Raw genomic sequence first — 57,671 nt, 5'->3', positions numbered from 1 at the left:
ACAAGTTTGTAATGCTTGCAATATTTAAATCTACTAATTTATTCATTTACTGAAACTATGAACGGAAACAGCAACTCTTTTTCTATAACCCTATTCCCATATTACCTATTCTATAGAATTCGGGGGCGCTTTTGTATATTAAGTCACATACCTATCTAGCAATGAAGGGTTTCCCTTATATTATTTAGACAAACGCTGCATCAAATCAGCTTTTCTTTCTTCAAAACCTGATTTACCAAGTAAAGCAAACATATTTTGTTTGTAAGCCTCAACGCCTGGTTGGTTAAAAGGATTTACCCCCAACAATAGTCCACTGACTGCACAAGCTTTCTCAAAGAAGTATACTAGTTCACCAAATGAGAATTCATTTAATTCATCTATTTCTACAACCATATTTGGCACCCCACCATCTACATGGGCCAACACCGTGCCCTGGAAGGCTTTTTTATTAACCTCATCCATTGTTTTTCCTGTTAGAAAGTTTAAACCATCGGTATCAGCCGGGTCTTCTTGAATAGTTATATTAACTTTGGGCTTCGAAACTTGTAATACCGTCTCAATCAAATTACGTTGACCCTCTTGTACATATTGCCCCATGGAGTGCAAATCCGTCGTAAAATCAACAGAGGCAGGAAAAAGGCCTTTTTGATCTTTTCCTTCACTCTCTCCAAATAGTTGCTTCCACCATTCGGACACGTAATGAAGGGAAGGTTCATAGTTTACGAAAAGCTCAATGAATTTCCCTTTACTATAAAGAGCATTTCTCACAGCTGCATACTGATAACTTTCGTTTGTAAAAAGGTCAGAATTATTATACTTACGAGCGGCTGCAGCTGCTCCATCCATCATTTGATCAATATCAAGTCCAGCTACGGCAATCGGAAGGAGTCCTACAGCAGTCAAAATAGAATATCGCCCACCTACATCATCAGGTATAACAAAGGTTTCATAGCCCTCTTCATCTGCAAGTTTTTTTAATGCCCCTTTTTCTTTGTCAGTGGTGGCATAAATACGTTTTCTTGCTTCTTCCTTCCCATATTTTTTCTCCAAATAGTCTCGGAAGATACGGAAAGCAATAGCAGGTTCTGTAGTTGTACCAGATTTAGAAATAACATTAATTGAGATATCTTTTCCTTCTAAAAGTTCTAGCAAATGAGTTACATAAGTAGAACTAATATTTTGACCCGCAAAATACACCTGAGTCGTGTTGTTCATTTGATTATGGAACGTATGAGACAATGCTTCAATAGCAGCCCGTGCACCTAAATAAGATCCCCCGATTCCAATGACAATCAATGCGTCAGAATTATCCCTAATTCTTTCAGCAGCCTGTTTAATTCTTGAAAATTCACCCTTATCATAGTTATTCGGCAAATCTACCCAACCAAGAAGGTCTGATCCTGTTCCATTTTTCTCATGAAGCTTGTTATGAGCTACCTTAACAAATTCATGAAGATTCTCTAACTCCTCTTGTTGCATAAATGTTAATGTATTTGAGTAATCAAAAGAAATAGTCATTTTGCTTTTCTCCTTTTATATCCGGTTATATTTTTTTCTACTTATCTGCTAAAACGTTTTCTCTTATATCTTTAATTGGAGCTCATTTGCGCTCTGTCTTTGTTCACTTTTAATAGTAGCTTGAGCAGCTGCAAGGCGAGCAAGTGGGACACGGTACGGTGAGCAGCTTACATAATCCAATCCAACATCAAAACAGAATTGGATAGAGCCTTTTTCTCCGCCATGCTCTCCACAAATTCCCGTTTTTAACCCTGGCTTTGTTTGTCTACCGAGTTTTACGCCTGTTTCCACAAGTTTGCCTACTCCTTCTTGATCAAGGATGGCAAATGGATTCTCCGGAAGAACTTTATTTTCAATATAACTTTGAAGGAATTTACCCTCTGCGTCATCACGACTATATCCAAAAGTAGTTTGTGTTAAATCATTTGTTCCGAATGAGAAAAAATCCGCATCTTGAGCAATTTGGTCAGCTGTTAATGCCGCTCGAGGAATTTCAATCATTGTGCCTATGAGATAATTTTGTTCCTGGCCTGTTTCTGCCCTAACTTGTGTTTCGGCATCCATAACTAATTGTCTCATTTGTTTCAGCTCATTTACATGACCAACCAAAGGAATCATAATCTCTGGCTTTACTTCAATTCCTTGTTGCGTTACTTTAGCAATTGCATAAAAGATTGCTTTCGCCTGCATAACATAAATTTCTGGATGAATCATTCCCAAACGACAGCCTCGGTGACCAAGCATTGGATTAAATTCTTCAAGTTGACGTACTTTTCTTAGAAGATATTCCTTCTCTTTTAATTCTTTAGAGTTTGGATCTGTTATTTGTAGCTTTGTCACTTCAATTAATAATTCTTCTTTATCCGGCAAAAATTCGTGAAGAGGTGGGTCCAATAGACGAATGGTTACAGGAAGTCCCTGCATGGCATAAAAAATTCCTTCAAAGTCTTCTTGTTGCATTGGTAATAACTTATCAAGAGCTACTTTACGCTCCTCATATGTTTCTGCGAGTATCATATCCTGAACAATTGGTATACGATCCGCATCCATAAACATATGTTCTGTACGGCATAATCCGATTCCACCAGCACCAAATTCCAAAGCCTTTTTGGCATCTTCTGGATTGTCCGCATTTGCTCTAACACCTAGCTTTCTCTCCTCATCCGCCCAAGTAAGCAACAATTTAAATTCATCCGATAGCTGTGGCTCAATCATAGGGGTTTCACCTAACATAATTTCACCAGTTGAACCGTCAATGGTAATCATATCGCCTTGTTTGATAACAATCATTTCTCCTACTTTAAACTGCTTTGCTTTTAAATCAATCTTTAATGATTCACAGCCACAAATACAAGGTTTTCCCATGCCCCTAGCAACAACTGCAGCATGGCTTGTCATCCCACCCCGGCTTGTGACCGTTGCTTGAGCTGCAACAATTCCGTGAATATCATCAGGTGTAGTTTCTGGGCGAACAAGTATTACCTTATTACCTTCTTTTGCTAAAAGTTCTGCCTTATTCGCATCAAATACTACCTGACCTGTTGCCGCTCCAGGGGATGCTGGTAGACCTTTAGCTAACGGTTTCCGTTCATATGAATCATCAATTCGACGATGAAGCAACTGATTTAGCTGATCAGGATCAACACGTAAAATGGCCTCTTTCTTATTAATAATTTGTTCTTCTACCAATTCAACTGCAATTCTTATTGCAGCTTGAGCTGTTCTTTTACCATTTCGAGTTTGCAGAATAAATAATTTACCACGCTCCACAGTAAACTCAATATCCTGCATGTCACGATAATGTTTTTCAAGAAGTTGACACGTCTCAACAAACTGCTCATAAACCTCTGGCATTTCATCCTTTAGAGCAGAGATAGGCTGAGGGGTACGAATGCCTGCTACAACATCCTCTCCTTGAGCATTTATTAAATATTCACCATAAAGTTTACGTTCTCCTGAAGACGGGTTACGTGTAAAGGCAACTCCCGTTCCCGAGTCGTTTCCCATATTTCCGAAAACCATACTTTGAATATTTACTGCTGTACCAAGATGACCCGGGATTTTTTGAAGACGGCGATATACAATAGCACGTGGATTATTCCAGGAATCAAAAACAGCATTGATAGAAAGAAATAATTGTTCTTTTGAATCCTGTGGAAAAGCCTTTCTCGTATGCTTTTTCACAATATCCTTGTATCCTTTAATCACTGCTTGCCAATCAGCTGCAGTCATTTCCGGATCTGTTGAATATCCCTTTTCTTCTCTTATTTCTTCTAGAAATTGCTCAAAATAAAAACCATCTATACCAAGGACAACATCACTAAACATCTGAATAAACCTGCGATAAGAGTCATATGCAAAACGCGGATTATTTGTAAGTCTGGCCATCCCTTCTACAGTTTCATCGTTCATTCCTAGGTTTAAAACCGTGTCCATCATTCCCGGCATTGAAAATACTGCACCGGAACGGACTGAAACAAGCAGCGGATTAACTGGGTTCCCGAATCTTTTACCTGTTTTTTCTTCAAGATTATGAAGAGCATCTAAAACTTGAAATTGGAGTTCTGTAGGAATGGATTTTGTCGCATCATAATATGAATTGCAGGCTTCTGTTGAAATAGTAAAACCATAAGGAACAGGCAAACCAATTCGGGTCATCTCTGCCAAATTTGCTCCCTTTCCTCCTAAAAGTTCCCTCATTTCACTGTTTCCCTCATCAAACATAAATACAAATTTACTCATGATACCCCACCAATCTCTTTTTTAGCATTTCTAATATTAAATCAGCTGTCTCTTCCACCGCCTTATTGGAAACATCAATGATCGGACAACCTAAGCGTTTCATAATCTTCTCAGCATAGAGTAATTCCTCAAGAATCCTTTCTAAATTCGCATAATTCACCTGAGCTGTTAACCCTAAACTTTTTAAACGCTCTTTCCGTATTTCATTCAGTTTATCTGGTGTAATCACTAAGCCAACACATATATTTCTTCCAATTTCAAAAAGTTCATCAGGAGGTGCTACTTCTGGTACCAAAGGTATATTTGCCACATTCAATCCTTTATGGGCCAAATAGATAGAAAGTGGTGTTTTTGATGTTCTAGAAATTCCGATTAATACAATGTCTGCACGTTTTAACCCATGAGGATCCCGTCCATCATCGTATTTTACTGCGAATTCAATGGCTTTGACCCTTCGGAAATAGTTAGCATCTAATTTCCTCATTAATCCAGGCTCACACTTGGGGGCCTTATTAAATGTTTGACTAAATGCATCCAAAAGTGGGCTCATTAAATCTATCGCAATAATCCCTTCAGCAAGTGCTCTTTTGTCAAGATACTCTTTTAAAAACGGAATTACGATCGTAAATGCAATGATGGAGCTACTTTGCTTCGATAGATAAATAACATCTTCAATATCCTCGATTTGTTGTACATAGGACCTATGTTTTATTTCAATATGGCCTCCATTAAATTGGGCTGAAACTGCCTTAACGAGTAGCTCTGCTGTTTCTCCCACCGAGTCCGAAATTACATATACAATTTCCTTCTGTTTCAAATTTGTTCTACCTTTCTATATCAGGTACTTTCGTTAATAAATCATGCTTGTGTGTTGAGACAAACATCCTATCTACACAAACTTAACCTCAAAATCAACCGGACTATTAAGAATAATCTAAATCATTCTGTTAAAAAAGAAGAGCCAACTTATTTGTAAGAATGGCTCTATCTAAGATTTTAAGAATTTATCACACACAAACACACGTTTATATATTTTAAAAAGATTACTTTAATTGAGTAAATCCTCGATATATGAACAAATTGTAGTGAAACTTAATTTTTAGGGGCTTTTTCCCAATCAGCAATGAATTTTGCAATCCCTTGGTCTGTTAGCGGATGCTTAGAAATTTGCTCAATGACTGAAAATGGAATCGTTGCAATATGGGCACCAGCCAAAGCTACACGAGTGACATGATCCGGATGACGAACGGATGCTGCAATAATTTGGGTATTAAAACCATGTACGCGGAATAGTTCGGCTACGTTAGATACTAATTGCACCCCGTCCTCAGAAATGTCATCCAAGCGTCCTAAGAAAGGAGATACATAAGTTGCACCTGCACGAGCTGCTAATAACGCTTGATTCACAGTAAAGATAAGAGTAACATTCGTTTTTACTCCTTTATCCGCAAGATATCGGCACGCCTCTAAACCAGCTAAAGTCATAGGGAGTTTAATTGTAACCTTCTCATCCCCGCCGTTAATTTTGATAAGCTCTTCAGCTTGCGCAATCATTTCCTCAGCGGTCACTGCATCTGGAGTCACTTCAGCCGAAACAGATTCTAAACTTGGGACAGCTTGGCAGATTTCAGCTATGCTATCTTCAAATTTAACTCCTTCTTTAGCCACTAAAGAAGGGTTAGTTGTAACACCGGCTAAAACGCCGATTCTATATGCCTTTTTGATATCCTCAAGATTTGCTGTATCAATAAAAAGTTTCATGAAAAATCTCCTTATTATTTAATGTATACTTATTTTGTTTTTCTTTTTATTTGTAAACTATCTATTGATGTTACACAAAGTTCACACACGCTATATTCGGCTTCCTAGCATAGCAAAAGTTATTTTTTCAGCTTCATAAATTGATATTTTTTTGACACGATTTGCGTGCCTGCCGCCTTCAAAAGGGGTTGTTAACCATATTCTAGCAATATCGCGTGCTAAACCCGGACCAATGACACGCTCTCCCATGGATAAAATGTTTGTATCGTTATGTTCTCTTGTTGCTTTAGCACTGAATGTATCATGCACAAGCGCACATCGAATTCCATTAACCTTGTTAGCTGCGATACTCATTCCAATACCAGTTCCGCAGATTAAGATTCCACGGTCTACTTCACCGTTTGCTACCTTCTCAGCTACGGGAATAGCGTAATCTGGATAGTCAACAGAGGAGTTGCCCTCACATCCTAGATCTACGTACTCAATATTCATCTCCTTCATTAATGAGATGATTTCTTTGCGAATATTCATGCCGCCATGATCAGATGCAATGGCTACTTTCATGTTCTTCCTCCTATCCCTCTTTTAAAAGGGCCAAACAGTGAATTATCGTATTCTTATGGAATACTCTATTATTCAGCTACATCTATTCTTTTGATTAGATATAGCATAATATTCTAGTTACCATTTTGGCCTAGTTAGCAAGTCCTTCACTTTTCATTACCTCATCAATACTTGCTATTACTTGCGATTCATCATCACCTGTTGCAATGACCTTCACACTTGCGCCTTTTGGAATGCCCAAAGACATAACTCCCATAATCGATTTTAAGTTAACTTGTTTCCCTTTATATTCAATCTTCACGTCCGAAGTAAATGGAGAAGCAGCTCTAACTAACGCCGTGGAAGGTCGAGCATGAATACCTGTTTCATCAATTATCGTGTAACTTTTTTCAATCACCTATAATTCCTCCACTCTATTTCATGTAAACTATTAAAATAGCGCTTTTACTTTTTTGACTATATTATCTACAGTAAATCCATAATTCTCGATTATTTGTTGACCAGGAGCTGAAGCACCGTACTTATCAATCCCTAATACCTCTCCTTCTGTTCCTACGTAACGGTACCATCCAGAAGAAGCACCCATTTCAATCGCAAGACGTTTTGTCACAACTTTTGGCAAAACCGATTCTTTATACTCGGCAGATTGGGCTTCAAAGCGATCCAAGGCAGGCATACTAATAACAGATACATCAATCCCCTCTTGTGCCAATGCTTGTTGTGCTTTCACTGCAAGTTCAACCTCAGAACCCGTTGCTAAAAGAAGCGCATCAGCCGTTTCTTTCTTACTTGGGGAAATCACATAGGCACCTTTGGATACCTTCTCATACGTATCGTCTTCTGCCCCTTCCAAAATTGTTAAATCCTGACGAGACAACACTAGTGCTGTTGGCTTGTCCGTAGATTCTAGAGCAATTCTCCAAGCTGCACTTGATTCATTTCCATCAGCAGGGCGAATAACAGATAAACCTGGCATAACACGTAGTGCTGCTAACTGCTCAATCGGTTCGTGTGTAGGTCCATCTTCACCGACTGCAATACTGTCATGTGTAAATACGTATGTCACAGGAAGCTTCATTAAGGCTGCAAGGCGAATGGCAGGACGTAAGTAATCTGAGAATACGAAGAATGTCCCTCCATAAGTTTTCAAACCACCATGTAAAGCAATTCCATTCATTGCAGCACCCATTGCAAATTCACGGACACCGTACCAGATGTTTTTACCGCTATAATCTAATGTCGAAAAATCATTTTCTTTTTTCATATAGGTTTTGTTGGAGCCTGCAAGATCGGCAGATCCGCCAAAGAAAGATAGAACTGTTGCCGCAATCGCATTAATTGCGTCTCCTGAAGAGGAACGGGTAGCAATCCTTTTACCTACTGCATATTTAGGAAGGGCATCCTCCCAATTCTTAGGCAAGCATCCTTCAATAGCCAATTTTAATTCGTATGCTAACTCAGGGTAAGAATTCTGGTATTGAGTAAACAACGTGTTCCATTCCGCTTCTGTTTGCTTGCCAGCTTCTTTAACAGCTGTACGGAAATGATTGTATACTTCTTCTGGCACATGGAAATCATCAAAATTCCATCCATATGCTTGTTTTGCTAACGCTGCTTCCTCCTTGCCAAGTGGTGAACCGTGTGAATCAGCTTTCCCCGCTTTATTTGGAGAACCGAAACCGATGGTTGTCTTTACTTCAATTAAGGTCGGACGGGTTTGGTCCCCTTTTGCTTCTGCAATCGCTTTTGTAATTTCTTCTATATTATTACCGTCTTCTACTCTCAGCACTTGCCATCCGTAAGCCTTGTAACGGTCTGCCACGTTTTCAGAGAAGGAGCGGTTTAAGTCTCCATCAAGTGAAATATCGTTTGAATCGTATAGGACAATTAAACGTCCCAAGCATAAGTGGGCAGCCAGCGATGACGCCTCTGCAGAAACACCTTCCATTAAGTCCCCATCCCCACAAATTACATATGTATGATGATTAACAATATCATACCCATCACGATTAAATTTTGCCGCCAAGTGCCGTTCTGCCATAGCCATACCGACTGCCATTGCAATTCCTTGCCCCAATGGTCCCGTCGTAGCATCTACCCCGGGAGTATGACCAAACTCTGGATGACCTGGTGTCTTGCTTTCCCATTGTCGGAAAGATTTAATGTCTCCAAGGGAGACATCATATCCTGATAAGTGCAGTAAGCTATATAAAAGCATTGAACCGTGGCCAGCTGAAAGAACAAATCGATCCCGGTTAAACCATTGTGGATTTACAGGATTTTGATTCATGAATTTTGTCCATAAAGTAAAAGCCATTGGAGCGGCACCCATTGGCATACCAGGATGTCCTGAATTTGATTTTTCGATTGCATCGATAGAGAGTGCGCGTATAGCGTCAATAGATAATTGCTCAATCGATTTTTCTATAGTTAGATTCATTTCTCATTCATCCCCTGCTAAATGATTTAAAAATAATGGGACGATATTTGACTTCGTCCCAGTTTTTTTGCAATTCCTAATCCAATAAAGCTTTTCCAGTAAGCTCGTCTGTGATCAATACATGTATTAATTTTCCTTCCAAGGCGGCTTTGATAGCCTGGACTTTTTCTAACCCACAGGCCACTCCTACAACAAGGGGAATTTCTTTTAATTGCTCTAGTTTCAAAGAAATCACCTGTTCATTCCAAGAATTAGAAGAGGTATCTCCATTCTTATTAATGAAGTTGTAACAAATATCTCCGACCACGTCCGTATGGTTAAAATACTCTTGAGTCTCCTGACCTAGATAGGTTTTCACCATAGTTGAGTGTTCGGGAGTTCCGCCTATCCCAACAATGGCTATATTCGCTTTGGCCGCCAAATCAAAAATTTCTTGAATAGAGGTTTGGCGCATAAAGATCTCTTTTGCTTCTTTGGAATCTACCATTACCGGTGCATGAAGGAGTTTGTATTGTCCTTGCAGGTTTCCTGCAAGCTTTGCAACAAGAGCGTTAGCATGGATATCCACCCTCTCATTTCCCATTCCTCCCACTAAAGGAACAAAAGTAACGGATGGAAATTGCTGATTGGTGGATAATGCCTCAGCAACCTCTTGTAAAGTTGTCCCTGACGAAACTCCAACCGTTTGGCCATCCCGAATGACTCTTAACAAATATTTACTTGCCGCTGCCCCCAAACGATTCTTGGAGGTCTCATTTCCAAGGTTCGGAATACACATAACCTCTCGTAATCCATATAGGCGTTCTATTTTTCCTTCTAACTGCCGGTATGGGTGAATAGTTTCATCATGGATAATGACTTCAACAATCCCCAGCTCTTTTGCTTTGGCAAGATATTTTGAAATAAGAGAGCGGCTTACACCGATTTCATTGGCAATATGCGATTGAGTAGCTCCCTCTTCGTAATACATTTGAGCTATTTTAACAAGTATTCTTCTATCTTCAAAAGACACGTTTATCAACCCCCTTTACTTTTTCTATTTCTCGGAGGTCCACTTCTGCTACTCCTTAAATTCAATCACACTGCCATTTTTATATTTAGGTAAGACAGATGGTGAAACAAATACGGCTCCTGGAAGAACCTCATTTTCTGGTTCCGAGAAGTAAATGGAAATATGGCCAAGTTCCTTTAAATTATTATTAGCTGCAGATCCAACTGCCAAAATCTTATATTCTTGATCATCCACTTGAAAAACTCCGCCTTCTTTAATAGAAACCTCAGAATTGTCTATTACACTTTCATGAATGATTGATACTTCCTTTAATTCTTGAGGAGCTTGAGGTCCAAACAGGATATTAACTTTTTCTTCCTCAAATGCTAAAGCTAAAGCCCCAACTTCTGTTACAACACTTTTATACATAATTGATTTCCTCCAATAAAACGTTTTTAAATTTAGATTTTTAATACATTCCAAAACTTGCAACATAGGCAATTACGACGGCTAAAACCCCGGTAATTAAACGGCTGTATAATACTGCTGGCACACCGTATTGTACGGTTTCCGGCTTAGCTTCTCCAAGTGATAAACCGACTGGTATGAAATCGGCGCCAACCTGCCCATTTATTGCAAATAATGCAGGTAAGGCAAACTGAGGAGGAATATTCCCCGCAGCGATTTGCGTACCAATCAGCACCCCAATTACCTGTGAAATAACGGCACCCGGACCTAGGACTGGTGATAAGAATGGCAGAGTACAAACAATAACAATAACGATAAGTCCCCATAAAGAACTGGCCAGCGGTGAAAGAGAATGAGCGATTAAATCTCCTATTCCTGTATAATTAATGATTCCAATTAGCATACTAACAAAAGCCATAAAAGGAATAATATTTTTAATCAACATGTCAATTGAATCGCGACCTGCCTGATAAAAGATTCCCGTTACTTTTCCGATTCCTCTCGAAAATCGCATTAAAAAGTTTCCATTTTCATTGAGTTTTTCTTTTTTTAATTGTTCATAATTCTTTTTGAAGCTTTCCTTGTCGTTGGTATCAAATTTTGCCTCATTGTCATCTTCCTGACTGGCTACTGCTGCTGCAGATTCAACCACTCCTTGCCCTTCTGGCAAGGCGATTGATTTTTCCGTAACTCCTGAAACAAAAATATCTTCAGTAATATGTTTTGCAAGCGGACCTGATGGAGAAGACGGAAGAATATCTACGGTTGGAATTCGCTTCATTGGGTAAAGACCAATTCTAGCTGTTCCTCCACAGTCAATAACTACACACATTATTTCATCTTCAGGAACAGAGTTTTTAAAACCGTCCACTGCTTCGGTTCCTGACAATTCAGCTATTTTTCTGGCAACAGGGTGAATTCCACCGCCTGTAATGGATACTACCTTTACTTTTTTTCCTTTTGGCTCAATTAGCAGACCTTTTCCCCAGCCGCCTGAACCTTTATTTACAAATATTGCTCTCTTTTCCATAATGATCCTCCTCTCATGAATTCGCTTCCATCTTTCTTGCTAAAAACTTAGTAATTTGTTCGGTGATAATTCCACGTATAAGCATAATGACAATTCCCACTAAAAAGTAACGAACGGCTAGTTCGGATGTTGAATAACCTGCTTGTTTTAAACCATTGGCAATTCCTAAATAAACAAACAGCTCACCAGCATTAGCATAAGGAAATAATGCTGTTACTGGATGTAAAAAAGAAACTAAAGAATCATAAAATGCCGGCTTTTGTTTGTCTGGTACAAAACGTCCGAATGTATAAGCCATTGGATTGGTCAATAACATAATCGATAAAATCGGCATTAAAGTGTATCTTAGTAGCATGTATTTTGCAGCAAATTGAATCGCATTATTGATTCTTTCTTCCCCTACAAACTTAATGACTGCATACGTAAAGGTAAGTAAAACCACCAAGGTGGGTACAATACCAGTTAATAAACCCATAAATTGTTTTCCGCCTGCTTCGAACATTCCGATAAAGTGTGTTCCAAACCATTGAATCCATTCCATCGATGTGAACGCTCCTCTCCATTAATTCGTCGTAATATTTTTTTTAGCTATTGATAGTAAAGCATTTTCGGCAGCCTTTGAAAGTGCCGCACTAACAGCAGGTACTTTATGACGCTTTCCTGTTTTTAATTGATTTTCTTGTACCTCGCTTAACAAGGTCCCAACATGTTTACCTTTATATTTAACTACTTCTTTAAACTTCGATAATACTGAAAAACCATTAACCACATAACACTCTTGAATCATGTAGCTATTGTTGACAATTATCATCGCGATTGCCCCTGGCCTAAATTTCCTTTTCTCCATACTAGAAAATAAGTAATATCCTTCTGTTTCCTTGTAACGACTTACTATCTTTTCCATGCTTTTACGGTAAGAACGGACTTGGATAAAGGTTAAGGCATATTGGACAATTAACAAACTGCAAAGAATAATGGTAATTTTCATATAATTGAATTCACTCCTCATGTAAGTAGCCCTAAGGTTTTAAAAAAGGCTGCAAAACTTGCTCTTCAAGAATCAGGTTTTGCAGCCCCCCTGCATACTTACCCTTTATTTGAGCGATTCGAATCTCAAACAGTTACTGATTCTTGAAGTATTTTTGAATCTACTACTGAAGTTGTAGGAAATAAACTATCTTGTAGTGTTCTTAATTTCCAAACAGTGGTGTTAACATCTAACTCGACATCATCCGTAGTTAGGAATTGACCTTGTTTGATATCTTTCTTGGCAATAACTTTGCCACTAATTAAACCAATTGGAATATGTGCGTTTCTTTTCATTTTTTGATGAGTTTCAATAACCCCACGTACAGAATATCCACCGATACCATCAATTGATTCTCCGGCTTTAATATCACGTTTTGCTACTGCTACGGTATCAGAAACCGGTCCACCTAGAGGTTGAATTGAACCTTCGTTTTGTAATATAGCTTTTGCAATCGTTATTGGTGTTTCCAGACTTGCTAAGTGGAACGGACGATACAAGATGTGGTGATCTCTCTCACCTTTTTTCATCAAGTAACTTAATTCATGAGCTACGCCTTCATTTTGACCTTTAACAATGACGAACACCCCAGGAGCAAGACCATCAACATATTCTACTACACCAAATTTATTCAATACTCCGCCATTTTCTTTTAAATCTAAATCTTTTAAAACTGAATCAAGGTCACCGGCAATTCCGTGCATTCCAACAACATCCGGCACAAATCCCATTGCATTTGATAATAAGTTCATTTCTGCCATTGTTTTTGTTCCATCTTGGAAAGCGGCTAACATATGCGCGGCCATTTTATTACGTTTCGCTTCTTCTGCTGCTGTATCAGGATTTGCTGTTATACGCAATTTATTATTTTTCCCTTTACCTGCAACAAGTACTTCCATACCCATTGTTTTAGCAAATTCGAATAATTCTAGTGTTGCTGCTGGCTCATCACCTGCAGAACCTGTGTAAACCAATCCAGCATTTTTAAATAACTGGTGCATGATTGAACCAATAGTAATGTCTACTTCAACATTTAGTAGAACAAGATGTTTTTTCGATCTTAGTGTTTCTAATGAAATGTTAGCTCCTACTTCTGGAACACCTGTTGCATCTACAATTACCTCTACGTTTGAAGACTGAATGACTTTACGGAAGTCATTAGATACAAGGATTTGTTCTTTTTTTACAGAATTTTGGTTATAGTAATCTGCAGCTCTTTGCGCAGCGTCAATATTAATATCACTAATACCCGTAACACTCATTCCTGGAATAGTCGAAATTTGAGCAATCATTCCAAATCCCATTTGGCCGGCACCGATAACCCCTACTCTAATTGGTTGATTAGCCTTTTCTCTTTCTAAAAGCTGTGTGTAAATTGACATTTGCTTCATCTCCCTATTTTTTGAATGTTAAATCTTTTAATCGTTTTCATACTAAACTATAACAATACTAACATTTGTTATTAAATTTAACATTTTATAAAAATATATAACAAATTTATTATAGTGTAGAAAAAGATTTAAATTTGTGTCATTTGATAACTCTATTACCATTTGCTACAAACTTATTATAGAATGCATTGAAAAGGCTGTCAATAAAAATTTGGGGAGAAAATTTATTTAAAGGAGGTCGTTACATGAACCGAATTGATTATTATTACGATGCAAGCACCCAAGGCGAAAACCATTGTGCTTGCTGTCTCTGCTGTAATCCTTTGTAATCAAAGGGATATTCTTCTTCAGGAACGGGTTGATAATGGAATGTGGCCTTTACCTGGAGGTGGGATGGAACCAGGTGAAACAGTGGAAGATGCAATAAAAAGAGAGGTGATGGAGGAAACAGGATTGGTAGTTGTAGTAAAGAAATTGGTTGGAATCTATAGTGATCCCAATCATGTAATTAAATATGCAGATGGAGAAGTCAGACAGCAATTTTCTATTTGTTTTTTATGTGAGGTAATAGATGGTTCAATCAGAACAAGTCATGAATCAAAAAGGGTAGCATTTGTTCCATTACGTGATTTGCATACTATTCATATTCATGAATCCCAAATTATCCGAATTCAGGATGCACTTAGTGACAAAAATCAGCCCTTTTTAAGATAGATGGTTTTACCCATCTATCTTAAAAAGGGCTGAGGAAGTATTATTTTTACAACACAAAAGCCACTTCCTTAATTTTACAGAAGCGGCTTTTTCTATATTGATTAGTTACAATTCATTACCAGACCCCAAATTTCTTCAAAACAGTTTATTCTACTTGGAATTTTGTTCATGAAAGGTGCTACCACCATATCGTAAAGATACTGGGGTGTTAAAAGACATTAATTAGAAGATTTTTTTTTTAATTTCATTTTTTCTATAAATCCTTAAATTTTTTAAATGCCTTTTTCGTTTCATTTACGTACCTTATCAGCCTAAGGGGTTTACTAATGACTCTTTTAGGAATTTCATCAATGAACTTGCTATGATCCTCTTTATATTCTTTAGTCAAATCTGTCGGTTTTGATATAACTCTCTTATATATTTCTTTAGATAACTCCCTCGTTGGACTCATGTTAGTGACCATTTTACGATGGCAATTGGTACACTCAATAGATAAAACTTTACCGTTTAAATACTGAACGCAATGTAAAGTTTCATCATGGCAATTCGAGCAATAAAGAGCGGAATCTATCTCTGTAATTTTCATATAGTTTTACTCCTTTACAAATATTCTATAAACTTTGTTGGGAAAAAGGATTATCACTTTATTATTACATGCCTATTTATCTAAATACTTCTTCTCAGTTAATTGTATAAGAGAGAGAAAAACCTAATGAATTGACTTAAGTATTTATAATAAAATTTTCATTTATTTTTAATATAGCACCCGTAGTTTGTTCATCAATAATAAGTACTTCAATAAATTGACCTCATAGAGCACCGGCACACTTTCCGCTTTATGTATTCCCTCACCTACATTAATCACCTTTTGTATTTTTTTATTCCACTAGGGAATTTCGACACCAAATCCGCCGTAGCCCATCCATTTTTAGTTCCATCACTCCACATGCTCTTGTGGTAATTGCAGAGAACAAAGATGTAGTTAGCACCTACATAAGTATAATTTTTTATATAACTATTTACAAAAACAGTGGACAATTCTTTAAAAATCAATTAGGAGAAGTTCCGAGGCTGATGCTTCATCAATAATCAAAATATCCAGATAATTGCCTCTAAGAGCACCCCTTATACTTTCCAGCTTTTTTCTTCCCTCAACAACTCCGATAACAATTTGAATTTTCTTTAATTCATCTAACGTTATCCCAATTACTTTTTCGTTTATTGGATGATTGATTGGTTGACCATTATAATCTAGGAAACGAGATATTATGTCCCCAATTGCGCCACATTTTCTTAAATCCTCGATGTCCTCTTGTTTTACATAGCCTATTTTCTCCAGTGTAGATTCTTTATAGGGATTCCCAATTCCAACTAGGGCTAAATCTACCTTCCTTGCATCTTCCAAGACTGATTTAACATCCTGCATGTCTACAAGTCTATTTTTAAGCTCCTCAGAATCGATAATGGCAGGTGCATAAAGATAGGAGCAGGATCCATTCATTTTTTTAGCAAGCTCATAAGCAAGCTGATTGGCATGAATATCCACCTGCTGGGTTCCCATTCCCCCAACCAAAGGAATAATTTTTACATCTTCTCTATTTTCATATGGATACTCTCTTACTAGTTCTGCTAACGTGCTTCCCCAGCCAATTCCAATACTTTTTACATCTTTCAAGTTTTTAATAATATAATTAGCAGCCACCTGTCCAATGACCTTTTTCCTCATTTCAGAATATTGATCCACAATCGGAACAACAACTACATCCTTCAATCCATAGCGTTCTTCTATTAATCCTTCTAATTCAACGGTATGAACCGTCTCATCTTTGATAAATACCTCTACGATTCCGTAATCCTTTGCCTTTTGAAGCTGCTTAGAAATAAACGGGCGTGATACCCCTATTTTCTTGGCAATCTGTTCCTGTGTAAATCCCTCTCTATAATAAAAACTAGCTACTTTAACTAACTGCCTTCTCTCTTCCCAGCTAAGCATGAATTCACCTCGAAAATTCTCCTTTTATATCCTTAATTATATCATTAATTTTATTTTTACCAGACCAGTTAAAAATAATAAAAGGAGGGCCAAATCCGGTCCACTCCTTTTAGCAATTAAAGTTATACTTTTAATTATTCAGCAAGGTTTAGTACCGTTACTTTTTCACGCGTCATTGATTCAAGGCTCTTCCGGATTCCCTGAGCTCCCATACCAGATCCTTTTACACCGATAAACGGGAAGTGATCAGGACCACGTTCAGTACGTCCATTAATTTGAACAGAGCCTGTTTCGATTTTATTGGCTATCGTAAATGCTTTATTAATGTCTTTAGTAAAGACACTTGCCTGTAAGCCAAATTCAGATTGATTAGCAATAGCGATAGCTTCTTCATCAGATGAAACACGGATTACAGGCAGTACAGGCCCGAACGGTTCTTCCCAGGCTACAACCATATCCTCTGTCACATGATCAAGAAGAGTAGGATAAATCAAATTGTGATCCCGCTTATTTCCTATTACTAGGGTTGCCCCTTTTTCAATGGCATCATCAATTAGACCTTGAACGAAGTCAGCAGATCGATTATCGATCAAAGGAACAACTGTGTTGCCTTCTTCCGGAGATCCTACAGGCAATTTTTCAATTTTTTTCTTTAAAATGGCGACAAGCTCGTCCGCTACACGTTCATGGACTAATACCCGTTTGATGGCTGTACAACGCTGCCCGGAATAAGAAAATGCACCGCTGATAATATGTTTTGACGCTTCATGTAAGTCAGCGTCTTCCCGCACAATACCAGGGTCTTTCCCGCCAAGCTCAAGTACAAGTGGAATCATTGCTGCTTTTTTCGCTAAGCGAATTCCAGTATTGGTCCCTCCGGTAAAGGAAATCATATTAATTCCTGCATGCTCAACTAAGTAATCACCAATGTCAGAGCCACGACCTGTTACAATATTAACAATACCTGCTGGAAAGTCTGCTTTGTGTAGTGCCTCAATCATTTTAATTCCACTGATAGCTCCTTGAGTAGCAGGTTTAAAGATAACTGCATTACCAGAAATCAGAGCTGGTGCTAATTTAGCAGCAGCTAAATTGACAGGATAGTTAAACGGAGGGATGGCAAGTACAACTCCTAGCGGAACTCGTTCAATAATTGCAACCTTAGATTTAGATCCGCCCGGGAAGCTGTCTCCCCTCATACTTTCACCATGCATATGCAATGCTTCATCAACCGTGTAACGAATCAAATCCGCAGTACGGACGACTTCATTCTTTGCATCTTTAATACTTTTCCCTACTTCTTTCATTATAATTTCAGCAATTTCATCCTGCATGTTCACTAATTGATCTGCCCATTTATATAAAAACTTTGCTCGTTCTTGAAGGGAAGTTTCTGCCCAAATTTTTTGTGCCTCGTGAGCATAATAAATTGCCTCATCTACCTCTTCAGTTGTAATTCCCTGTACTTTTCCAATTACTTCATTAAGATAAGGCGAAGTAATATTTATCGTTTTCCCTGACTTACTTTTTCTCCATTCCCCGTTAAGATAAAAATTATAAGCAGTTAAAGGTAGTACATTTGTAGACATAATCATCCTCCTCAGGTACAAAGTTATATATTATTTTAATGTTAATAATTTTCAATCTTTTTATTATATAAAAAACATAAAAGTACTTTTAAAAAGGAAATTTCACCAATACTTTTACCACCCCCTAATATTCAATAGGTATATCTTTTATCCACTTTTATTAACTGAATATTCAGTTTTCATAACATTTGTTACTTATATAAAATTTTGTTAATTACTTATGTGGCTATTATAAAATTGGTTGAAAGAGTTGTCAATGAAAAATAAGTGTTAGCTGAAAGTATTCCTGAGATAGATTTAATAGGGTATGCAGAAAAATAAGGTAATTATATCTGAGATAGTTTCCTAACACTTTAAATTTATTTAACAAATTAGCGCAAAATTAAAAAGTGAGGTTATATGGCAACGGTCACTAATTTTCAACTACTTACGATAAAGGAACTGCCATCAAATTTGGCTTCGGGGCAAGTTCTAGTCGCGATGCGTGGATCACTACCCTGTGTTCATGCCTTTTTAGAACAGTAGTGGTGATGTGTTTTTGCGTTTATGTGTATGAATCCCGGATTAACACTTATCGGATGGTTCCGAGCAAAACTAGGACGTTGGGCAGGCATTCCCATTTCTTGGTTATACCCGCTTTTATTTGTATTTGACACAGGACGAATCTAGGTGATCTAAAGTTTTTAGTACGAACCACTCTTTTTCCCAGACCGCCCCTTGAATGGATAGAAAATTTAAGAATGTGTGGAAGCTAAAAAGGCAACTTCATAAGGAATGAAGTTGCCAATCAAGGGTTTAATTTATTTTTTAAATGGTGCTTGTATTAAAAATAGTTAAAACAAGCTATATATTTTTTACTTTACTTTTAAACATAGTATTATCAGTAAATCCATGTTAAATTTGTGCTCTTTCTTACTCAAGGTTATATGAAGCTACTGTTCTTAGGAAACCCCTTCTTGCCTTGAATGAGACACAACCGCATTTGAAAGATTTTCATAACTGTTAGATGGATTCTCTTCCTGTTTAGGAAGTGTGATGAATTTCATCAAGAATGCACTAACCAAGTATAAACCAGTATAAATCCAGATAATACCCACTACTCCTAAACTCCCGATAAAAATACCAACCAATGCAGGCCCCAAAAATGTGCTTAAACCAGCACCAAGATTCAGAATGGACATCGCTGCTCCTTTATTTTCTGGGGCTAGTGAAGGGATTAATGCAGATAAAGGAACATAAGCAGCCAAACATGCTCCAAAGCAAGCTGCTACAATTGTTGTCACTATATAATTAGGTCCCAACAAAGCAGGAGCATAATAAAATGCCGCTGTAAAAACTGCACAGCCAACTCCACCAAACCAGATAACCGTATTACGCCATCCTATTCTGTCACCAACAATTCCAAAAATTAAATTAAAGAAAATGTTACTTGTCCACAGTGCTCCATAAATTTGTAGCCACTCAGATCTTGTAAATCCTACCTCCATCATATATGCCGGCATAAATACAACAAGTCCATATGCACCCGCTGTATTGATTGTTCTCACGATACATCCAAGTCCAATTTTCGGCTTTTCAAAAGCAATCGTAATACCTTTTGTAAGATATTTTATTATATCTGTTTTGGTTTCAAACTTCTTATTATCATTATTACTTGAATCATTCTTATTTAAGAAAATAGCTACAGTAGCACCTAAACTAACAAAAATTAATGCACTCCAAAGTGTATTGATTTCTCCTAAAATCGGAAGGGCAAAACTTGAATAAAACGCACCCAAAACATTTAAACCTGCAGCAAACGCAAACCAAAACCACCCTATAGCTGTTGCAAGTTTATCACCAGGAGCATAGTAAGTAATCCAAACTAAGAATGAATAGGCAAAAAGCGGATAACCTAAACCTCTAAGAGCGTATGTCGGAAGCATAACGGCAAGATTCATACCCCTAATTCCAAATGTTATGAAAAAAACTGTTCCTACTATAAATAAAGATAATCCTAAAGTCATCGCTTTTCGAGGCCCCATGATTTCAGCCAGAACTCCTGAAAGCCAAGCGGCAATTGCAGCTGCGAAACCGTATACAGAAAATAATAAAGCAGATTGCTGTACCGTTAAACCATGACTCATTAAATAGGATGAAAGCCACCCTTGTTCAAGTCCGTCTCCCATCATAAAAATCATAACACCAATAAATCCTAAAGCCATCTTAGAATCTAAACCCACCTTGTTGAATATCCCGTTCATCTTTTTTCCTCCTTATCATACATAAAATTCATTTCTTTTTAAGTAATAGATCAAAGCTAGAAGCAATTCTCTAATGTTGTTTTTTTGTTAACGTCCTTTTATCCTTAACTAACTGACTCCCCAAATCGCTCATCGCAAAGTCATCCCTTCATTTACAAGCGCTTACATTTATAGAACTAAGTCCTCTCTAATTCAATCACTACAATCAAATCAGTTCCTAATTCAAATTTCCTTTTCCCCACTTCTAAGTAATAACCAAACCTATAAATTTAGAAATGAACATATTTAACATTTCGACTTCTCCTTTAACATATGTTACTAGTTGTAACCTTTGTTAAAATTATATTTTTTTTTAAAAGCGCTGTCAATAAGATTTTTCAGAAAATACAGTTGATTCACCTATTTCTATCTTCCCAGAGAATTACTTTCTGTATCTGAATATTTTAGTGATCACTTTAAGAATAGTAAAAGGATAAGTAAGGTAGGTAGTGCATTCTTGTTTAGGAACTTGGTATAATAAAATTATTTGAATAGATAAAGAGGAGATTATATGTTAGGTTCTGAAGATAAGCGCCAATTAGTGCGAATAGCTAATTTATATTATGTGGAGGGTTGGACACAAGGACAAATAGCTAAAAAGACCGGTGTATCACGACCGTTTATTTCCCGGTTATTGAAAAAAGCAAAAGATAGCGGAATCGTAGAAGTATACATTAATGATGAAAGTATCCATACGATCGAATTAGAAAAAAAGATAAAGAATATGTTTAAGTTAGATGAGGTCATAGTAGTATCCACTGAGGGGCTTGCTCCTGAAATGATTAAAAAGACTGTAGGGCAAGCCGGTAGTTATTACCTCTCCAAAAACCTCGGGGATGCAAAACAGGTCGGAATTTCATGGGGAACTACCTTATTAGAACTCGTAAAGGAGTATCCATTTGAACAAAGAGAAATAAATATTGTTCCACTTGTAGGTGGTATAGGAACACACCATGTTGAAATTCATGCTAATCAATTGGCTTATGAATTGGCGAGAAAAATGAACGGAACTTCCTCAAATTTATATGCCCCAGCAATTGTTGAAACACAAGAACTAAAAGATTATCTTTTAGAAATACCTGATATTGCAATGGTTCTTGAGAAGGGTAAAAATGTAGATGTTGCCCTTATTAGTATAGGAAATCCCTATACTAATTCTACATTAAGGGCACTTGGATATTTACAAGACGAAGATCTGAAGCAATTCTGCAAAATGGGGGTAGTAGGTGATATTGCTTCTCGTTTCTTTGATCAAGAAGGAGATTTGGTTAACCATCCTTTAAATGATAAAGTCATTGGTTTGTCACTCGAGCAACTGAAGCAAATTCAAAAAGTCGTTGCTATCGTTGAAGGAACTCATAAGGTAGATAGCTTATCTGCAGCTTTAAAAGGTGGGTACATAAACGTATTAATCATTGATGAGGAAAGTGCATCTGCACTAATAAGAGAGAAATAAAGGATGGTTTTAGCCGAATAAACAACCAATAGATTACAAAGCACTAATTAAAATAGTGTTTTGTAATCTTTTTTTGTTTCTAAATTTTTGATGTAAAATAAATATTGACAATTTTCATAACAACAACCTATAATTTTAACAAACGTTACACGTTATTACATTTGTTATATCAGTTATAACCGTTAGCTATTAATTACTTGAGGAGGTTTATACATTATTGGGAGCAAACTAAAAACTTAGCATTTATCATAGAATAATACAATTCACCTTTACAAAGAGGTATGACCCAAGAAACACTGACTTTCAGGGAAAAGCTTTATTAAAAAACTTATTATTACCTTTATTTAGAACAAATATTATAAGAGAATAGATATCATTATACGAATGCATTAAAAAACAAGCAAGATACCTTAATTTAAAATGTTTATAAAGCGCTTTATTTTTTTAGCAAAGGAGAATATATAAATGAAAAAGGAGCTCGTAATCGGAATTGACGGTGGCACGGAGGGCGTAAGAGTAGGGATATATGATTTGCAGGGAAAACAAGTTGGCTTAGGTGTTACCGGATATAAAACCTACCACCCTAATCCTGGTTGGGCCGAACAGGATCCCAACGAATGGTGGACTGCTCTTGTCAATAGTATAAAACAAGCAATGAAGCAAGCCGGGGCTACTAAAGAACAGATTATTGGTTTAAGTTTAGATACTACATGTCCGACGATTGTATTATGTAAAAATGACGGTAGACCATTACATCGTGCCCTAATGTGGATGGATCTTCGCGCTCATAAGGAAGCTGATCTTATATCTTCCTCCGGAGACGATGCTTTAAAATACAATGGCTATGGAAAGGTTTCACCAGAGTGGATGCCTTGTAAGGTTCTTTGGTTAAAAAGGAATGAACCTTCCCTTTATGAAAGTGCTGAAAAAATCTTAGACTTCTCTGATTGGTATACGTTCATGTTAACAGGTAAGCATACTGGAAGTATCAGTACCACAACCTACAGATGGTATTACAATCAGGAAGAGGGCGGAGTGCCAAAACGCTTTTATGAATCAATTGGATTAAGTGATGTCTTTGAAAAGCTTCCAAGTGATATATACGATTTAGGTGAGAATGTAGGTGGTCTTACACATTCAGCCGCGGAGGAATTAGGACTATGTGAAGGAACACCTGTTGCCCGGGGAGGGGTAGATGCCCTTAATGGCATGATTGGTTTAGGTGTCATTCAAAAAGGAAAACTAGCCTTAATTACAGGTTCTTCACATAATATTTATGGATTAACAGATAAACAAGTTCATTCAAAGGAAATAATGGGCTCATTCCCGAATGCCGTCATCCCAGGTTTACGATTGGTAGAAGCAGGACAATCCTCTTCGGGTTCTACTATTAAATGGTTTAGAACAAACTTTTGCAGGGATTTAGAATATATAGCAAATGATAAAAATGTAAGCGTTTATGACCTATTAAATCATGAAGCTGCTCAAATCCAACCAGGTTCTGAAGGCCTCATCGTTCTGGATTATTGGCAAGGAAATCGTTCCCCACATGTTGATCCTAATGTTAGAGGAATGATATCTGGATTGTCATTAAAGCATGGGAGAGAACATATTTATCGGGCGATTATAGAAGGAATTGCCTACGGAACCGATTATAATATTCGTAATTTTAGAAATAATGGAATTGCAACCACTGAGGTGTATGCCGCAGGTGGAGCAACAAACAGTAAATTGTTTCTTCAAATTCATGCTGATGTTAGCAATATTGCCATTAATGTACCTGAGGATAATCAAGTGGCTTGTTTAGGTTCTGCTATTTTAGCTAGCGTGGCTGCAGGAGCTTATCAAACCATAGAGGAAGCAGTTTCAAATATGGTGCGATTTAAAAAAGAGCGAATCGAGCCTAATCTAGAAAATCATGCAAAGTATCAATTATATGCTGAACAGTATCGAAAGGCCTATCCACAATTCCATAGTTGGATGTGGGAAAATACAAAAATCAGCCAAGGGACGTTAGCTCCTAAATTCAAAGAGGATACAGACTGTCCCAAATCCCTTGTTATCTCTACAACTATTTGATAAATGCATAAATCATACCCGATCCCGCTACATGATCTTTAAAATGTCATTCTAAAAATTCGCGTATGATCTTAGCAAATATTTTAGGCAGACTTCACCTCTTGGTGAATTTGCCTTTTTTTTTTTATCTTTAAATTTATGTATAACCATTCCGTATTGATAGATTAATATGGACGCATTAAATATAGAAAAGAGATTTCAAAAAGGTCTTGAAATAGTTATTAATAACTCGAAATAGATGCAAAAAATGAGAAACAGTCTTTCCTAGGAACTTATACGTGTTACAGAAGTAGAGGCTTTAGCTGCAGCAAGGTGGATGGGCAGAGGTAAGAAAGAAGAAGCTGATGAGGCTCCCTTTTTATTTATAACAGAAATATTAGGACCAAATAATGGTCCTCGGGTTGATATCGCTGTCGATCATTTAGAGGGCACTAATATTGTTGAAGCAGGTAGGTCTAATGCTTCTTCCTATGCTAGCGATAGCTGAACATGGGAGCCTTATACATGCACCAGATTTGTATATGAAATAGTCGCCGTCGGTCCGAAAGCAGCTGTGCATGATAGTTGCGCCTATACTAGACGATTTAAGAGCAATTGCTAAAGCAAAAAGTAGAGAATTTTAAGAGCTCATTGTCACTATTTTATACTTTGAAAAGCATGAAAAGATTCTCCAAGAGATTAGAGATTCTGGTGCCCGAATGAAGTTAAATCAAGATGGCAATTACTACAGCCTTTGGCCATACCGGTGTTTATGTTAGGTAGCTTCAGGAGGTACCCCTGAAGGAGTATTAGCAGCCGTTGCCTTAAAATGTTTAGGTGGTGATTTTCAAGGAATGCTTTTGCCACAAGCAGAAAAAATACTAGATGCAACACGATGGAAATACAAGATATTAATAGTGTTTTATTAATGGAAGACATGTAAAATGGGAAGATGCATTTTTTCAGAAACGAATGAAACCGATGGAGAACTTTTAAAAGGGGTTCAATACAGAGGAGACATTGCTACAACACATTTATTTGTTATTCGTGCAAAAACAGGTACATTACGCATTATGAGGGTGAACATAGTTTACAAAAAAGGCTCGAATTAACTACTAGCTTATACTCCCCCATTTCAAATGGTAAAGATACACAGGACACCCCCCTTAAAGGAGTGGGTTGTCCCATTTCCTTCCGTATCTTTTTCCCTGAATCCAGCAAATAGCTAAATACTTACCCCTTGTATCTTTTTTGTTGCCTGATCCACCTGTTCATCCGCGTGATAGGACGAACGTACTAGCGGACCTGCCTCACAATGATCAAACCCTTTGCTTAATGCAATCTCTTTTAACTCTGCAAATTCAGCAGGCGTCCAATACTTGATTACAGGCAAATGGTTTTTAGTTGGCTGCAAGTATTGCCCAATCGTAAGAATGTTTACGCGGTTTTTCCGTAAATCATCCATTGACTCTATTATTTCTTCTTTCGTTTCTCCAAGACCAACCATAATGCTTGACTTTGTAGGAATGTCTGACAGCATTTCTTTTGCACGACGCAAAAACTCAAGAGAACGGTCATACTTTGCTCTTGCACGTACTCGGTTAGATAAACGCCGAACTGTTTCAATATTATGATTCAAAATATCTGGACGTGCTTCTAAGAGAGTTTTTAAATTCTCATACACACCTCCCATATCTGATGGTAAAACTTCAATAGAAGTAAGTGGACTTTTGCGCCGTATTGCACGGACTGTTTCCGCAAACACACCTGCTCCGCCATCCTTTAAGTCATCACGAGCAACTGCTGTAATTACCACATGCTTTAAGTTCATTTGGACAACGGAATCAGCTACACGTTCAGGCTCCAGCCAATCCAGCTCCGTCGGTAAACCTGTTTTAACGGCACAGAAGCGACAAGCTCTAGTACAAACATCTCCTAAAATCATAAAAGTGGCCGTCCTCCTGACAGCCCAACACTCATGAATGTTAGGACACTTCGCTTCTTCACACACTGTATGCAATTGTTTTTCCCTCATCATTTTTTTAAGACCGCTATAATTTTCATTTGTATTTAGTTTAATTTTTAACCAATCTGGTTTACGAACACGTTCTTTTTTAGTTTCCATTCTAATCATCTCCTGTAGGTCTTTCCTATATAAATAATTATGAAAAATGAAATTTTAAATGGTATATGCCAGAAATTATCTAATTATAATTGTTGAGTCATTAGCTAAGTTCACTTTAAAATAAATCTAATATTAAAGACCTGACAGATGATAAAAAATTTTGCTGAACAAAAGATGAGTATTAGATTAAGCTTTTATAAGTTTCAAGGCAGCTTTCTCATCTAAAATTAGAACGTCTATGTACTCTCCCTTTAAAGCTGAAGCCAGGCCTTCAACCTTTTCAGTTCCTACAACTACTGCTATGACCATATTAATTTGCTTCAGTTGCTCAAGCGATAAACCAATGACTCTTTCATTTAAGGGATGGTTAACCGCCTCTCCGTCTTGATCAAAGAAGCGTGAAGCAATATCACCAACAGCACCCATTTCATGGAGTTGCTGCAAGTCATCCTCTTGTATATAACCGAGTGTTCGCATTGTAGAATTTGTGTAAGGGTTGCCTACGCTGATAAGAGCTACATCTACATTCTTTCCTTCCTCAAGCACTGTGGCAATATCTTTCATTAAGACGAGACGGTCTCTTAGTTCTTTTGTTTTAACAATCGCTGGGGTATATAAGTATGAGCATGTACCATTCAGTTTTTTTGATAATTCGTACGCCAATTGATTAGAATGAAATTCAACATGTTTCGTTCCCAGACCTCCTACAAGAGGAATTACTTGGACCTCTTCTTTCTGTTCAAAAGAGTACTCTTTCACTAGTTCAGACAAGGTAGAACCCCATGAAATGCCAATTCGTTTGACATCTTTTAAGTTTTTAGAGAGATAATATCCACCTGCATTTCCTACTGCCTTTTTTAGCATCTCAGAAGTAAGTCCCGAGGTAGATACTACAACTACATCCTTCAAATTATATTTCTTCTCAAGTTGGTATTCTAATTGTACTGTACGAAACTCTTCATCCTTTATATTTACTTCTACCAATCCAAAATCCCTTGCTTTTTGGAGAAGCTTTGAAATTAGGCTTCTAGATAAACCAACTTTTTTTGAAATTTGTTCTTGTGTACAATCTTCGATATAGTACAAATGAACGATTTGAATTAATCTTCTCTTTTCTTCCCAATCTAACATCGAATCGCCTCTTTATCTGTTGAAGTAACTTTTGTTATGATATCCATTTTTCAGTGCAACTTTATTTAATCTTTACATAGGTTATTGAACCTTACAACAATTTAACATACTGTCAATAAAAATGGCTTATTAATTTCTTGAAATTTAAACAAATCCATCAAATTAATTGCATGCTGATTTATATTTCCTGGATTCATAATGAGCGGTATTCAATGTATCCTCTATTTAACATTTGTAATAGATTGTTACCTTTGTGAAAATCATAAAATTATTTTTTTATTTAGTCAAGGGGGTAAAATCTTTTAAAGTTTATTCTTCTAAACAAATTAGAAAAAAATATTTAAATTGACATTTTGGAATATACATATTAGTTTTAAATTAACAAATGTTCAATAGGTGAAAAAATGTTAATAACAATATTAGAAATTGAAGGTGAACGTATAAAATGGATAGAGCAATAGTTTTTTTTGATATAGACGGCACACTTCTTGATCACAATAAACAATTACCATCTTCGACCAAGCATGCCATTCAAGCTTTAAAAAGGGAGGGGCATGATGTAGCAATTGCAACAGGACGTGCCCCTTTCTTATTTGAAAATCTGAGAGAAGAATTGGAAATCGATTCATTTGTTAGCTTTAATGGACAATACGTAGTATTAGGTGGAGAAGTAATTTATAAAAACCCTCTAAATACAAAAGCTTTAGATTCATTAACGAAATTTGCCAACAAATACAATCATCCTCTCGTCTATATGGGACACGAGATTATGAAGGCCAATAGCCAGTATCACCCGCACATCGACGTAAGTATAGGGACACTGGGCGTTTCCCATCCAGGATATGATCCGCACTACTTTGTAGACAGAGAAATTTTTCAAGCTCTTCTATTTTGTCCAGATGAAGAAGAAGCCCAATATCGAGACGGTTTAAAAGACTTAAATTTTATTCGTTGGCATCAATTTTCAATGGATGTACTTCCACTAGGCGGATCTAAAGCTCAGGGGATTGAAAAAGCAATTGAAAAGTTAGGCTACACAAAAGAACAAGTATATGCATTTGGGGATTATTTAAACGATATTGAGATGCTTCAATTTGTAGGAAATGGTGTGGCGATGGGAAATGCACCTGATTTAGTAAAGAATGTAGCCAAGTATGTGACAAAGGATGTAAGTGATAACGGAATTGCACATGGATTAAAGCTAGTAGGACTATTAAGGTAGGAGTATAAACCTTTCTGGTTCTTTGAAGATCATTTTTACTTTGACTAAAATAATAAGAATCCACCTGAAATTGGAATTCAGATGGATTCTTTTTAATTACCCCTCACTTAATTTGAAAGCTCGGTAATATGTTTGTTTCCTCTTTCAATCAAATTTTCACGCGAATCTGATTTACCAAATATCGCCATACAAATTGCCCCTGCGATTACGATGATTCCACAAACTGCAAATCCTGAGACCCAAGAATTCGTAAGAGTTACTAACCACCCTGTGACGAAAGGTCCCAATATTCCCGCTGTTACAGCAATAAAATGAACCATCCCCATTACACCACCCAAACGAGAGGAAGGAACCGTATCCGATATTATCGCAAAGTACTGAGCACAAGTTAAATAATTCAAAAACATGGAAATAGCCATAAGTGAGACAGCTCCTGTAATTGAGGTTACAAGTGCAGCAGGAACAAAGGAAACACCCACTCCAATTAGACAAATGACCATTAACCACTTTCTAGCTTTAGCAGGATTGCCTGTTTTTTTCGCAATTCGGTCAGTTATGACCCCGCCAAGAATCACTCCAACCGTGCCTGCAATCCAAGGAATGGTTGCACCAATAGCAAGACTCTTTATGTTAATATTATGAGCTTGTACTAAATAGGTTGGGAACCAACCAGTAAAAACAAAAAGTACCCAGTTATATCCAAAAAATGCAAGTGCTGTACTCCAAACAATAGGTTTTTTTAAATAGAAGCTAATAGGTCTAGTTGTACCATCACTTTCAAACTCAGGACGCCTTGCTAATTCTCCACTTTGAATTTCAGCTAACTCTTTTGCTGTAATCCATGGATGATTTTCAGGTTTATCACGAACAACAAGAAACCAGCCTAACGCAAAGAGTATACCAATAATCCCTAAAACAATAAAAGGAAATCTCCAACTTCCATTTGTTATAGCCATTAACCAAACAACTAGCGGCGTCGCAAGAGCTCCCCCTAATGGAGTTGCTGCTTGAGCAATACCCACTGAGGTTGCTGTCTCCCTTTGGGGAAACCAATTACTAACCAATTTAGCCATCGTCGAAGCTTGAGGACCCTCCCCAAAACCAAACAAAAATCTTAAAATAACAAAGCTCACAAAGTTGAAACCAACAGCTGTCAATCCTGTAAAAATAGACCACCAAATAGCTGCCCACCCCATAACCTTTCGTGGGCCCAACTTATCCGAAGTCCATCCTCCAATAAAACAGAACGGAGCGTAACCAAAAGCAAATGCGCTTATAATAATACCCCAAACTGCACTAGAGAAATGAAATTCTTCTATTATATGGGGCGCTGCTACACCAATCATTGCACGATCTCCGTAGTTTAGTGCCAGCAATAGACAATCCATTCCAAGAATACCCCACCGAAGTTTTGCCCATCCCGAAGTTCTAGGCTTAACAACCTGATTTGCCATAAAGTCACTCCTTTTACCTAAGTAATATCTCATTTTCCAGCAATTTGTGTCACTTAATGCATCGAAACTTACTAGCTAAAGTTAACTTTTTTTCATTTTTTAGAACAGTACATTTTCGTTAGTGAATCTATGCTGGAATTTTCGATTTGAAGGTGCTTATATAGATAATAGCTCTCCGTTCGGTTCTATTTATCGTTTTTGATTACGCTTACATGTTTCTGAATTCCCGTGGTATATTCATACATAACTTCTAATTCATGTTCTTTTGATTTTTTCTTTGGGTACTTTAATCCCTAGGACAGACACTTTACACGATACTGAAGAAATGAAACTTAATTATTAAACCCAATTATAACGAAACACCCAGTAATCCGCGTGTCAGTTGGAAATCAACATTACCCTGTTGATAAAGACGTGGCGTATAATCATGCTCCATGGTTTGCTTGCAAATCTCTAGAATCTGCTCAATCCAAATGGAAGGATCGCCATTAAGTACAAGATCTAAATCATTTCCATAGGTTTGTTGAATAGTCGGCTCCGATGTCATTTGCAGCATAGGCACGAATGGATGCGTCTGCATTGGTTGGTGATTAACCAGCGCTAATATTAACTCAACACCCGTAGCTGCTAAGCCCGTGACAGTCTCCACCCAATGCTCGGTTGGTGTCTCCATTATGTGGAAACCAGTGTAGCGGATATGTTCACCATAGGCCAATGATGGCGGAACATTAGATTTGGTCAATACATTCTCCCTGTAAGCCGACGTTGAAAGCAGCCCACTGTTCTCTGGCACAACCACCAAGCCACCTGCGCCTACAATCATTTTTGTTAACCTAGCAAGTTGTTCACCAACTGCGTTTGTCACGTAACCATCCGTTAAAATTCCAATGCGCAACGCTTCTAGCCCAACCGTTTCCTTCGCGGTTAACCCATCTGCGGATAATTGATCAGCAAACCATGCTTCCACCTTCTGAGTTACCTTCTCAATCCCGCCATCTAGTTGAATACTGGCAAATCCAACAGACCTATGGTCAATACCCATCGCTTCCATCTGATGACGCATAAAGTCATTGTGGGTTTTCTCACAACCATGTTCCAGTAACAGACAATGCTTGACCAGCGGATGGGTGATATAGCCAACCATGGTACGAGCATACATCTGCTCAGGTTGGCCAGCATTATTACCGCATCCTTCCGTATGTGGCAAAGACACAAAACGAGGAATATGCCCCGGTTGACCACCCCCCTGTTTATTTAGCCGCTGCGCAATCAAATTCGCCACCTGCCCAGAACAGAGACTGGTTGGCAAGATTAAGCTTATACCATCAAAGGCTTGGCGGTCTTGCCCACGACTGAAGGTGAAGCAATTTGGGTTGGTAGCTACTGTGTGGTCCGCCTGAATCGCAATAGGTTCCCCCGTCAACTGAGGTGCATTGAGCAAACTATCCAGTTGGTTCGCATCCGTTTGCCGCCAGTTGCGCCAGAATTGTACCTGTGAATGACCAGCCTTCTCACCTGCACTGAGCTTACCCGAGGCAGTTTGTATCATCAAGTCAAAAGCTTGCCTACCTAACTCATCCATGGACATCCCCTCTAGATATTCACCAGCGTTGAAATCCATTTCATTGGTTAGCAGTTGGAACCGACGTGATGTCGTCACCACTTTAAGAGTCGGCACAAAAGGAAAGTTGGTGACCGATCCGTTCCCTGTTGTAAAGAAAATCAGGTTACAGCCTGAAGCCACCTGTCCGGCAATACCCTCGAGGTCATTACCAGGGCTGTCCATAAAATGGAAACCAGATTCTTTCATGGGCTCAGCATAGTCAATTGCATGATCAAGACGAGTATCTGGGTCTTTCTTACGGGCCGCTCCAATGGACTTGAGGGCAATATTATATAGGCCACGAAATTTATTGCCACCGGAAGGGTTTCCTTCAGCGCTCGCACCATGCCAAGCAGCTCTCTCCTTAAATTGTTCTATAAAAGTTAAAAATTTACGGGCGGTTTCCACCGTGCGTACCTTTTGTAAGACATAAGGCTCTGCGCCCATCAATTCATCCGTTTCTGCCAAATTAGCAGCCCCTCCATATCGTACCACTTCCTTTGAAATCCACCCCAGCAGTGGATTAGCAGAAATACCCGAAAAGGCGTCTGAGCCGCCACATTGTAAGGCAATCTTCAGATGGCTAATGGATTCAGGGGTGCGTTCCATGGCATCTACCCTTGGTAACCATTCACGCACAATCTTTTCCCCAATATTCAGATTCTCTTGAAAACTACCTTTGATGGACAGAAATTGGTGCAACACGTCATTTACTGGATAATTATGTTCCCGTAAATAGGCCTCTAGCATCTGGTTAGTTACTGGTTCAGTGCCATAGTCTACAATCAAGACTGCACCCACGTTAGGATTTACGATAAATCCGGCCAACGTACGCAGCAATAGAGCTAGGTTATTAGGCTGTTCTGTCCCCCCCTCCGTATGAGCAATAGGAACAATCCCATCCACTTGGGAATAGCGCTGCAGTTCACCTTCCAGTCGAGTAGCAAGCTGTTTGACATAGCTGCCCGTGCGTGAGGTTGTCCCCAACAAGACCACCTTGTTGCGAGTACCGACACCGCGCGCTTGGCTTCTCCGATAACCCATAAAGGTGCTTGATTCCGGGTAAGCGGGCAATGCTTGTGCAGGTTGAAAATTCATCTCATCAAGAACATAAGGCGGAATTTGATCAGAAAAATTGGGCGTAGCCGGCAGGTCAAATGCAAGTGATCGAACACTAAGCTCTTCCAAAACAGCTTTGTTGATCACATAATTGCCAGGTTGAATCCATTGCTCAGCCACACCAAAGGGTAAATCCCAGGAGAGTAAGGCTTGACCTGGTGCAATCGCTTTTACTGCAAATCGATGACCTTCCATAACGGTGTAATCCAGGGTCAAAGCTTGACCTCGATAGTTGATATGGGTGCCAGCGTCTAACTTGCGAGTCGCAACTGCAACATTATCTCCAGGTAAAGGAAGTCTAGCAACTTCATCAAATTGGTAAGATGCATTCATTAGATTCAACTCCTTATAGAAGATTATATTTAAGCTTCACAACTAGGATTAAATATCTAGGCTGTCAAAACCAAAGGCTGACAGCCCACCTTTTAAGTTAAAACATTATTCAGCGTACCAATTTTCTCGATTGACACTGTCATTTCATCCCCTGATTTCAACCATACCTGCTTATCTTCCGGGTAACCCAAAATAACACCATCCGGAGTGCCGGAGAAGATCAAATCCCCTGGTTGCAGTGTGATATATTTTGAGATATAACTTACGATAGTAGCACAGCTAAAGATCATGTCTCTCGTGTTTGCAGATTGACGAAGTTCACCGTTGACCTTGCATTTGATATCAAGATTCGTTGGATCATCCACCTCATCAGCTGTGACGAGGTAGGGACCTATTGGGGCAAATTGATCCAAGGCCTTTCCCAGCAGCCATTGTGGTGTGCGGAATTGTAGGTCTCTCGCAGAAACATCATTTCCGACCGTGTAGCCAAATACATGGGTTAATGCATCTTGTTCACTTATGTTGTTTGTTTCTTTTCCAATTACAATCACCAATTCTGCTTCATAGTCAAACTTTTCCGCACCCTTTGGAAGCGTAATTTGATCTTGATGTGCCGCAAGAGAATTATTAAATTTATTAAATAGCACTGGAGAAGTGGGGATGGCCATTTTCGATTCTTCAGCATGATTAATGTAGTTAAGACCAACACAAATGATTTTCTCAGGCTTTGTCACAACAGGAGCATATTGAATTCCTTCTTCTGAAATAAAATCTTCCGTTTTTTCAATGATTGTTTGCAGTTGAGATAGGGTAGCTGAACCTCCGGCAATGACATCTTCCATGATGCATGGAATGTTCACTTCAAGAGCATCCGCCACTTTTTGCACATCGATAATTCCTTGTTCTGTTTTTACACCTAGACGAATTTGATTATCTCGCTGAAAATTTAGAAGCTTCATTTCTACTCTCCTTTTATTTTTGTGGAATGGCTTTACCTTCTTAAATTAAAACCCCTACGTCTTGCTGCTGGCGAAGCTTATAGAGCATGGTATCCGTCTTAAGTTCGACCATGTCATAGGTGATTACCTGATCTTTTTTGACATCGCAGCGAAGGCGTGCTCCTGTTAGAAGACCAAGCGGAACCAATTTCTCTTCTCGTGCAGTTTGGAAATGATCATTCAGGGCATATACTGTTGATCCTCCTTGCCCGTCAATCGTCTCGCCTGCTTTGAGGTCACGCTTTGCCGCAGCAATTACTTCGGTCACCAATCCTTTACTTGGGACTACTGTTGGGTGTTGGAATATAGCTGCTGATGCAATAGACAACGGAATCTCGTTCGTCACCAGATGGTAAGGGGTGTACATGTTGTAGTACCCGTTGTCTCCAACAACGTCCAGGTACTTTAGGTCTTCTTGAATCTGTGGGTGTTCCGTCCGAACTACCAGAAAAACTCCTGGTGTAACGCTACGGAGGAAGTCAATTTTCCCATCCTCTGTTTTAAGCGGTCTTGCATAGTCGATAACACCTCGTTGATTCAGAATTCCTCCTTCGCTTTTTGGCCGGAAAATCTTAGGGATTTCATATATACCTGCTACAGGACCATGCATTCCCCGTACATCTGGAACAAGACCAGTGTAATTTGAGACGCAAGCCATCTCGATCATGGTCTTTGTCGCATCTCTAAAGGTAACAAGGAAGTGGGGATTTACGCCTAACTCACGGGCATCCTCGGCCACACTATCCGGTGTCGCATATCGATCAAATGTTCCGAGACTCGAAGGCGTTTTGCCCACAGCCACAATCTCAAATCCTAACGCTGTGTACCTGTCATAAAGTTCAGCAATCAGCCCCGGCTCATCTCCGGACGATACAGTATAGACCACTCCTGCATCCTTAGCCATTTTATACAGTAACGGCCCTACTACCACGTCACTCTCAACATTCAACATGACTATATGTTTTCGTGCCTGGATTGACTTATAAGCGATTCGGGCACCAAGCTCTGGACTTCCTGTTGCATCCACCACTACATCTATGTCAAGAGATGGTACAAGATCTGCATCCTCTGTAACTACAGGCCTACCCTGTAACATGGCATCTGCAGCCTGGGAAAGACGATTTGTCACAACCACATCAGAGGCCTTGTATCCACAAAGTTCGAAAGCCCTTACAGAACGTTCCACACTTAAGTCTGCAATGATACTTGTTTGCATTCCCTTCATTAATCCAATCTGGCATAAAGCACCCGTTCCCATCCGGCCTGCACCAACGAACCCTACTTTAACTGGTTTTCCTGCTTCTGCCCTTGCTAAAAGTTCCTGTTTAATCATTAAATAATCGCCTCCGATTTGTTAAATTTTTCTGAAAATATCTTTCTATCAATCAATCATATAATTACACTATTGTGTGATTATATGATTGTGTGATTGTCAGACAAAGTTTATCTCTGCCTTAAATATATCACTCGTACATTTTTTTGTAAACGCTTAATTTTTAAATATTTAAAAAATTTTATTTATTTGTATTATTCCTTGATATAGAAACAAAATAAAAAAGCCCACCTGGTTTAAAGTGAGCAGTAATAAAAAAATATAAATAAAACCCACATAATTGTGTTACGGTATCAATAAATGCAATTAATCGGAGGATATCTCACGATTTACAAGTACTTGATTAAGGCGTTCAGCAGCGCTCATGATGTGATGACGCATGAACAGACGTGCCTCGTTGATATTCCCAGATCTGATGGCTTCCACTATCAACCGATGTTCTTCCAGTGTGCTAGCTTTTGTTTCCGATATGCTGAAGGTAGAAGGATACCAAAGTCTTACAATCGACTGAATCGTTGATACGAGGTTAACATAGATTAGGTTTTTCGAAGACTCTGCCATCTGCCGGTGAAATAAATTGTCGTATTCCATAAAACGAGCTTCATCTTCCTGATAAGTCTTCATATGTTCAAAGGTAATCATAAGGTTTTCTAAATCTTTCTCATCCCTCCGCTCGGCAGCCAGACCCGTGCATTCTACCTCCACATTCAGTCTTACCTCGGTCAGATCACTTAGGTTTCGGTGGCTGAGAAGGAGCCCCCACCGGAAGGCGCCTGATAAAAGTTGTGAAGTTGGTTCTTGAACGAAGGTGCCCCCACCATAACGTGTTTCCAAAACCCCGATCACCACCAGGCTCTGCAGCGCTTCCCTAATCGTTGAGCGGCCAACTCCAAATCGGGCAGCCAACTCCTTTTCCGATGGAATTTGGTCTCCAGGTTTCCATGCCCCTTTCATGATCAGATCTGCCAACTGGTTAACCACTTCTTGGGTGAGTGAAGTCCGCCCCACCCGCTTTATTAGATCCTCAGAACCTGCCATAACTTTTCACATCCCCCTCAAATAACGGTTTATTTCTTTATATGGTAATAGTTCTTACATTAAAAAACTAGTTATAGAATTTCAATATATATAACTATATACCACCGCTGTAAGAGTTTGCAAAAGTTCAATTGTTATTTCATCTTTTTTAAAGATATGTAGTGTTTTTGTTATTGTACGTTTTATTTAACACAACACTTTTAAAGAAGTTGACTTAGAATAAATTATTTTATTCCTTAACACGGAGTTATGGCAAAAACAGGAAGAATGATACTCAAGTCATTATATAAACATTTTAAAAAAGGAGAATTCTAAGCTCCCTTTTTCATTTCAATCTGGGAGAAGTGCTGAAGCCGATACTTCATCAATAATCAAAACATCCAGATAGTTCCCCCTCAGAGCCCCCCGAATACTTTCCAATTTATTAGTTCCCTCAACAACTCCGACAACGACTGGAACTTCCTTTATTTCATCCAGCGTTGTTCCAATGACTTTATCATTAATCGGATGATTGATTGGCCGGCCGTTAGAATCCAGGAAACGGGAGGAAATATCGCCAACTGCTCCGCTTTTTCGTAAATCTTCAATATCTTCTTCCTTTATATAGCCTATTTTCTCCAAGGTTGATTCTTTATAGGGATTACCTATTCCAACCAGGGCCAAATCTACCTTCCTTGCTTCTTCCAAAACGGATTTCACATCTATCATGTTGACCAGTCTATTTCTCAGCCCCTCGGAATCAAGGATAGCAGGTGCATAGAGATAAGAACAGGAACCATTCATTTTTTTCGCGAGTTCATAGGCGAGCTGGTTGGCATGAATATCCACTTGTTGGCTGCCCATGCCCCCAACTAAAGGAATGATTTTTACATCTTCCCTTCTTTCGTATGGGTACTCTCTTACTAGCTCCGCCAATGTACTTCCCCAGCCAATCCCGATTCTTCTTACATTTCTGAAGTTTTTTATAATGTAATTAGCAGCTACCTGCCCGATAACTTTTTTCCTCATTTCCAAATACTGATCCGAAACCGGAACGACCACTACATCCTTCAAACCATAGCATTCTTCGACTTTCTCTTCCAATTCAACGGTATGAACGGTTTCATCTTTGATAAATACCTCAACAATTCCATAGTCCTTAGCCTTTTGAAGCTGCTTAGAAATAACTGGGCGTGATACCCCTATTTTCTTGGCAATCTGCTCCTGTGTAAAACCTTTTATATAGTAGAAACTAGCAACTTTCACCAATTGTCTTCTTTCTTCCCAGCTAAGCATAGATTCACCTCGAAATATCTCCTTTAAAGTCTTATTTAATACCACTCATTTACCAAAGCACAGGCTATGAAAAAATGGTGTTAAAACAAAATGTTTTAACACCATTAATCGATCCTGTCTTTATACTTTAAGAGGTGCCCTTAATTTCATTTCAATTCGCTGGGCAGCCTCATAAAATGTTTCTGATACTGTGGGATGAGGATGAATCATTTTAGCTGCTTCTTCAATCGTCCCTTCTAAGAACATGAAGGCTGCGGCCTCAGAAATCATTTCGGTTACATGCGGGCCGACCATGGTGACACCGATGATTTCCCCGTACTTTTTCTCATAAATGATTTTTGTAAAACCACTCGTTTCCCCTGCAGCAAGTGCTTTGCCGTTTCCGACGTGATCAAATTTCTCTGATGCAACCGCTAACCCTTTTGCAAGCGCCTCTGCTTCAGTCATCCCAACACTTGCAATTTCCGGCAATGTATAAATACATCTCGGTACGACCTTGTAGTTAATTGTATCTTGTTCGCCCGCCGCATTATTGGCGGCAACAATTCCTTCCGCGCTGGCCACATGGGCAAGCTGATAACCGCCGACCACATCACCAACGGCATAAATACTTTTCACACTTGTTTCCATTTTTTCATTTACTTTAATAAATGGACCGTCCATTACTAAATTCAGATTGGAAACCGCTGCTGTGTTTGGCTTTCTGCCGACACTGACAATCAGTTCCTGTGTTTCAATGAAAATCTCATTCCCCTTTTGATCCGTGCATAAGATCCGTTTACCAAGGTCGCCTTTTTCGACGCTGTTTACTTTTGTACTGGTGAAAATTTGTACACCCTTTTTCTTCAACTCTTTTTCCAACAGCTTCGATGCCTCAGGATCTTCACTTGGAACAAGACGGTCAGCCATCTCGACAATCACAACTTTTGTGTCTAGACTCGCAAAGATACAGGCAAATTCGACACCAATCACACCACCGCCGATAATCGCGATGTACGAAGGAATTTCATTGATATCAAAAATGGTGTCACTTGTGAAAAAGGAAACCTCTTTTAAACCAGGGATTGGCGGAACAGCAGGTGATGAGCCTGTGGCCACAATAATTTTTGCCGCCTCGATGACTTCCTGCTTGTCTTCCTTTAAAACTTTAATCTTGTTCGGTGTTTCGATACTTCCAAATCCATCTAATACGTCAATTTTTCCTTTTTTCATTAAAAAGGCAATTCCGCTTCGCAGCTTGCTGATGACATCGTCTTTGCGCTTTTTCATCTTCTCTAAAGAAAATGACAGCTCCCCTGTTTCAATGCCCCATTCCTTTGCTGCATGGATTGATTCTATGATTTCGGCATGCTTTAATAATGTTTTTGAAGGAATACAGCCACGGTTTAAGCAGGTCCCACCCAAGAAATCATGTTCAATCAGTGCTGTTTTCTTTCCTAATTCTGCAGCCCTTAAGGCGGCTACATAGCCGCCGGGACCGCCGCCGATTATAGCAATATCATACGATTTTGACATTTTCTACACCCCTTATACCAACAATTCAAATGGGTTTTCAAGTACATGCTTTAATTCTGTTAAAAATTCGGCTGCTGGTGCCCCATCAATCGCTCTGTGGTCAAAGGAGAGGCTGACAACCATCATTGGCCTTACAACAATTGTTCCATTTTCAACAACCGCTTTGTCTTGGATCCTACCGATTCCGAGAATCGCTGTTTCTGGGAGATTAATAATAGGTGTAAAGGCATCGATGGCATACATTCCTAGATTACTAACCGTAAAGGTGGAACCTTTCATTTGATCCGGAAGCAGTTTCTGCTCACGGGCACGTTTTGCTAAATCTTTTGCTTCAACTGTTAATTGACTTAACCCTTTTTCGTCCACGTTTTTCAATACTGGTACCATCAATCCGTCATCAACAGCTACGGCTAAACCGACATTCACGTCTTCGCTGTAGATAATTTCATCTTTAACCAGGGTAGCGTTGACCTGCGGGTGACGAGCTAAAACAGTTCCAACTGCTTTCAGGATGACTTCTGTAAAGGAAAGGCGCAAGCCGGTTTGTTTTTCAATTCTAGGCTTAAGCTGAGCACGCAATTCTTTTACTTTCGTCATATCAATGTCACTCGTTAATGTTACATGTGGTGCTGTCGTTACACTTTTTATCATTCTCTCGGCAATTACTTTACGCATACCGGAAAGCTTTTTGCGTGCAGGTGCAGCCGATGATGCAGCTTGTTGTTCGACTTTTTGCCCCTTCTGAAGAACATTTACTACATCGTTCTTAACAATTTTGCCATGGGCGCCTGAACCGGTCAGATCACCTACATTTACTTTCTCTTCGTCGGCTATTTTCTTGGCGAGAGGTGAAATGCGGACACCTTCTGGAGTGTTCAGAATAAACGATTGAACATCCTTCTGGTGAATTCTTCCTTTTGGTCCGCTTCCCTGAACCAACTCCAGGTCCACTTGTTCGTTTCTGGCGATACTTCGTGCAGCAGGCGTTGCTCGTACCTTTTCACCTGCAACAGCCACTGTTTGGATTGTTTCTACAGTATTCTCTGCTTTTGCTTCTACCTTTACCTCAGCCTTTTCTTCTGAGTTTTCGTCACTTCCAGCTAATCCTGGTGATACTGCCGGAACAGTTTCATTTTTTTCACCAATATAACCAATTACATAATTACAAGGAACTTCCTCATCGATACCAAAGTATTTTTTTAATAAAATACCTTCTTCGTATGCCTCTACTTCAATATTGATTTTGTCAGTCATGATTTCAAATAAAGGCTCGCCGATCTCTACTTGGTCCCCTTCTTCTTTGAACCATTGGAGGAGGGTTCCGATCTCCATCGTGCTGCTTAACTTTGGCATGAATATTTCTTTAGCCATGACTTTTCTCTCCCCCTATTTAAAACGAACAGTTTCTTTAACGGCTTCAATAATGTCTTCTACTTGCGGCACAGTTGCTTTTTCCAAATGCGGGTTATATGGAATTGGCACCGCTAGAGCGCCTAAGCGTTTAATTGGTGCATCCAAATAGTCAAATGCTTCACTTTCGGCGATGACACTGGCAATTTCGCCGCCGAATCCGCCGCGTTTTACTGCCTCATGGACAACGATTAAGCGGCCTGTTTTCTTAACTGACTCAATTATGGTTTCTTCATCTAATGGAACAAGCGTCCTTGGATCGACAACTTCCACATCGATTCCCTCTTTTTCAAGCTCAGCCGCAGCTTCGAGTGCTTTATGAACCATGATCGCTGTTGCCACGATGGTGACATCTTTTCCTTGACGTTTAATATCTGCTTTTCCAATCGGAATCGAGTATTGTTCCTCTGGAACATCTCCTTTTGTTCTATAAAGAAGCTTATGTTCGTAGAAAATGACTGGATTATCATCATCCATCGCTGCTTTTAATAAGCCTTTCGCATCATAGGCAGTTGATGGTTGAATGACCTTTAAACCAGGTATATGTGCCATCCAGGCTTCCAAGCTTTGGCTATGCTGCGCGGCAGCTCCTGTACCAGAACCTGCAGGTGTCCGTAAAACCATTGGAACCTTTCCCTTACCGCCAAACATATAACGGGTCTTTGCTGCTTGGTTCACTAACTGATCCATTGCAATCGTAATAAAATCAGAAAACTGTAATTCTAAAATCGGACGCATCCCGGTAAGAGCTGCACCTACTGCTCCTCCGGCAATAGCTGCTTCAGAAATCGGTGTGTTGCGAATCCGCTCAGGTCCAAATTCCTCAATCATTCCGCGCGTAACACCGAAAGCGCCTCCATATACGCCAATATCTTCACCTAAAATGAAGACATCCTCATTTTGTCTCATTTCTTGGCTCATTGCTTCTCTAACAGCTTCTAAGTATGTGATTTCTCTCATCTGATTCATCCCCCTTATGCATATACGTCTTCCAATAATGATTCAAACGACGGCTGCGGACTATTTTCAGCGAATTTAACTGCTGCCTCAATTTCCTGTTTTGCTTCCTCTTGAAGCTTTTTCGCTGTCTCTTCCGTTAGAAGACCTTCTGCAATCAACAATTCTTTGAATCTTTTAATACCGTCCTTGCTTTTCCAATCTTCCTCTTCCTCGCGTGTACGGTACTTCTTGGCATCACTCTTTGAGTGACCCTTCCAGCGGTAGGTTTTTGCTTCGATTAATGTTGGGCCTTTCCCTTCTCTTGCCCGCTCAACCGCATAGTAAACCTCATTCATCACTTCGATTACGTCTAAGCCATCGACCACTTTTCCAGGGATTCCGTAGCCCGTTGCCCGATCAGCGATGTTTTCAACTCTGGTCATATCCTTGACCGGTCCGCTCATGCCGTATTTGTTATTTTCACAGATAAACACTACCGGTAAATCCCAAATAGCTGCTAGATTCAAAGATTCATGGAAACTGCCTTCATTGGTTGCACCATCACCGAAGAAACAAAGAACCACGTAGCCTTGCTTTTTCATTTTCGAAGTCAATGCAGCACCGACCGCAATCGGGATTCCTCCACCAACGATTCCGTTTGCTCCAAGGTTTCCTTTTTCTAAATCCGCAATATGCATTGATCCTCCTTTGCCTTTACAGTAGCCATCTACACGGCCGAAAAGCTCAGCCATCATGCCCTTTGCTTCGGCTCCCTTAGAGATACAGTGACCATGGCCGCGATGTGTACTCGTAATTTTGTCAATGTCTTTAAGTGCTGCAATGGCGCCCGCGGCAGAAGGCTCCTGTCCTACACATAAATGCGTAGTACCGTGAATCATTCCTTTCGCAAAAAATTGGTCTACCTTTTCATCAAAATAGCGAATGAGCCACATTTCTTTATACATATCAGTTAGTTTTTCATTTGTAATATGAGGTGGTAATTTAATTGTACTTAATTTCATTTTACTTCCTCCCTTTACATTTGTTCTTATTGTTTACATTTGTAATCATACCACCTAATGAACATTTTTTCAACATGATTACAAATGTTATTTTTTATTTTTTTAAAAAATCTTACTATTTGATACACCGATGTGTTTTTATATTCCTGCCGAGGAAATTAATAAATGTCCTCTTAAGCTCTTATTGAACAAATCCAGAAGGAAAAAGTACAAAATGTCTATAACATGGTTGTAAAGGTCAACATCAACCAAATTTACTATCGAAGCTATTTGATAGACAAAAATCCTTTTTTAATGAAGAATATTAAGTATAAAACCCTCTTAGGTGCAAGCAGGTGAACTTTTAAAATTGGGATTGCGTCAGGAAAATGAGGAATTTCAACGCTAAGGAAATTTCAAGCAATAAAAAAAGGCGATTCCTGTAGTTAAGGACTCACCTTTTTCAATTAGCTTTTACGCACCAGTTTTATATATTTTTCTACTTGGCATCAAAAAATTTCATTTTTGAAAAACACTCAGATAAGCAATATTTCATATAAAATCAGCAATACTAATTTCTTAATGCAGCCAGATCATCAAATTCCGATTTTGTATGCTCATATAAGTTTTTATATATCTTAAAATAATTCATATACAAATCATGATTTTCTTTTATCGGTTCAATACGATCGATATATTGAGCTTTTTCTTTTGCTATGGAGAAGTCTTTGAATATCCCGGTTGCTACTCCAGCAAGTATGGCATCTCCCATAGGAGCACCAATTCTGCTCTTTACAACTACGGTTGGCACATTGAATAAATCCGTGATAATTCTTCTCCACAGTTTGCTTTTGGCTCCACCTTCATTAAAAACAATAGGTAAGTTTATTTTCGAACAGCTTTTCTCAATGATAAGATAAGAATCATAGAGAGCGTATGCTACTCCTTCCATCATTGCCCTTACCAGGTGTGCCTTGGTATGGTTGAGTGACACCCAAATAAAACACCGCGTGCATTAGCATCCCATATCGGGGTTCTCTCACCCATAAGATAAGGGAGGGCCATCGCTTTCTGGCTTGACCATCTCTGCCTCTTGATCCAGACATTCATATGAGTTAAAGGAAAGCACGAGCCTCTCCATGGCTAGTTCGAGAGACGCTTTCTTCTTAGTTGCACAGATATTCCAACAATTATTTTTTCAATATTTCCCCACGTTTTTGGATTTGCATGGATAAAAAGTTCCTACTTAATTAGCTGACAATTCTACGGATGGTAATGCATTTATTTCTCTCTTTTCCATCTGACTCTTAATCATTTGTATCGCATGTTCTACTACTTCTTTGTGCTTTTCTTTCTCATTCCACTCCATGTGAAAAATACTTTTACCTTTATAGCTAGAATCTTTGCGAAATCTTGAAAAAACGGTTAGTCCAGAAAGAATTCGACATTCTGTAATGATCCCATGCACATCGGTAACCATAATGCAGACCTGGCCTAACTTAAATTTTTGTTGATTCATTCCCACACCAAGAAAACCTTCTGATCTTTTACTCATTTTTCTAAGTACGCTTTGGTAATATTTGATGTGTAGAAATCCTGTAAAAAATTGTAAAGACATAAGAAATACAATAATAATCAATAATTCTCTCACTTTATTCTCCTTATTTAACTGCTAAATTAGTAATTTCAGTAATAATTCTTTTCGCTAGGATTTTAGGTGAATTGGCAAAGTTTCCAATCGTCGACCCTGCAATATGGGGTGTTATCGTTATATTGTCGAGCTGTAAATACGGATGATCTTGTGGCAATGGTTCTTGGTCGTACACATCTACTGCCGCTCCAGCAATTATTTTTTCCTGTAAAGCTTCAATGAGGTCCTGCTCATTGATTAACCCAGATCGAGCACTATTAATCACAATTGCAGATTTTTTCATTTGTTTAAAATGAACCATATTAAGCAAATGCTTTGTTTGTTCTGTTAATCGATAATGCATCGAAATGATGTCTGCTTCTCTGACCAATGTATCCAAATCAACCTGGTTATCTTCTGTTTCCCCCTTGAAGTAATCATCAAAAAAGATAATTTTTGCTCCAAACGGGCGAAGTAGATTTGCAACTCTTTGTCCTATCGCGCCGTACCCTATGATTCCAACGGTTGATTCTTTTAATTCTGGGGATAAAATTCCATTTGGATAATATTTCTCCCATTTACCATTTTTTAAATAATAGTTTCCTCGTGAAATATTCCGGATTTCAGACAAGATTAAACCTACAGTAAATTCGGATACACTTGTATTACTTCTTCCAGGTGTATTTAACACTTTGATTCCTTTTTCTTCAGCATAACGGTCATTAACGTTTTCTATCCCAGCTCGAAGTACTCCCACTATTTTTAGGTTTTTATATTTATCTATCATTTGTTTTCCAATCGGGGCAAATTGAGTAATGATTATATCATAATCATCAACACCATCTAAAATTTCAGCCGGTAAATCAATGGCCTCACTTCCCTCATGCTCCAACTTTATATTATCCCTCTGTAAAGCCTCCAAGTCTTCATGAAGCCATTCCTTAATGGTGATTTCAACACCTTGATTACGTAAATCAACTAGTCCTTTATCCATCATGTCTTTCGTAATAAATAAATCGGAAATAGCTAAACATTTCATTATTATTTCCCCCTCCTCAATAGACACTCATGATTGATGATTGCCTGCTATTCTTGTAACACCACTGATACCCTAAAATTACCTTTTGCACTTGCCTTTTCAAAAGCTTCCTGTATATTTGTTAACGGTATTTTCTCTTCTATTAAATAGGAAACATGAATTCGTCGTTCACTTAGCATTTTACCTGCATGATTAAAATCCTCTAAAGTTGATCCAAAGGTGCCTATTAACTCTAGGTTTTTATAATGAATTAAGTTTGAATCTATATTTAATTCAGGTACCGGATATCCAGCTGCATATAATAATATTCGTCCGTGCTGATTCTTTACCATTTCTAAAGCTTGCTGGTTAGCTAATGCTGCCCCTGCTGATACAATAACTGCATCTGCTCCACGGCCATTTGTTAACCTTTTCACTTCTTCTACAGGATTGGTGTTTCCTGCGTCTATCATTTCAAAACCCATTTTCCTTCCAGTTTCCAGCTTCTTTTCTCCTCTTCCAGAAACTATTACTCTAGCACCCATTGCCCTGGCAACTGCTGCATTCATTAAGCCCATCGTTCCCGCACCGATAACTACAACAGTATCATATCCACCTCGCAATCTAATTTTTCTCATCCCATGGAGTACAGATCCGAGGGGTTCAACAAATCCTGCTTCGGATGGCGATAAAGCTAGATTCATCTTGACAAAGCTTTTTGCATTTCGAATAAAATAGTCGGAAAAACCAAAGATTCCATAATACTCATCGGAATAGTTTTTTCCAAATAGTTTTTTATTTTGACAGATTGTAATCATACCAGCTTTGCAGTTATCACAAATGCCACAATAGTCATATAAAATACTTACACGGTCTCCTACCTCAAAGGCATCCCCTACTTGATCACCTTTTGCAATAACAATCCCTGATGCCTCATGCCCACCAGCCATTGGGTACCCTTGATGTTCCCTTAAACCGACCCATTGTTGATAATCAGTCGTGCAAATATTACAAGCTTCCTGCTTGACCAACAGTTCATCTTCACTTAACTTAGGCAATTCCTTTTCTCTTACTTCAGCGTGCCCCTTTTCTGTTAAGACTGCAAATCTCATTTTATTGGGTAGCATAAATATTGACCCCTTTTTTTAAAATTGAACGTTACTTTATTCATTACAAAAAGAACGAAAATCCATAGGCAATTAATACCGCTGCAGGTCCAGTTATAAGCCTTGAAAATAGGATGGCGGGAACACCGACTGAAATTGTTTTTGCTTTTGCTTCACCCAAAGTCAAACCAACTGGTGCAAAATCACATCCCACTTGAGCATTAATAGCAAACAGTGCTGGCAATGCGTAGGCTGATGGAATGGTACCTTTTGCAATTTCATTACCAATTAATACACCTATAACAGCACCGATAACAGCTCCAGGTGCGAGTAATGGAGATAGGAAAGGCAGCCCTCCAATTAATCCTAAAATCACTAATCCTGTTATATTACCAGCTAAAGGGGTTAGTAAATGAGCAAAAATATCACCAATTCCCGTGTAGTTAATAATCCCAATTAAGGCAGCCACAAAAGCCATAAAAGGTAAAATATTTTTAATAACCGTGTCTATCGTTTCTCTACCTGATTGGTACATAACATTCATAAACTTCCCAGCACCGCGGCCAATTACATCAATACCTTTCATCAAAGGATTCATTTTATTAATTTCAGCAGATGCTTGAGAGAGCACATTACTTTTCATTTCCATTACAGGATTCTTATGTATGCTTGCTTCTTCAATTGTCGCTGCAACAAAAGGTTCAGACTCTGACTCGGATCCAGAAAGTATGATTTCATCGACAGTTACACCTGAAACGAATATATCTTCAGTCATGAATTTGGCAAGCGGACCTGATGGACTCATCACTTTTATATTAATAGTTGGAATTCTAAGTCTTGGATAGGTTCCGCACCGAGCAGTTCCCCCACAATCAATCACTGCACATAATGTTTCTTCTTTCTCTACTGGATTTTTAAATGAATCAACCGCAGTAGCCCCAGTTAAATCTGCAATTTTTTGCGCAACAGGGTGTATTCCTCCACCGGTAACGCTTATTACATATTTTTTTTGAAAGTTTGGTTTTATAATGAATGGTCCTCCCCATCCACTTTTCCCTTTTGTAATTTTTACCGTCTTAAATTCAGGCATGTTTATCCCCCCACATTATGCAGCTTTTTGTTTAGAAACTTCATTGCGTTTCATTAGTGCTTCTGTAATTTTCTCTGTAATAATTCCTCGCATTAAACACACGACAAGACCAGCTACAAGATACATTAGAGCCAATTTAGATTGATTTCCAACTTTTGCAAAGCCCTGGGCAATTCCAAGAAAAATAAACAATTCTGCTGAATTCGCATGCGGGAAAAGCCCAGTAATTGGATGACAAAAGGACACAGCGGCATCATAGAATGCAGGCTTCTTTTTCTCAGGAATAAATCTTCCAAAAGTATAGGCCATAGGGTTGGTTAAGAAAAAAAGGCTAAAGAACGGAATGAGCGTATATCTAAATATGGTAAAACGCGAAATCATTTTCATGAAGCCAAAGATTCTCTCTTCGCCGATTAACTTTATTAAAGCGGTTACAATTGTAATCAAAACGATAAGAAGAGGTATGATTCCTGTAACAAATCCCATAAATACATCAGCACCCGCTTTGAACATGCCCATAAATCCCTCTGCTAATTTAACAAACAAATCCATTTATTTCTCCTCCCATATTGAAAAATTTTGCGAATATTTAAGCCTTCACGAAATCATTATTTAAACAATATGTAATCATTAACCTCAAATTCTGGATATTCTCCAGGAGTTACTAAAATGGCCCCGGGAAGAAGCTCTTGTGACGTATCATCATTAAAATAAATAGAGAGGTGGCCAAGATCTTCAAAATTTTTATTTGCAAGTGATCCTACTTTTTCAATCTTATAGATTTTATTTCCAATTTCTAATGTTCCACCCTCAACAATTGAATTTTCCGGTTGTTGGTTTACTTGATGAACAACTGCTATTTCCTTTAATTCAGGTGGAGCTGCTGTACCGAAAAGTATCAATAAATTTTCTTCTTTGAATTCTGGAACAGCAGGACCAATTTCTGTAATTTTTGTTTTTAACATAGAAAGTTTCTCCCTTCATTTAAAAAACTTTTATACATTTAGCAAACATCATCAACCATTTAGATCAAGCTGCCATTTATTAAAATGGCTGCATTATTATTGCTTTTTATACTTTATAAAACTCTTTACTTATGAAGAAAACTAAAGATAGCTAAAATAATGACGTCATAAAAACCATTAGTATTTCATACGGCCCTAAAAACGATAACAACTATTTTACTATCTTTAGTATTGGGACAAACAGAAGATGATAGGATAGTATCCTTCTAATTCATATCCATATTTTATAAATTATTCGGTAATGGTGATTTTCCCCTAATTGGAGATGAAGATTGTTCTTTTTAGTTTTTTTCCATATAACGTCAAATCTTTCCCTTTTTCTTCATTCTTACTTTCTGTTAGTGTGATTTGAATCTCAAACAGTTACTGATTCAAGTTTTATTTCCTGTACTGAAGCTGTAGGAAACAAATTATCTTGAAGTGCCCTTAGTTTCCAAACTGTCGTTGTAATGTCTAACTCTACATCATCGGTTGTTAAGAATTCTCCTTGTTTTATATCTTTCTTCGCAACAACATTACCACTGATTAATCCAATTGGGATATGTGCATTTTGCTTCATATCTTGATGGGTTTCAAGAACTCCCCGTACGGAATATCCGCCGATACCATCTAATCTTTCCCCTGCTTTAATGTCACGTTTTGCAACCGTTACCGTATCAGAGATTGGTCCGCCTAAAGGTTGAATCGATCCTTCATTTTGTAAAACAGCTTTTGCGATCGTAATAGGTGTTTCCAGGCTTGCGAGATGGTATGGACGGTACAATATCTGATGTTCTCTATCAATCGTTTTCATCAAGTAATTTAATTCATGCGTTACGCCCTCATTTTGCCCTTTCACAATGACGAATACTCCTGGAGCTAACCCATCAACATATTCGACAACACCAAATTTATTTAATATTCCGCCATTTTTCTTTAAATTAAGATCTCTCACTACTGAATTAAGGTCCCCTGAAATTCCATGCATTCCGACTACATCCGGAACGAATCCAATAGCATTGGATAATAAATTCATTTCAGCCATTGTTTTAGTTCCATCTTGGAAAGCAGCCAGCATATGTGCGGCCATTTTTTTCCGTTTTGCCTCTTCTTTAGCTGAATCAGGATTTGCATTCTTACGTAATTTATTATTTTTCCCTTTTCCGGCTACTAGTACTTCCATACCCATTGTTTTGGCGAATTCAAATAATTCAACAGTTGCGGCAGGCTCATCACCAGCTGAACCAGTGTAAACCAATCCCGCATTTTTAAAGAGCTGGTACATGAGGGAACCAATCGTTATGTCTACCTCAACATTTAATAGAACAAGATGCTTTTTAGATCTTAGTGTTTCTAATGATATGTTTGCTCCTACCTCTGGAACACCTGTGGCATCAACGATTACTTCAACATTTGAAGACTGAATTACTTTACGGTAATCATTGGAAACAAGGATTTGTTCCTTTATTACTGCCTGATTGTTATAGTAATCGGCTGCTCTTTGTGCAGCTTCAATATTTATATCACTAATTCCAGTAACACTCATACCCGGAATAGTAGAAATTTGGGCTATCATTCCAAATCCCATTTGACCTGCACCGATAACCCCAACTTTAATTGGCTGATTAGCACGTTCTCTTTCTAAAAGCTGTTGATAAATAGACATATGTTTCATCCTCCCTGTTTTTTTGAAAACTTATTCTTATAAGCGCTTTCATGTGAAGCTAAAAAAACTGTCAATTAACAATTTGTTACTTGACTTATTAAAAAAGATAAATCGGTAACAAGTTTTTTAATAGTAACAAATGAATGAATTGAATAATTTCGTAACATTTGTTACTAACAGTTTCAAATGTTCTTTGGTTATGTGCCAATTATAAAATGGTTAGTATTTGGTTGTCAATATAAAAATAGGAAAATTTCAGATAGATCCTTTCGGGTTTGTATCGGCGAATCGATTGTCGACAAGGAATTTAGAGATGGCTGAATTGGATTGATTGGAACAAAAAAACATGACAGTATAAAGACTTTAGCTTAGAAAATTTTCATATCCTGCACACACCAGGTTCATCCAATCGTAAGATTAAATCTCTTTTGTCTATACCGGTTTTGTATGGAGAAAAGAGATTTGGTGTCATGACCCTACATCGTTTTGCTTGGGAAGAGTTCCCATTGAGCGTCGAATATGGTAAAAGAGACCTTTGGAGTTTCCCCCTATTTTTATCGGGCAGTTGGGTGTACAATGAATGTTATGTTTTAATAAGTTAATAGAGCAAAGGAGTATAAAGATTTGAAGGAAACATCCTATAAATATCAAGAACAATCTCTATTTAGTATTTCTTGGCCGCTTTTTATTGAACTCTCCTTGCATATGGGAATCGGCATTATCGCGACCTTCATGCTTGGTCATTATTCGGATTCAGCTGCAGCCGGTGTAGGGGTTGCCAATCAGTTATTAAATATATTTATTCTCGTCTTTAACGTCACTTCAATTGGAGGAACGGTCTTAATCAGCCAAAACCTCGGTGCCGGCCGCTTAAAGGACGCTAGACAGTTAGGGCGCACGGTATTTGGACTGAACGTTTGGTTCGGCATCTTTGTGGCATTCATCGTTTTCTTCTTCGGTGAACAGCTTCTACAGCTATTTGATATCCATGGAAAGGTATATGACTACGGACTGACATTTCTTCATATTTGCGGCATCTCGCTCTTTTTTGAATCCATTTCTCTTGCATTAAGTGCTATCTTACGGAGCCATGGCTATACAAAAGAATCAATGTTCGTAACAATGATGATGGATTTTATCAGTATAGGAGGCAATATCCTTGCTATAACAGGTATTTTCGGTTTACCTATTACCGGTGTCACAGGTGTGGCCTGGGCCATTGTGGCAGCGCGTGCATTTGCGGTTTGTGCTTTAATGTATCTGGTATATAACCGGCTGGCATTGAAGCTGGAAATAAAAGATGTTACTTCCGCTAAAAAAGAAGATATTAAGGGGCTTCTGGGTATCGGCATCCCGTCAGCGGGAGAGAATCTTTCCTATCAATTCTCACAGCTGATTATTACCAGCTTTGTAGTCTCGATGGGTACTGCTTCCCTTGCAGCCCGTATTTACGTATTAAATATAAACTATATTTGTTTTCTGTTTACAGTGGCCATTGCTCAAGGGACGCAGTTGTTAGTTGCCCGGCACATTGGCGGCAGGCAGTTTGACAAGGCTTTAAAGCGCGGTATTCGGACCTTAAAAATAGCAATGGCAGCGTCCACCTTAACATCGCTGATTATCGCTCTGATTGGGTCGCCTATTTTAGAAACTTTCACGAAAAACCCCGAAATAATTGCTGTTGGCCTCCCCGTCTTATGGGCCATTGTCTTCGTGGAACCTGGCAGGGCAATGAATATCGTTTTGATGAATTCACTTAAATCGGCTGGAGATGTTCGTTTCCCGGTGGTCATTGGTGTCTTATCGATGTGGGGAATTGCCGTATCTCTTAGCTACCTGCTTGGAGTACACTATGAACTAGGTTTATTAGGTGTTTGGCTTGCACAGGGGACGGATGAATGGCTGCGTGGCTGTTTTGCTTTAAAACGCTGGTTAATGAAACCATGGGAACGCCGCAAAGTAGCAAAGGCAGAAATTTCAATATAAGAAAGTGGCAGTCAGTTCATAAAACTGGCTGCCACTTTTTGTAGTTAAAAGATAGGTTTCCATTTGGCCAGCGGGTATTGGCTTACTGAATAAATAGCCCTGACCGATTTTGCATTGATTAACATAATTAACAATCGTGCTTCTCCCCAAATGTAAACAAACTCATTATTACTCCTGGCATCTACTTTTCTATTTTTAATAGATGCACGTTCAATAGTTTGCCATAACATTTCGAACAAACTTTGAACTTATCACTATACCCATGTTTTTAAAGTTAGAAAGGGAATATAGTAGAACCATAAAGAACAAACAAAATTTGAAGGGCGGAATCATTTATGTTTAACAAATTTTTAAGAGAAAATAAAATTGCTTCTTATATCCTAACCGTTTTACGTTTATACCTTGGTTACTCTTGGTTCACTGCAGGTCTTGGAAAATTAACAAGCGGCGGCTTTAATGCTTCTGGATTCTTACAAGGCGCGATCGCTAATCCCGTTAAAGGACCGGACGGCGCAATTGTATTTGGCTGGTATGTTGACTTCTTAAAACATTTTGCATTACCAAACGTTGATGTATTTAATGTGATTGTACCTGTTGGCGAAACTTTAATCGGTTTAGGCTTAATTCTAGGATGCTTAACAACTACTGCCATGTTCTTTGGTCTAGTGATGAACTTCTCTTTCTTCCTAGCGGGAACTGTGTCTCATAACCCTAGAGACATCTTCTTAGGCTTCATCATTCTAACAGCTGGCTATAATGCTGGTAGAATAGGTTTAGATCGTTGGGTAGTTCCTTTCTTCAGAAAAATGGCCAATAAAAATACAAGTCCTAAAAAAACAAAAGCAACAGTGTAAAGATAGAAAGAACAAAAAACGATTCGGATTCACGAATCGTCTTTTGTTCTTGAAACAGGCCTCTTATTACTTCAACAAATATACCCTAGTTTCATAAGGCTTGAGGGTGAATTCTCTTCTTAATTTCTTGTCTGTTACCTCATAATTGTTTAATACCAATTCAGAAACAGAATAGGAGACACTTGTTGGCACCTTACATCTTGTTGATTTTTCACTAAAATTGTTAATTACAATCACTTTACGGCTGCCAAGACGACGCGTGTAAACAAATAATTGCTTGTGATTCGGTAGTAACAATTCATAGGTTCCATAAACAAACAGCGGGTTATCTTTCCGCAACTGAATCAACTTTTTATAAAAAGACAGAATAGAGTCGGGGTCGTTTATTTGTGACTCAACATTAATCTCTTTATAGTTTGGATTTACCCCTAGCCATGTTTGATTAGCAGTCGTAAAACCTCCCATATTGGAAGCGTCCCATTGCATCGGAGTCCGAGCATTGTCACGGCACTGTTTCCAAATAATCTCCATAATCTCATCGTGGGAACGGCCTTTTGCCGTTTCGACTTTGTAATAGTTAACCATTCCAACATCATTATAATCCTCTATCGATGGGAACTGTACGTTGGTCATACCAATTTCCTGACCCTGGTAAATAAACGGGGTACCCCTCATCAGAAAGTATAACGCACCCAGCATTTTGGCACTTTCTTTCCAAAGCTTGCGATCATTTCCCCAGCTAGAAACCCGGCGGGGCTGGTCATGGTTTTCAATGAATAGGGCGTTCCATCCCCTGCCTTCTAACCCTTTTTGCCATTTGGTTAAATTCTTCTTCAAGGCACGTACATCCACACGGCCTTCTGCATCCTTATCCCAGAGACCCAAAAATTCAAATTGAAAAATCATATTGAAATAGCCATTTTCTTCCCCAACCCATTTGTCAGCATCCTCCAGCCCAACACCGTTCGCTTCCCCAACCGTCATAATGTCATAGTTTTTAATCGTTTTTTGTGAGAATTCGGTTAGGAATTCATCAATCCCGTCCACGTTCATCATTTTCGGAAAGCATGGGACAAAGTCTAGATTCTCAGGGTTTGGCATATCGGGGAATCCTGGTTCCTTTTTAATATGGGATATGGCATCAACACGGAATCCATCAATCCCTTTCTCTAGCCACCAGTTGACCATATCATATAAGGCATTTCTGACTTCAGGGTTTTCCCAATTTAAATCCGGCTGGCGCGGTGAAAAGATATGCATAAAATATTGCTCTGTTTCTTTATCATACCTCCATGCCGGTCCGCTAAAAATAGATTCCCAGTTATTAGGTGCCTTGCCATCTTTACCATCTCGCCAAATGTACCAATCGCGCTTTGGATTATCCTTGGAAGAGCGGGACTCAATGAACCAAGGATGCTCGTCACTTGTATGATTAATAACTAAATCTAATATTAATTTCATCCCGCGTTGATGAACACCTTCAAGGAGTTCATCAAAATCTGCCATCGTGCCAAATTCATCCATGATATCTTGATAATCGGAAATATCATAGCCATTATCATCATTAGGGGATTTGAACATTGGCGATAACCATATCACATCGATGCCAAGCTCTTTTAAGTAATCTAACTTGGAAGTCACACCTCTTAAATCGCCAATCCCGTCACCATTGCTGTCCAGGAAGCTTCTAGGATAAACCTGATAGGCCACGCTTTCTTTCCACCACTTTTTATTCATATGGCACCTCTAATTCTTAGATGTTTTTCTTAGGAGTTATACCCACCACATTTGCGAAACAGGCTGCTCAATTAAGACAGATTTCAAATTGTTTACAGCTCGCGTAAATCCTTCCTCTATCGACATGATTGGATCTTCATGCTCAATACTAACGACATAATCATAGCCATATGTGCGAAGGGCGCTCATCATGTCAGACCATTCTTTTAAACCATGTCCACAGCCAACCGAACGGAATGTCCATGCCCGCGAACGTACTTCTCCATATGGCTGCATATCTGTTAACCCATACATATTCACATTCTCTTGATCAATGTATGTGTCCTTTGCATGAAAATGATGGATTGCATTTTCTTTTGCTAAAATCTTAATTGCAGCTACAGGATCAATCCCTTGCCACCATAAGTGACTTGGATCTAAGTTAGCTCCAATCGCATCACAGGTTTCTTCACGTAATTTTAACAACGTATATGGGGTATGCACTAAAAAGCCGCCATGTAGTTCAAGTCCAATTTTGACATTGTTGTCTTTTGCATATTGGCCAACTTCCTTCCAATATGGAATCAGCTTTTCTTCCCATTGCCATTTTTTGACGTCACCATATTCATTTGGCCAAGGGGTAACAGGCCAGTTGGGATACTTTGCTCCTTCATGATCACCTGCTGTACCTGAAAAACAATTTACTACTGGTACATTCAGTAACGATGCCAATTTAATTGTTTTTATCAGTGTTTCATGTGAGCTTTGAGCAAATTCTTTTTCTGGAGAAATTGGATTGCCATGGCAGCTGAACGCACTGATAGTTAATCCGCGTTCCTCTACTTTTTGGATATATTCACTTCTTGCATTTTCGTCTTCTAGCAGTACATCTAAATCACAGTGGTTGTTTCCAGGGTAGCAGCCGGTTCCAATTTCAACAGCATGTAAGCCCGCCTTTTGAACAGTATCCAACATTTCCTCGAATGTTTTTTCAGCAAATAATACAGTAAAGACGCCTAGTTTCATATTATAATCTCCTCACTTTTATTAACGTTATTTCTATCACTAAATAGTACAGAGTTGACCGCTATGTTTGCTGCCAACTCTAGATTTTAATAGTTATCTTACTTTGACAATTTGCTTCGTTTCGTTTGACTTAAGTGCTCCTAGGATTACCTCTAATGATTTCATTCCTTCTTCACCAGTTACCGCAGGCTCTTCATCTAGCAGAATAGCATTTACAAAATGCTCGATGACATGGGTATTGTTTTGACCCCCCGCATCATTTGATTGAATTTTCCCTAGTTCATATTTCACTACTTCGCCATTGCTATATTGAACAATAAGAGAATTTATTGGATCATCTTCTAAGCGAAGGATTGCCTTCTCACCGTAAATAATGGTAGAGTTATCTTCCTTGCTCGTATAAGCCCAGCTGGCGGCAAGTGTACCGATGATGCCGCTTTCTGTTTTCAATACACAAACGGCATTATCATCCACATCAGCAAAATCCTTTGCATTCGTTTCAACAAAGGCACCCACTTCAACCATTTCTTCCCCTAATACATACCGCAATAAATCGGTTTTATGGACACCTAAGTCACCCATAGCCCCGACAAACGCTTTTTCTTTTTCGAAAAACCAGCTTTCTTTTCCGTCAACACTCCAGCCTTCAGGGCCGCCGTGACCAAACGCTGTTCGGAAGCTGTAAATTCTGCCGGCTTCTCCGTTTGCAATCAACTGGCGGGCTTTTTGATGGGACGGAACAAAACGCTGATTATGACCAATCATTAATTTTTTGCCGTTTTTTTCAGCTGCTGCAATCATCGCTTCAGCTTCTTCTTTTGAGGTTGCCATTGGCTTCTCGCAAAGGACATGAAGACCTGCTTCTAAAGCAGCAATGGTGATAGGGGCATGGAGGTAGTTTGGTGTACAAACACTTACCGCGTCCACCTCACCACTTTTCAGCAACTCGTTATAATCTGTATAGGAAAGAACAGCGTATTTTTCGGCTACTTCAATTGCCCGCTCTTGATTGATATCGCAAACGGCTGTAAGCTCTACATTTGGATTTACTTGATATTCTGGTAAATGACGATGCTGGGCAATACTGCCGCAGCCAATTACGCCTACTCTGATCTTTTTCATATTAGTTTCCTCCCTTAATTTCCTCTAGTGGTTTGGCATTTCCGTATACCGGCCGTTCTCGTTTAACTGGCTGCGCCCATTTAACAGCGTTAATGATCACTCGCTGAATTTGTTGATTATGATAGGTAGGATAGGTTTCATGACCTGGTCTGAAATAAAATACTTTTCCGTTTCCGCGCTTGTATGTACATCCGCTGCGGAATACTTCGCCGCCTTCAAACCAGCTAGTGAAAATTAGTTCATCTGGCTGTGGGATATCAAAATGCTCACCGTACATTTCCTCATGCTCTAACTCGATATATTCAGGAATTCCTTCTGTAATTGGATGACTCGGACTCACGACCCAAAGGCGTTCCTTTTCGCCCGCTTCGCGCCATTTTAAATCACAGCTTGTTCCCATTAAGGTCTTAAAAATTTTCGAAAAATGCCCAGAGTGAAGGACGATTAGCCCCATTCCCTCAAGGACACGCTGGCGGACCTTCTCTACGATTTCATCGTTTACTTCACTATGAGCGACATGCCCCCACCAAACTAATACATCTGTGTTATTTAGAACATCATCCGTCAAACCATGTTCGGGCTCATCAAGGGTAGCTGTTCTTGTATCAAACCCTTCAGACTTAAGGAATTCAGCGATGGCTCCATGGATACCTTTAGGATAAATATCCCTTACGACTGGATCTTTTTGTTCATGACGGTTTTCATTCCATACAGTTACGTTCAACATGTTTGGACACTCCTTCTCGTGGTTCACTTTATCTATTATTTTAGAGAATACCAGAATAATTGAAACTGCTTACATTGACAAATAGGGTGAAAAATATTGAACAAAATTATTTACTAGAGACGCGGAAGCTTTGTTTTCAAATAATTGATACTAATTTCAATACTTTCAAGTGGTGTACGCCGGCTCGCATCCTGCTCTACAACCCA

At 38.7% G+C, this 57,671-nt stretch carries 50 protein-coding genes and 1 pseudogene (1 of these 51 only partly in view); 8 read left to right on the top strand and 43 right to left on the bottom strand.

Features of this window, described 5'->3' with window-relative positions; all coding sequences use genetic code 11:
* Positions 1–180 precede the first annotated feature (180 nt).
* The 13 genes from M3226_RS21285 to M3226_RS21225 form a co-directional block, all read right to left on the bottom strand.
* Complete coding sequence (locus tag M3226_RS21285; RefSeq protein WP_251570424.1) at positions 181–1,518, bottom strand: glucose-6-phosphate isomerase; 1,338 nt, start codon at positions 1,516–1,518, stop codon at positions 181–183.
* Positions 1,519–1,581: 63 nt separating this feature from the next.
* Complete coding sequence (ppdK, locus tag M3226_RS21280) at positions 1,582–4,260, bottom strand: pyruvate, phosphate dikinase (protein WP_251570423.1); 2,679 nt, start codon at positions 4,258–4,260, stop codon at positions 1,582–1,584.
* Complete coding sequence (locus M3226_RS21275; protein WP_251570422.1) at positions 4,253–5,077, bottom strand: pyruvate, water dikinase regulatory protein; 825 nt, start codon at positions 5,075–5,077, stop codon at positions 4,253–4,255. Before M3226_RS21275 ends, ppdK begins: the two co-directional genes overlap by 8 nt.
* 275 nt (positions 5,078–5,352) lie before the next feature.
* Positions 5,353–6,021, bottom strand: coding sequence for a fructose-6-phosphate aldolase (gene fsa, locus M3226_RS21270; protein WP_251570420.1), 669 nt, complete (start codon positions 6,019–6,021; stop codon positions 5,353–5,355).
* Between the two features lie 90 nt (positions 6,022–6,111).
* Positions 6,112–6,585 (bottom strand): ribose 5-phosphate isomerase B, encoded by a 474-nt coding sequence (gene rpiB, locus M3226_RS21265; protein ID WP_251570418.1) that lies wholly within the window; start codon positions 6,583–6,585, stop codon positions 6,112–6,114.
* Positions 6,586–6,715: 130 nt separating this feature from the next.
* Complete coding sequence (locus M3226_RS21260; protein WP_308211973.1) at positions 6,716–6,982, bottom strand: phosphocarrier protein HPr; 267 nt, start codon at positions 6,980–6,982, stop codon at positions 6,716–6,718.
* A gap of 33 nt (positions 6,983–7,015) precedes the next feature.
* Entirely contained in the window at positions 7,016–9,013 is a 1,998-nt protein-coding gene (gene tkt / locus M3226_RS21255) for a transketolase (protein ID WP_251570447.1), read from the bottom strand.
* Positions 9,014–9,101: 88 nt separating this feature from the next.
* On the bottom strand, positions 9,102–10,037 hold the full coding sequence (locus M3226_RS21250; RefSeq protein WP_251570416.1) for a sugar-binding transcriptional regulator: 936 nt from the start codon (positions 10,035–10,037) through the stop codon (positions 9,102–9,104).
* Positions 10,038–10,085: 48 nt separating this feature from the next.
* A complete protein-coding gene (locus M3226_RS21245) occupies positions 10,086–10,445 on the bottom strand; it encodes a PTS glucitol/sorbitol transporter subunit IIA (protein ID WP_251570415.1) in 360 nt (119 codons plus the stop codon).
* 40 nt (positions 10,446–10,485) lie between these two features.
* Positions 10,486–11,514, bottom strand: a complete 1,029-nt coding sequence (srlE, locus tag M3226_RS21240) for a PTS glucitol/sorbitol transporter subunit IIB (RefSeq protein WP_251570413.1) — start codon at positions 11,512–11,514, stop codon at positions 10,486–10,488.
* A gap of 13 nt (positions 11,515–11,527) precedes the next feature.
* Positions 11,528–12,055 carry a PTS glucitol/sorbitol transporter subunit IIC gene (gene srlA, locus M3226_RS21235; RefSeq protein ID WP_251570411.1) on the bottom strand — a complete coding sequence of 176 codons (528 nt, stop codon included), beginning with the start codon at positions 12,053–12,055 and terminating at the stop codon, positions 11,528–11,530.
* A 21-nt stretch (positions 12,056–12,076) separates the two neighbouring features.
* A complete protein-coding gene (locus M3226_RS21230) occupies positions 12,077–12,502 on the bottom strand; it encodes a transcriptional regulator GutM (protein ID WP_251570410.1) in 426 nt (141 codons plus the stop codon).
* Positions 12,503–12,627: 125 nt separating this feature from the next.
* The gene (locus M3226_RS21225) at positions 12,628–13,923 is read right to left on the bottom strand and encodes an NAD(P)H-dependent oxidoreductase (RefSeq protein ID WP_251570407.1); all 1,296 of its coding nucleotides are present in this window, start codon (positions 13,921–13,923) and stop codon (positions 12,628–12,630) included.
* 264 nt (positions 13,924–14,187) lie between these two features.
* Between M3226_RS21225 and M3226_RS21220 the strand changes: the two genes are divergently transcribed.
* A complete protein-coding gene (locus tag M3226_RS21220) occupies positions 14,188–14,646 on the top strand; it encodes an NUDIX domain-containing protein (RefSeq protein WP_251570405.1) in 459 nt (152 codons plus the stop codon).
* Positions 14,647–14,899: 253 nt separating this feature from the next.
* Here the strand turns inward: M3226_RS21220 and M3226_RS21215 are convergent, their stop codons facing one another.
* The 4 genes from M3226_RS21215 to M3226_RS21200 all read right to left on the bottom strand — a co-directional run bounded on the left by M3226_RS21215 (position 14,900) and on the right by M3226_RS21200 (position 20,471).
* Positions 14,900–15,232 (bottom strand): bh protein, encoded by a 333-nt coding sequence (locus tag M3226_RS21215; RefSeq protein ID WP_251570403.1) that lies wholly within the window; start codon positions 15,230–15,232, stop codon positions 14,900–14,902.
* A gap of 456 nt (positions 15,233–15,688) precedes the next feature.
* Complete coding sequence (locus M3226_RS21210; protein ID WP_251570402.1) at positions 15,689–16,639, bottom strand: sugar-binding transcriptional regulator; 951 nt, start codon at positions 16,637–16,639, stop codon at positions 15,689–15,691.
* Positions 16,640–16,773: 134 nt separating this feature from the next.
* Complete coding sequence (locus M3226_RS21205; RefSeq protein ID WP_251570400.1) at positions 16,774–18,228, bottom strand: NADP-dependent glyceraldehyde-3-phosphate dehydrogenase; 1,455 nt, start codon at positions 18,226–18,228, stop codon at positions 16,774–16,776.
* 941 nt (positions 18,229–19,169) lie between these two features.
* Complete coding sequence (locus M3226_RS21200; RefSeq protein WP_251570399.1) at positions 19,170–20,471, bottom strand: MFS transporter; 1,302 nt, start codon at positions 20,469–20,471, stop codon at positions 19,170–19,172.
* 550 nt (positions 20,472–21,021) lie between these two features.
* Here M3226_RS21200 and M3226_RS21195 point away from each other — a divergent pair.
* From M3226_RS21195 to M3226_RS21180, 4 genes and pseudogenes are all read left to right on the top strand, one after another.
* Positions 21,022–21,966 (top strand): sugar-binding transcriptional regulator, encoded by a 945-nt coding sequence (locus tag M3226_RS21195; protein ID WP_251570397.1) that lies wholly within the window; start codon positions 21,022–21,024, stop codon positions 21,964–21,966.
* Positions 21,967–22,431: 465 nt separating this feature from the next.
* Entirely contained in the window at positions 22,432–24,045 is a 1,614-nt protein-coding gene (locus tag M3226_RS21190; RefSeq protein ID WP_251570394.1) for an FGGY-family carbohydrate kinase, read from the top strand.
* 316 nt (positions 24,046–24,361) lie between these two features.
* Positions 24,362–24,532, top strand: coding sequence for a fructose-bisphosphatase class II (locus M3226_RS21185; RefSeq protein ID WP_251570391.1), 171 nt, complete (start codon positions 24,362–24,364; stop codon positions 24,530–24,532).
* 334 nt (positions 24,533–24,866) lie between these two features.
* Positions 24,867–25,136 (top strand): annotated as a pseudogene (locus M3226_RS21180) (fructose-bisphosphatase class II); the annotation flags it as partial.
* A gap of 113 nt (positions 25,137–25,249) precedes the next feature.
* Here M3226_RS21180 and lipA read toward each other — a convergent pair.
* On the bottom strand, positions 25,250–26,158 hold the full coding sequence (gene lipA, locus M3226_RS21175; RefSeq protein ID WP_285857934.1) for a lipoyl synthase: 909 nt from the start codon (positions 26,156–26,158) through the stop codon (positions 25,250–25,252).
* Between the two features lie 177 nt (positions 26,159–26,335).
* Complete coding sequence (locus M3226_RS21170) at positions 26,336–27,280, bottom strand: sugar-binding transcriptional regulator (protein ID WP_251570386.1); 945 nt, start codon at positions 27,278–27,280, stop codon at positions 26,336–26,338.
* Between the two features lie 445 nt (positions 27,281–27,725).
* Between M3226_RS21170 and M3226_RS21165 the strand changes: the two genes are divergently transcribed.
* Complete coding sequence (locus tag M3226_RS21165) at positions 27,726–28,502, top strand: Cof-type HAD-IIB family hydrolase (protein WP_251570383.1); 777 nt, start codon at positions 27,726–27,728, stop codon at positions 28,500–28,502.
* A 107-nt stretch (positions 28,503–28,609) separates the two neighbouring features.
* Here the strand turns inward: M3226_RS21165 and M3226_RS21160 are convergent, their stop codons facing one another.
* From M3226_RS21160 to M3226_RS21075, 18 genes are all read right to left on the bottom strand, one after another.
* Positions 28,610–29,956, bottom strand: coding sequence for an MFS transporter (locus M3226_RS21160; protein WP_251570382.1), 1,347 nt, complete (start codon positions 29,954–29,956; stop codon positions 28,610–28,612).
* A 349-nt stretch (positions 29,957–30,305) separates the two neighbouring features.
* Positions 30,306–33,011: a UxaA family hydrolase gene (locus M3226_RS21155; protein WP_251570379.1), complete on the bottom strand. Its 2,706-nt coding sequence runs from the start codon at positions 33,009–33,011 to the stop codon at positions 30,306–30,308.
* Positions 33,012–33,103: 92 nt separating this feature from the next.
* Entirely contained in the window at positions 33,104–33,970 is an 867-nt protein-coding gene (locus M3226_RS21150; RefSeq protein ID WP_251570375.1) for a fumarylacetoacetate hydrolase family protein, read from the bottom strand.
* A gap of 40 nt (positions 33,971–34,010) precedes the next feature.
* Positions 34,011–35,342, bottom strand: a complete 1,332-nt coding sequence (locus M3226_RS21145) for an NAD(P)H-dependent oxidoreductase (RefSeq protein ID WP_251570373.1) — start codon at positions 35,340–35,342, stop codon at positions 34,011–34,013.
* A 306-nt stretch (positions 35,343–35,648) separates the two neighbouring features.
* Complete coding sequence (locus M3226_RS21140; RefSeq protein ID WP_251570371.1) at positions 35,649–36,380, bottom strand: FadR/GntR family transcriptional regulator; 732 nt, start codon at positions 36,378–36,380, stop codon at positions 35,649–35,651.
* 330 nt (positions 36,381–36,710) lie between these two features.
* Positions 36,711–37,655, bottom strand: coding sequence for a sugar-binding transcriptional regulator (locus M3226_RS21135; RefSeq protein ID WP_251570370.1), 945 nt, complete (start codon positions 37,653–37,655; stop codon positions 36,711–36,713).
* Between the two features lie 120 nt (positions 37,656–37,775).
* Positions 37,776–39,170, bottom strand: a complete 1,395-nt coding sequence (gene lpdA / locus M3226_RS21130) for a dihydrolipoyl dehydrogenase (protein ID WP_251570368.1) — start codon at positions 39,168–39,170, stop codon at positions 37,776–37,778.
* A gap of 12 nt (positions 39,171–39,182) precedes the next feature.
* On the bottom strand, positions 39,183–40,541 hold the full coding sequence (locus tag M3226_RS21125) for a dihydrolipoamide acetyltransferase family protein (protein WP_251570367.1): 1,359 nt from the start codon (positions 40,539–40,541) through the stop codon (positions 39,183–39,185).
* 15 nt (positions 40,542–40,556) lie between these two features.
* A complete protein-coding gene (locus tag M3226_RS21120) occupies positions 40,557–41,540 on the bottom strand; it encodes an alpha-ketoacid dehydrogenase subunit beta (protein WP_251570365.1) in 984 nt (327 codons plus the stop codon).
* A gap of 14 nt (positions 41,541–41,554) precedes the next feature.
* The gene (locus M3226_RS21115; protein WP_251570363.1) at positions 41,555–42,541 is read right to left on the bottom strand and encodes a thiamine pyrophosphate-dependent dehydrogenase E1 component subunit alpha; all 987 of its coding nucleotides are present in this window, start codon (positions 42,539–42,541) and stop codon (positions 41,555–41,557) included.
* Between the two features lie 550 nt (positions 42,542–43,091).
* Positions 43,092–43,514: an FGGY-family carbohydrate kinase gene (locus tag M3226_RS21110; protein ID WP_308211972.1), complete on the bottom strand. Its 423-nt coding sequence runs from the start codon at positions 43,512–43,514 to the stop codon at positions 43,092–43,094.
* A 252-nt stretch (positions 43,515–43,766) separates the two neighbouring features.
* A complete protein-coding gene (locus tag M3226_RS21105) occupies positions 43,767–44,171 on the bottom strand; it encodes a transcriptional regulator GutM (protein ID WP_251570358.1) in 405 nt (134 codons plus the stop codon).
* Between the two features lie 10 nt (positions 44,172–44,181).
* Entirely contained in the window at positions 44,182–45,189 is a 1,008-nt protein-coding gene (locus tag M3226_RS21100) for a 2-hydroxyacid dehydrogenase (protein ID WP_251570357.1), read from the bottom strand.
* A gap of 47 nt (positions 45,190–45,236) precedes the next feature.
* Positions 45,237–46,295: a zinc-dependent alcohol dehydrogenase gene (locus tag M3226_RS21095; protein WP_251570355.1), complete on the bottom strand. Its 1,059-nt coding sequence runs from the start codon at positions 46,293–46,295 to the stop codon at positions 45,237–45,239.
* A gap of 43 nt (positions 46,296–46,338) precedes the next feature.
* Entirely contained in the window at positions 46,339–47,364 is a 1,026-nt protein-coding gene (srlE, locus tag M3226_RS21090; protein WP_251570353.1) for a PTS glucitol/sorbitol transporter subunit IIB, read from the bottom strand.
* Positions 47,365–47,379: 15 nt separating this feature from the next.
* Positions 47,380–47,916 (bottom strand): PTS glucitol/sorbitol transporter subunit IIC, encoded by a 537-nt coding sequence (srlA, locus tag M3226_RS21085; protein WP_251570351.1) that lies wholly within the window; start codon positions 47,914–47,916, stop codon positions 47,380–47,382.
* A gap of 56 nt (positions 47,917–47,972) precedes the next feature.
* Positions 47,973–48,329 (bottom strand): PTS glucitol/sorbitol transporter subunit IIA, encoded by a 357-nt coding sequence (locus M3226_RS21080; protein WP_251570350.1) that lies wholly within the window; start codon positions 48,327–48,329, stop codon positions 47,973–47,975.
* A gap of 415 nt (positions 48,330–48,744) precedes the next feature.
* Complete coding sequence (locus M3226_RS21075; RefSeq protein ID WP_251570348.1) at positions 48,745–50,034, bottom strand: NAD(P)H-dependent oxidoreductase; 1,290 nt, start codon at positions 50,032–50,034, stop codon at positions 48,745–48,747.
* 624 nt (positions 50,035–50,658) lie between these two features.
* On the opposite strand from M3226_RS21075, the gene M3226_RS21070 reads away from it, so the two are divergent.
* The gene (locus tag M3226_RS21070; RefSeq protein WP_251570346.1) at positions 50,659–52,020 is read left to right on the top strand and encodes an MATE family efflux transporter; all 1,362 of its coding nucleotides are present in this window, start codon (positions 50,659–50,661) and stop codon (positions 52,018–52,020) included.
* Positions 52,021–52,064: 44 nt separating this feature from the next.
* On the opposite strand, the gene M3226_RS21065 is transcribed toward M3226_RS21070, so the two are convergent.
* Positions 52,065–52,250: a hypothetical protein gene (locus M3226_RS21065; RefSeq protein WP_251570345.1), complete on the bottom strand. Its 186-nt coding sequence runs from the start codon at positions 52,248–52,250 to the stop codon at positions 52,065–52,067.
* 105 nt (positions 52,251–52,355) lie between these two features.
* Here M3226_RS21065 and M3226_RS21060 point away from each other — a divergent pair, with 105 nt between their 5' ends.
* On the top strand, positions 52,356–52,874 hold the full coding sequence (locus M3226_RS21060) for a DoxX family protein (protein ID WP_251570343.1): 519 nt from the start codon (positions 52,356–52,358) through the stop codon (positions 52,872–52,874).
* A gap of 66 nt (positions 52,875–52,940) precedes the next feature.
* On the opposite strand, the gene M3226_RS21055 is transcribed toward M3226_RS21060, so the two are convergent.
* The 5 genes from M3226_RS21055 to M3226_RS21035 all read right to left on the bottom strand — a co-directional run.
* Positions 52,941–54,611 carry a glycoside hydrolase family 13 protein gene (locus tag M3226_RS21055; RefSeq protein ID WP_251570341.1) on the bottom strand — a complete coding sequence of 557 codons (1,671 nt, stop codon included), beginning with the start codon at positions 54,609–54,611 and terminating at the stop codon, positions 52,941–52,943.
* A gap of 36 nt (positions 54,612–54,647) precedes the next feature.
* Positions 54,648–55,616 (bottom strand): sugar phosphate isomerase/epimerase family protein, encoded by a 969-nt coding sequence (locus tag M3226_RS21050; RefSeq protein ID WP_251570339.1) that lies wholly within the window; start codon positions 55,614–55,616, stop codon positions 54,648–54,650.
* A gap of 93 nt (positions 55,617–55,709) precedes the next feature.
* A complete protein-coding gene (locus M3226_RS21045) occupies positions 55,710–56,738 on the bottom strand; it encodes a Gfo/Idh/MocA family protein (protein ID WP_251570337.1) in 1,029 nt (342 codons plus the stop codon).
* A gap of 1 nt (position 56,739) precedes the next feature.
* Complete coding sequence (locus M3226_RS21040; protein WP_251570336.1) at positions 56,740–57,465, bottom strand: ThuA domain-containing protein; 726 nt, start codon at positions 57,463–57,465, stop codon at positions 56,740–56,742.
* Positions 57,466–57,578: 113 nt separating this feature from the next.
* Positions 57,579–57,671 carry the 3' portion of a sugar phosphate isomerase/epimerase family protein gene (locus tag M3226_RS21035; RefSeq protein ID WP_251570334.1) on the bottom strand. It continues 669 nt past the right edge of the window, so the window shows 93 of its 762 coding nt (coding positions 670–762); its start codon lies off the right edge, out of view; the stop codon is at positions 57,579–57,581.

This window comes from Neobacillus cucumis (genome assembly GCF_023715505.1).
Note: the sequence above shows the minus strand (reverse complement) of the source record. Positions and strands in the feature narration are given on the sequence as shown.

Excerpts from the sequence above, each read along its gene's own strand:
- M3226_RS21065 (WP_251570345.1), bottom strand. The coding sequence starts at position 52,250 with ATGTTATGGCAAACTATTGAACGTGCATCTATTAAAAATAGAAAAGTA.
- srlE (WP_251570353.1), bottom strand. The coding sequence starts at position 47,364 with ATGCCTGAATTTAAGACGGTAAAAATTACAAAAGGGAAAAGTGGATGG.
- M3226_RS21160 (WP_251570382.1), bottom strand. The coding sequence starts at position 29,956 with ATGGCAAATCAGGTTGTTAAGCCTAGAACTTCGGGATGGGCAAAACTT.
- rpiB (WP_251570418.1), bottom strand. The coding sequence starts at position 6,585 with ATGAAAGTAGCCATTGCATCTGATCATGGCGGCATGAATATTCGCAAA.
- M3226_RS21125 (WP_251570367.1), bottom strand. The coding sequence starts at position 40,541 with ATGGCTAAAGAAATATTCATGCCAAAGTTAAGCAGCACGATGGAGATC.
- M3226_RS21145 (WP_251570373.1), bottom strand. The coding sequence starts at position 35,342 with ATGATTAAACAGGAACTTTTAGCAAGGGCAGAAGCAGGAAAACCAGTT.
- M3226_RS21205 (WP_251570400.1), bottom strand. The coding sequence starts at position 18,228 with ATGTCTACAAATGTACTACCTTTAACTGCTTATAATTTTTATCTTAAC.
- lpdA (WP_251570368.1), bottom strand. The coding sequence starts at position 39,170 with ATGTCAAAATCGTATGATATTGCTATAATCGGCGGCGGTCCCGGCGGC.
- M3226_RS21190 (WP_251570394.1), top strand. The coding sequence starts at position 22,432 with ATGAAAAAGGAGCTCGTAATCGGAATTGACGGTGGCACGGAGGGCGTA.
- M3226_RS21060 (WP_251570343.1), top strand. The coding sequence starts at position 52,356 with ATGTTTAACAAATTTTTAAGAGAAAATAAAATTGCTTCTTATATCCTA.
- M3226_RS21285 (WP_251570424.1), bottom strand. The coding sequence starts at position 1,518 with ATGACTATTTCTTTTGATTACTCAAATACATTAACATTTATGCAACAA.
- M3226_RS21230 (WP_251570410.1), bottom strand. The coding sequence starts at position 12,502 with ATGAAAATTACCATTATTCTTTGCAGTTTGTTAATTGTCCAATATGCC.
- srlA (WP_251570411.1), bottom strand. The coding sequence starts at position 12,055 with ATGGAATGGATTCAATGGTTTGGAACACACTTTATCGGAATGTTCGAA.
- M3226_RS21050 (WP_251570339.1), bottom strand. The coding sequence starts at position 55,616 with ATGAAACTAGGCGTCTTTACTGTATTATTTGCTGAAAAAACATTCGAG.
- M3226_RS21045 (WP_251570337.1), bottom strand. The coding sequence starts at position 56,738 with ATGAAAAAGATCAGAGTAGGCGTAATTGGCTGCGGCAGTATTGCCCAG.
- M3226_RS21100 (WP_251570357.1), bottom strand. The coding sequence starts at position 45,189 with ATGAAATGTTTAGCTATTTCCGATTTATTTATTACGAAAGACATGATG.
- M3226_RS21195 (WP_251570397.1), top strand. The coding sequence starts at position 21,022 with ATGTTAGGTTCTGAAGATAAGCGCCAATTAGTGCGAATAGCTAATTTA.
- M3226_RS21150 (WP_251570375.1), bottom strand. The coding sequence starts at position 33,970 with ATGAAGCTTCTAAATTTTCAGCGAGATAATCAAATTCGTCTAGGTGTA.
- M3226_RS21095 (WP_251570355.1), bottom strand. The coding sequence starts at position 46,295 with ATGCTACCCAATAAAATGAGATTTGCAGTCTTAACAGAAAAGGGGCAC.
- M3226_RS21080 (WP_251570350.1), bottom strand. The coding sequence starts at position 48,329 with ATGTTAAAAACAAAAATTACAGAAATTGGTCCTGCTGTTCCAGAATTC.
- M3226_RS21170 (WP_251570386.1), bottom strand. The coding sequence starts at position 27,280 with ATGTTAGATTGGGAAGAAAAGAGAAGATTAATTCAAATCGTTCATTTG.
- M3226_RS21055 (WP_251570341.1), bottom strand. The coding sequence starts at position 54,611 with ATGAATAAAAAGTGGTGGAAAGAAAGCGTGGCCTATCAGGTTTATCCT.
- M3226_RS21200 (WP_251570399.1), bottom strand. The coding sequence starts at position 20,471 with ATGAACGGGATATTCAACAAGGTGGGTTTAGATTCTAAGATGGCTTTA.
- M3226_RS21075 (WP_251570348.1), bottom strand. The coding sequence starts at position 50,034 with ATGTCTATTTATCAACAGCTTTTAGAAAGAGAACGTGCTAATCAGCCA.
- M3226_RS21135 (WP_251570370.1), bottom strand. The coding sequence starts at position 37,655 with ATGCTTAGCTGGGAAGAAAGAAGACAATTGGTGAAAGTTGCTAGTTTC.
- M3226_RS21215 (WP_251570403.1), bottom strand. The coding sequence starts at position 15,232 with ATGAAAATTACAGAGATAGATTCCGCTCTTTATTGCTCGAATTGCCAT.
- M3226_RS21225 (WP_251570407.1), bottom strand. The coding sequence starts at position 13,923 with ATGTCAATTTACACACAGCTTTTAGAAAGAGAAAAGGCTAATCAACCA.
- M3226_RS21185 (WP_251570391.1), top strand. The coding sequence starts at position 24,362 with ATGGGCAGAGGTAAGAAAGAAGAAGCTGATGAGGCTCCCTTTTTATTT.
- M3226_RS21120 (WP_251570365.1), bottom strand. The coding sequence starts at position 41,540 with ATGAGAGAAATCACATACTTAGAAGCTGTTAGAGAAGCAATGAGCCAA.
- srlA (WP_251570351.1), bottom strand. The coding sequence starts at position 47,916 with ATGGATTTGTTTGTTAAATTAGCAGAGGGATTTATGGGCATGTTCAAA.
- M3226_RS21040 (WP_251570336.1), bottom strand. The coding sequence starts at position 57,465 with ATGTTGAACGTAACTGTATGGAATGAAAACCGTCATGAACAAAAAGAT.
- ppdK (WP_251570423.1), bottom strand. The coding sequence starts at position 4,260 with ATGAGTAAATTTGTATTTATGTTTGATGAGGGAAACAGTGAAATGAGG.
- lipA (WP_285857934.1), bottom strand. The coding sequence starts at position 26,158 with ATGATTAGAATGGAAACTAAAAAAGAACGTGTTCGTAAACCAGATTGG.
- srlE (WP_251570413.1), bottom strand. The coding sequence starts at position 11,514 with ATGGAAAAGAGAGCAATATTTGTAAATAAAGGTTCAGGCGGCTGGGGA.
- M3226_RS21140 (WP_251570371.1), bottom strand. The coding sequence starts at position 36,380 with ATGGCAGGTTCTGAGGATCTAATAAAGCGGGTGGGGCGGACTTCACTC.
- M3226_RS21155 (WP_251570379.1), bottom strand. The coding sequence starts at position 33,011 with ATGAATGCATCTTACCAATTTGATGAAGTTGCTAGACTTCCTTTACCT.
- M3226_RS21210 (WP_251570402.1), bottom strand. The coding sequence starts at position 16,639 with ATGCTTAGCTGGGAAGAGAGAAGGCAGTTAGTTAAAGTAGCTAGTTTT.
- M3226_RS21165 (WP_251570383.1), top strand. The coding sequence starts at position 27,726 with ATGGATAGAGCAATAGTTTTTTTTGATATAGACGGCACACTTCTTGAT.
- M3226_RS21245 (WP_251570415.1), bottom strand. The coding sequence starts at position 10,445 with ATGTATAAAAGTGTTGTAACAGAAGTTGGGGCTTTAGCTTTAGCATTT.
- fsa (WP_251570420.1), bottom strand. The coding sequence starts at position 6,021 with ATGAAACTTTTTATTGATACAGCAAATCTTGAGGATATCAAAAAGGCA.
- M3226_RS21115 (WP_251570363.1), bottom strand. The coding sequence starts at position 42,541 with ATGAAATTAAGTACAATTAAATTACCACCTCATATTACAAATGAAAAA.